This window comes from uncultured Methylovirgula sp. (genome assembly GCF_947646745.1).
GTDB lineage: Bacteria > Pseudomonadota > Alphaproteobacteria > Rhizobiales > Beijerinckiaceae > Methylovirgula.
Window position 1 is genome coordinate 1 of record NZ_CANSHK010000029.1, and the last position, 43,653, is coordinate 43,653.

The 43,653-nt window shown below is 60.6% G+C and carries 39 protein-coding genes; 21 read left to right on the forward strand and 18 right to left on the reverse strand.

Annotated elements, in window-relative coordinates; translation table 11 throughout:
- Positions 1-761: 761 nt before the first annotated feature.
- The 3 genes from Q0025_RS09825 to Q0025_RS09835 all read right to left on the reverse strand — a co-directional run bounded on the left by Q0025_RS09825 (position 762) and on the right by Q0025_RS09835 (position 1,752).
- The gene (locus Q0025_RS09825) at positions 762-1,004 is read right to left on the reverse strand and encodes a hypothetical protein (RefSeq protein WP_297298474.1); all 243 of its coding nucleotides are present in this window, start codon (positions 1,002-1,004) and stop codon (positions 762-764) included.
- A complete protein-coding gene (locus Q0025_RS09830) occupies positions 1,004-1,363 on the reverse strand; it encodes a hypothetical protein (protein ID WP_297298476.1) in 360 nt (119 codons plus the stop codon). Before Q0025_RS09830 ends, Q0025_RS09825 begins: the two co-directional genes overlap by 1 nt.
- A 110-nt stretch (positions 1,364-1,473) precedes the next feature.
- Positions 1,474-1,752, reverse strand: coding sequence for a hypothetical protein (locus Q0025_RS09835; RefSeq protein ID WP_297298478.1), 279 nt, complete (start codon positions 1,750-1,752; stop codon positions 1,474-1,476).
- Positions 1,753-2,528: 776 nt separating this feature from the next.
- Between Q0025_RS09835 and Q0025_RS09840 the strand changes: the two genes are divergently transcribed.
- Positions 2,529-5,858, forward strand: a complete 3,330-nt coding sequence (locus tag Q0025_RS09840; protein WP_297298480.1) for an outer membrane beta-barrel protein — start codon at positions 2,529-2,531, stop codon at positions 5,856-5,858.
- A 49-nt stretch (positions 5,859-5,907) separates the two neighbouring features.
- Here the strand turns inward: Q0025_RS09840 and Q0025_RS09845 are convergent, their stop codons facing one another.
- The 5 genes from Q0025_RS09845 to Q0025_RS09865 all read right to left on the reverse strand — a co-directional run bounded on the left by Q0025_RS09845 (position 5,908) and on the right by Q0025_RS09865 (position 10,761).
- Positions 5,908-6,978, reverse strand: coding sequence for a HoxN/HupN/NixA family nickel/cobalt transporter (locus Q0025_RS09845; protein WP_297298483.1), 1,071 nt, complete (start codon positions 6,976-6,978; stop codon positions 5,908-5,910).
- A gap of 74 nt (positions 6,979-7,052) precedes the next feature.
- Positions 7,053-8,135, reverse strand: a complete 1,083-nt coding sequence (locus Q0025_RS09850; protein ID WP_297298485.1) for a DUF4331 family protein — start codon at positions 8,133-8,135, stop codon at positions 7,053-7,055.
- 321 nt (positions 8,136-8,456) lie between these two features.
- The gene (locus Q0025_RS09855; protein WP_297298488.1) at positions 8,457-8,708 is read right to left on the reverse strand and encodes a hypothetical protein; all 252 of its coding nucleotides are present in this window, start codon (positions 8,706-8,708) and stop codon (positions 8,457-8,459) included.
- Between the two features lie 208 nt (positions 8,709-8,916).
- Positions 8,917-9,633, reverse strand: a complete 717-nt coding sequence (locus Q0025_RS09860) for a helix-turn-helix domain-containing protein (RefSeq protein ID WP_366939442.1) — start codon at positions 9,631-9,633, stop codon at positions 8,917-8,919.
- Between the two features lie 132 nt (positions 9,634-9,765).
- A complete protein-coding gene (locus Q0025_RS09865) occupies positions 9,766-10,761 on the reverse strand; it encodes an AraC family transcriptional regulator (protein WP_297298492.1) in 996 nt (331 codons plus the stop codon).
- A 62-nt stretch (positions 10,762-10,823) separates the two neighbouring features.
- On the opposite strand from Q0025_RS09865, the gene Q0025_RS09870 reads away from it, so the two are divergent.
- The 6 genes from Q0025_RS09870 (at position 10,824) to Q0025_RS09895 (ending at position 15,774) form a co-directional block, all read left to right on the forward strand.
- A complete protein-coding gene (locus Q0025_RS09870; RefSeq protein ID WP_297298493.1) occupies positions 10,824-11,270 on the forward strand; it encodes a MarR family transcriptional regulator in 447 nt (148 codons plus the stop codon).
- A gap of 199 nt (positions 11,271-11,469) precedes the next feature.
- Entirely contained in the window at positions 11,470-13,326 is a 1,857-nt protein-coding gene (locus tag Q0025_RS09875) for a PAS domain S-box protein (protein ID WP_297298495.1), read from the forward strand.
- Positions 13,316-13,936: a response regulator FixJ gene (gene fixJ / locus Q0025_RS09880; RefSeq protein ID WP_297298497.1), complete on the forward strand. Its 621-nt coding sequence runs from the start codon at positions 13,316-13,318 to the stop codon at positions 13,934-13,936. Before Q0025_RS09875 ends, fixJ begins: the two co-directional genes overlap by 11 nt.
- Positions 13,937-14,033: 97 nt before the next feature.
- Positions 14,034-14,414: a response regulator gene (locus Q0025_RS09885; RefSeq protein WP_297298498.1), complete on the forward strand. Its 381-nt coding sequence runs from the start codon at positions 14,034-14,036 to the stop codon at positions 14,412-14,414.
- Between the two features lie 106 nt (positions 14,415-14,520).
- Positions 14,521-15,198 (forward strand): helix-turn-helix domain-containing protein, encoded by a 678-nt coding sequence (locus Q0025_RS09890; RefSeq protein WP_297298500.1) that lies wholly within the window; start codon positions 14,521-14,523, stop codon positions 15,196-15,198.
- Positions 15,199-15,225: 27 nt separating this feature from the next.
- On the forward strand, positions 15,226-15,774 hold the full coding sequence (locus tag Q0025_RS09895; RefSeq protein ID WP_297298503.1) for a nitroreductase family protein: 549 nt from the start codon (positions 15,226-15,228) through the stop codon (positions 15,772-15,774).
- 48 nt (positions 15,775-15,822) lie between these two features.
- Here the strand turns inward: Q0025_RS09895 and Q0025_RS09900 are convergent, their stop codons facing one another.
- The gene (locus Q0025_RS09900; RefSeq protein WP_297298504.1) at positions 15,823-16,233 is read right to left on the reverse strand and encodes a hypothetical protein; all 411 of its coding nucleotides are present in this window, start codon (positions 16,231-16,233) and stop codon (positions 15,823-15,825) included.
- 129 nt (positions 16,234-16,362) lie between these two features.
- Here Q0025_RS09900 and Q0025_RS09905 point away from each other — a divergent pair, with 129 nt between their 5' ends.
- From Q0025_RS09905 to fabI, 4 genes are all read left to right on the forward strand, one after another.
- Positions 16,363-18,168, forward strand: coding sequence for an alpha/beta fold hydrolase (locus tag Q0025_RS09905; protein WP_297298507.1), 1,806 nt, complete (start codon positions 16,363-16,365; stop codon positions 18,166-18,168).
- A 14-nt stretch (positions 18,169-18,182) separates the two neighbouring features.
- Positions 18,183-19,607: a bifunctional enoyl-CoA hydratase/phosphate acetyltransferase gene (locus tag Q0025_RS09910; protein WP_297298509.1), complete on the forward strand. Its 1,425-nt coding sequence runs from the start codon at positions 18,183-18,185 to the stop codon at positions 19,605-19,607.
- Between the two features lie 2 nt (positions 19,608-19,609).
- On the forward strand, positions 19,610-20,806 hold the full coding sequence (locus Q0025_RS09915) for an acetate/propionate family kinase (protein WP_297298511.1): 1,197 nt from the start codon (positions 19,610-19,612) through the stop codon (positions 20,804-20,806).
- 71 nt (positions 20,807-20,877) lie between these two features.
- Positions 20,878-21,678: an enoyl-ACP reductase FabI gene (fabI, locus tag Q0025_RS09920; RefSeq protein ID WP_297298513.1), complete on the forward strand. Its 801-nt coding sequence runs from the start codon at positions 20,878-20,880 to the stop codon at positions 21,676-21,678.
- A 46-nt stretch (positions 21,679-21,724) separates the two neighbouring features.
- Here fabI and Q0025_RS09925 read toward each other — a convergent pair whose 3' ends face one another.
- A complete protein-coding gene (locus Q0025_RS09925) occupies positions 21,725-21,937 on the reverse strand; it encodes a TOBE domain-containing protein (RefSeq protein WP_297298515.1) in 213 nt (70 codons plus the stop codon).
- A 2-nt stretch (positions 21,938-21,939) separates the two neighbouring features.
- Between Q0025_RS09925 and Q0025_RS09930 the strand changes: the two genes are divergently transcribed.
- Positions 21,940-22,386, forward strand: a complete 447-nt coding sequence (locus Q0025_RS09930) for a hypothetical protein (protein WP_297298517.1) — start codon at positions 21,940-21,942, stop codon at positions 22,384-22,386.
- 243 nt (positions 22,387-22,629) lie between these two features.
- A complete protein-coding gene (locus Q0025_RS09935) occupies positions 22,630-23,118 on the forward strand; it encodes an acyl-CoA thioesterase (protein ID WP_297298519.1) in 489 nt (162 codons plus the stop codon).
- A 32-nt stretch (positions 23,119-23,150) separates the two neighbouring features.
- Here the strand turns inward: Q0025_RS09935 and Q0025_RS09940 are convergent, their stop codons facing one another.
- Positions 23,151-24,341, reverse strand: coding sequence for a patatin-like phospholipase family protein (locus tag Q0025_RS09940; RefSeq protein WP_297298522.1), 1,191 nt, complete (start codon positions 24,339-24,341; stop codon positions 23,151-23,153).
- A 156-nt stretch (positions 24,342-24,497) separates the two neighbouring features.
- On the opposite strand from Q0025_RS09940, the gene Q0025_RS09945 reads away from it, so the two are divergent.
- The 3 genes from Q0025_RS09945 to Q0025_RS09955 all read left to right on the forward strand — a co-directional run bounded on the left by Q0025_RS09945 (position 24,498) and on the right by Q0025_RS09955 (position 27,414).
- Entirely contained in the window at positions 24,498-25,244 is a 747-nt protein-coding gene (locus tag Q0025_RS09945; RefSeq protein ID WP_297298527.1) for an acetoacetate decarboxylase, read from the forward strand.
- Positions 25,245-25,381: 137 nt separating this feature from the next.
- Positions 25,382-26,440 carry a GDP-mannose 4,6-dehydratase gene (gene gmd / locus Q0025_RS09950; RefSeq protein ID WP_297298529.1) on the forward strand — a complete coding sequence of 353 codons (1,059 nt, stop codon included), beginning with the start codon at positions 25,382-25,384 and terminating at the stop codon, positions 26,438-26,440.
- Between the two features lie 32 nt (positions 26,441-26,472).
- Complete coding sequence (locus Q0025_RS09955) at positions 26,473-27,414, forward strand: GDP-L-fucose synthase (protein WP_297298531.1); 942 nt, start codon at positions 26,473-26,475, stop codon at positions 27,412-27,414.
- 18 nt (positions 27,415-27,432) lie between these two features.
- On the opposite strand, the gene Q0025_RS09960 is transcribed toward Q0025_RS09955, so the two are convergent.
- From Q0025_RS09960 to Q0025_RS09975, 4 genes are all read right to left on the reverse strand, one after another.
- Positions 27,433-30,747: an efflux RND transporter permease subunit gene (locus Q0025_RS09960; RefSeq protein ID WP_297298534.1), complete on the reverse strand. Its 3,315-nt coding sequence runs from the start codon at positions 30,745-30,747 to the stop codon at positions 27,433-27,435.
- Entirely contained in the window at positions 30,744-33,863 is a 3,120-nt protein-coding gene (locus Q0025_RS09965; protein ID WP_297298536.1) for a multidrug efflux RND transporter permease subunit, read from the reverse strand. Before Q0025_RS09965 ends, Q0025_RS09960 begins: the two co-directional genes overlap by 4 nt.
- 25 nt (positions 33,864-33,888) lie before the next feature.
- The gene (locus tag Q0025_RS09970) at positions 33,889-35,346 is read right to left on the reverse strand and encodes an efflux RND transporter periplasmic adaptor subunit (RefSeq protein WP_297298538.1); all 1,458 of its coding nucleotides are present in this window, start codon (positions 35,344-35,346) and stop codon (positions 33,889-33,891) included.
- 266 nt (positions 35,347-35,612) lie between these two features.
- On the reverse strand, positions 35,613-37,103 hold the full coding sequence (locus Q0025_RS09975; RefSeq protein WP_297298540.1) for an efflux transporter outer membrane subunit: 1,491 nt from the start codon (positions 37,101-37,103) through the stop codon (positions 35,613-35,615).
- A gap of 376 nt (positions 37,104-37,479) precedes the next feature.
- Here Q0025_RS09975 and Q0025_RS09980 point away from each other — a divergent pair, with 376 nt between their 5' ends.
- Positions 37,480-37,992 (forward strand): copper chaperone PCu(A)C, encoded by a 513-nt coding sequence (locus Q0025_RS09980; protein WP_297298542.1) that lies wholly within the window; start codon positions 37,480-37,482, stop codon positions 37,990-37,992.
- Between the two features lie 63 nt (positions 37,993-38,055).
- Here Q0025_RS09980 and Q0025_RS09985 read toward each other — a convergent pair whose 3' ends face one another.
- The gene (locus Q0025_RS09985) at positions 38,056-38,343 is read right to left on the reverse strand and encodes a transcriptional regulator (protein WP_297298544.1); all 288 of its coding nucleotides are present in this window, start codon (positions 38,341-38,343) and stop codon (positions 38,056-38,058) included.
- Between the two features lie 511 nt (positions 38,344-38,854).
- Between Q0025_RS09985 and Q0025_RS09990 the strand changes: the two genes are divergently transcribed.
- From Q0025_RS09990 to Q0025_RS10005, 4 genes are all read left to right on the forward strand, one after another.
- Positions 38,855-39,292 (forward strand): hypothetical protein, encoded by a 438-nt coding sequence (locus Q0025_RS09990; protein WP_297298546.1) that lies wholly within the window; start codon positions 38,855-38,857, stop codon positions 39,290-39,292.
- A 534-nt stretch (positions 39,293-39,826) separates the two neighbouring features.
- A complete protein-coding gene (locus tag Q0025_RS09995) occupies positions 39,827-40,900 on the forward strand; it encodes a TAXI family TRAP transporter solute-binding subunit (protein WP_297298548.1) in 1,074 nt (357 codons plus the stop codon).
- A 31-nt stretch (positions 40,901-40,931) separates the two neighbouring features.
- Positions 40,932-41,963, forward strand: coding sequence for a hypothetical protein (locus tag Q0025_RS10000; protein WP_297298551.1), 1,032 nt, complete (start codon positions 40,932-40,934; stop codon positions 41,961-41,963).
- A gap of 244 nt (positions 41,964-42,207) precedes the next feature.
- The gene (locus Q0025_RS10005) at positions 42,208-42,651 is read left to right on the forward strand and encodes a VOC family protein (protein ID WP_297298553.1); all 444 of its coding nucleotides are present in this window, start codon (positions 42,208-42,210) and stop codon (positions 42,649-42,651) included.
- 38 nt (positions 42,652-42,689) lie between these two features.
- Here the strand turns inward: Q0025_RS10005 and Q0025_RS10010 are convergent, their stop codons facing one another.
- Positions 42,690-43,325 carry a DNA-3-methyladenine glycosylase gene (locus tag Q0025_RS10010; protein WP_297298556.1) on the reverse strand — a complete coding sequence of 212 codons (636 nt, stop codon included), beginning with the start codon at positions 43,323-43,325 and terminating at the stop codon, positions 42,690-42,692.
- A partial coding sequence (locus Q0025_RS10015) for a nuclear transport factor 2 family protein (RefSeq protein ID WP_297298557.1) occupies positions 43,304-43,653 on the reverse strand: 350 nt, incomplete at its 5' end. The genes Q0025_RS10015 and Q0025_RS10010, both read right to left, overlap by 22 nt.

Below are 43,653 nucleotides of genomic sequence, written 5' to 3' on the forward strand. Positions count from 1 at the left end.
GGCTGACGCCGATCAGACCCAGTCTCGGTCGACCGTCGCCGTCTTCTCTCAACGCCCTGTTGCGATATTTCTCACCAGAGGGAGAAACAGGAGAAAGGAATCGGTTTTGAAATTCATTTGACGAATAACTCATAACGACAGGCCACTCCCCAACCAGCAGCTTCGCTATTAATACCTAGTCACCCCCGTTTATCGAAATGTGGCTTTTTTATGTCAAAACCGCGGCAGAAAACGTACGCGGTCGAAATTTCACACAATTTGCGTAGCATAAGCTTCAAGTTCGAGTCAACCGCAGAGTGTATGACGGTTTTATGCAGCCATGGCGTGGATCAGGCTCCGGTGCCGGAGCTGCTTCCAACTTTACCGTGACCAGCACGACTCCAGAGTTTCGAGTGCGAGGGGGCCGCTAAGAACGTTCATTGGCAATCCGCGAACGCTCTTATGGCCGCCCGTTGTAATAAAATGAAGATAACCGCCGCCTCACGACAATTGAAAGCGCTCCTGCCTATAGTTTTATCTCATCTATTCCGAACCAATTCGCTGCCTTGTCATTCGACTGAAATGCGATGACCTTCCCAGGGTCTGCCCGCGTCTCGAGTCGCCTATCCGGGTTCTTGAAAGCGCGAACCCGGCGCGGGGGGACTCCCGGATAATACAAAAAGCGCTCAAAATCCCCGACAGGCTGCACTCCGCCTGTGCGCCGGGCCGCCTTCCGGCCGTTGGGGCGACCGGGAAGGGGCAATAGGTCAATTGGAAAATCTCTAGTCATGATCCTGCTGGATGACGGTCGCATTGTTTCCATTGCGATCATGACGCTCGATGATGGTGAAACCATCCCAATGTTTCACTTGAACCGAGACGTCGTTTCCGGCGGGACTCTGATAAATGGTTGCCGAATTGGCGCCGCTTCCGTTCTGCTGCACGTACAACCAGACGGCTGTAGTCAACATCGCGGCGCCAATCAAAAATTCGGTTCCGCATTTGAGCAACATGGCTTCGCCCATCAATTGTTGGCTAACAGGCTTTCGATATTGCCGAACTGAATCGTCAGCGCATTATTCGATTGCCCGACCTGGGTGACATGCGCGACGTTCAGGGTCCCTGTTTGCACGAGTTTTGTCGTCGGAGTCGTGCCCACTTGGCCGACTACGGCGATGTTGTTGACGCTGCTCTGGGACACGTTGGTCGTCGGCGTGCCGCCGATCTGGATCGCGCCATAAATCGAGACGCTCGGCGTGTTGAAATTGTAAATCACCTGGCCCGAGGGAAAAGAAAACGACCCTGCCGCCGAGGCGGCTCCGGCTGCCGACATCGCGGCGACTTGGATGAGCGCGAACGCACTAATTTTGCCGAGCTTTTTCATGCCGCGCTCTCCATTGAGCGATGCGTTGCGGGTCGCCGTCTGGATCACTCACGCGACGGCGTTGGTTTGTATGCGGAAGCGCCGCCCGGCGGACGGCGCTTCCTCTTGGCTCAATCCTGGGAAATGATCGCGCCGTTGCCGACACCGAACTGCAGCGTGGTCGCGTGGTTGAAGTTGTGATAGCCGCTCTGCGCGATGCCCGATTCGTTTCCGGCGCCCAATTGGCCGACGAAAGCGCTGTTGAAGTTGTGCACACCGCCCTGTTCGACGACCGCAGCGTTGAAGAAACCGGCCTGACCGACAAAGGCGTTATTGAAGTTGCCGCCGCCGGCGAACGCCGCGCCGCTGGAGAGCGCGACAAATGCTGAGACGAGAAGAATCTTTTTCATGAGTATCTCCCAAACGAGACTGAGATCGCGCGCTCTGCAAGTAGTTCGCGCTGCTAATGACGCGGCTTTCGCTCCACATCATGGCTAAATATTAATGAAAAGCAGTGATTTAATTCTACTTGGAAATTGGTTGATCTGATGAAAGTAATAGATAACCATATAAGATACGTTTTTAGACGAAATGATTATCCATCTATACGCAAGTTTAATTCAAAATTTGTGAAATTTATATTTCCATAAACTATTTTATATTTCCGATTGAACTAAGGTTTAGGTCTGCGGTGTGCCGGCATCCTCGTCGCGGCAAAGACGGGGCTGGGGTGTGACGCAAAGCGCACGCGGCGGGAAAATAGTATTTCGACGCGCTGGGCTGCCTTCCCCGTGAGGTCCGCATAGACCCGTGCTGTCGCCGGGCCGGACCGAGAGGCCGGAGCGCTGGCGCCGATTAAGGCCAGTCGAGGCCGCGATTATTTGCGATCGCCCGCATCAACGCCGCTGGCGCTCAGTCGCGCGTGTGGGTTGCGCGGCTTGGTGTTGCTACCTTGCTACAGGCCCCGTCAAACGGCGCGGACGGGGGGATTTTGGTTTTCGAAGCTGCTACGGTCTGCGCATTCATTCGTTGCGAACTCAGGTGGCGGGGCTGCTGAGTGTCGAAGATTTTTGTACTGCAAGCGAAAAAATTCAGTAGCAGGTCGTGCCTTGCATTGGCTGTGTGGGCCTTGTTTGCGGCTCCGACCATCGCACAGCAAGTTCGTCCGGCGAACGTGGCTCCGGCTTTGGCACCCGAGCGGCTGCGGCTGGGCGGCGGCGGGACTTCGACCGGGATCATCTCCGTCCCGGTTGCCGGGCAGCCGGCGATTCCGCGCGATGCGAAACGGCGCTGGGCTGTGGTGCGGCGCGTCGTCATTGCCGGAGGCTTCCCCGAACTACAGGCACAGACGGCAGCGCTGATTGCCCGTGTCCAAGGCCGCAGGCTTAATCTCCTTGATGCCTATCAGTTCGCCGCGAGCGTTCAGCAAGTCTACGCTGACGCGGGCTATCCGCTTGTGAGCGCGGTCCTGCAGCCGAGGTTCTTCGCGCGCGGCGAGATCCATATCGAAGTTGTTGACGGTTTTATCGAGGACCTCGACCTTTCGGGCGTCCCGGTAGAGCTGCGCAAGCTCATCCGTGATCGGATGGCGGCAATCATCGGCCGGAGGCACCTGAAGCTTGCGGACATTCAGCGTCATATTCTCCTGATCGGCGAACTTCCCGGCGTGGTCGGCGCGACCGCAACAAAGCTCGGGAACGAGCCGGGCGGCATCATCCTGGTCATCAACGCGACCCTTACGCCGTTCAGCTACACGTTCGGCGCGGAAGATTACTTGCCGAGAGAATACGGGACCGTTCTCTATGGCCAAAGCTTCACCCTCAACAACACGTTGGGGCTCGGCGAAACGATCCATGCCCAAGCGTCGTCCACCGGCGACTTTGGACGTTTCTTCGACGGCCGCGCCAAATCGCAAGCTTTCGGCTTCGGCGGTGTCCTGCCCATCGGCCCGGACGGCTTCAAACTCGGCGCGAGCTATACGCAGTCGCGCGTCTCGCCGTCGCCGGTCTTTGGTGAATTCTCGCCCACTGTGCCGGGCTCGGAAGGCGTGCATGGCGACCTGCAGCGTGCTTCGGTGCGGGCGGGCTATCCGCTGTTGCTGTCGCCTATGCAGACGGTTCGCGCTCAGCTTGGCTTCGATTTCACCGATAATGTCGCCTATCTCGGTCCGAGCCCCAATTTCATTGCGCCGGGCGGAGTACCGATTTTCAATCTTTTTCACGACCGCTATGAGGACGTGCGGGCCGCGGGCGAGTGGGACATCAATTTCCCCTGGGCCCTGGGCGGCCGAGCCGCCAGCGCGCTCTCTTATACACACGGCCTCGGCGGCCTGAACGGCACCGGTATCATTCCGCTTTCGGAGCCCGGCGCAAGCCCCAACTTCAACAAGCTTTTTGCCGAAGTCCACGTCACGCAGCCGCTGCCCGAAAATTTCGTCTTCGCGGGCCTTGGCCGCGCGCAAAGCAGCTTCCGCCAGCCGCTGATGGAGGCGGAACAATTGCAATTGGCGGGGCCGGATGCCTTGTCGGGCTTCGCGCTGGGAACGCTTTTCGTCGATGAAGGCGCTGTCACGCGCGGCGAGTTGCAGCGCCCAATCCCGCTTTCGATAAAAGGCGGTGTGGGAGTCGCGACGCCCTATGTCTTCGGCGCCTGGGGCGGCGGCCGGTTCGACGAGAACATCACAGGTCTCAACCCCTACGTACATGCCGTGTCTGTCGGTGGCGGCGTGCGTGCGAATGCCAATCTTGTTGGCTGGCCGTTCAACGAAACGCTCGACCTTGAAGTCGCCCACGTCTCGTCCAACGTGGCCATCGCCAGGGACGGTTGGGTTGCCTCGTTCCTCTATCAGATGACCGAATCCCAAAATCCTTTCACGGCGCCGCCGGCCGGGCTTGAAAGACCGACTGAGGAAATGCCGCTGAGCTTCGGCGATTCGGGCTTCTATGCCGGCCTGAGCTCCGGCTACACCATCGACGGCAGCCCTCGAATCTCTTCGACCGGCCGTGTCGTTTCGAATGCCGCCGACGTCCGCTTCTTCTCCAACGGCGCGCCGGTCTCCGCCGCAAATATTACCGGCTCGGCCCCGGCCTTCGCCAATTCGCCGATCGGCGGCGGCCAGTTCGGCTACAATCTCACCAACGATCACTGGCTGGTGGGTGCCGAGGCCGACATTCAAGGCGCGGGACAATCGTCGCTCACGACCTCGTCGCGGACGGCCACTGCCTTCTCCGCCGGCGTGCCGGAGACGGTCACGACGACCTTCAACGACCAAAAGAGCCTCGATTGGCTCGGCACGGTGCGCGGCCGCGTCGGCATGATGGCGATGCCGCAATTGCTCGCTTATGTCACCGGCGGTCTGGCCTATGGCGAGGTGAGTGCCGAAACGCGTGGTACGCAGAGCTGGTCCGGTGCCGGCCTCGGTCCTTACTCCGCGCTCGCGTCGTCGTCCGTCGCTCTAGGCGATTATTCCGGGGTCCGTTTGGGCTGGGTCGCGGGCGCCGGTCTTGAATGGATGTTCGCGCCGGGCCTCAGCGTGAAGGGCGAGTATCTCTACTACGACCTGGGCTCAGCGAATTTTTCGTCCGGAACGCTTTCGACCAGCGCCCTCGGATTTACCAACATCGTCGCCTCGAGTTCGTCGGCGCATTTCAACGGCCATATCATCCGGGTCGGCCTGAACTATCATTTCGGCGCCGAGCAGGAGCCTTTGCCGAACAGGAAAGATCCGATCGACTACGACGTGCCGATCTGGAATGGTTTCTATGCCGGCTTGAACAGCGGCTATACGTCGGGGTTGAACTCGCATAGCTCGACCACTGGTGTGGTTGGATCGACAGCGCTCGACCAGCAGCTTTCCGGCGGCGGCTTCACGACGAGTCTCGCGCCTGCCGCGGCGGCGGCGATCACCGGCCGATCAAATTCCGGGCCGGGCGGCTTCATCGGTGGCGCTCAGGCGGGCTATAATCTCCAGCTCAACCGGGGTCTTGTCGGCATCGAAGCCGACATCGATGGAAGCGGCGCCCGAGGCCACGAGAGTTTCGGGCAGGCCGATACGTTCGGCACCGGCGCCGGCACTTTCGGCCTGACGACCCGCGTCGACAACACCCAGGCCGTCGACTGGCTCGGAACCTTGCGCGGTCGCCTGGGCTTCTTCCTGCACCCGGATATCCTTGCTTATGCGACGGCGGGCCTTGCCTATGGCGAGACGAGTTCCAGCACGTTCATCGACCAACAATGGTCCGGAGCGCTGCTCAGCGGCTTCAAGACCTCCGGGTCGATGGGCATCGACAATCGGCTCATGGCCGGCTGGACGGCGGGCGGCGGCCTCGAGTGGATGTTCTCGCGCAATATGAGCCTTAAGGCGGAATATCTTTGGTACGATCTCGGCTCGGCCAATTACGCGCCGTCGCCGTCGTTCACGACTTTCGGCAAGTCGAACTCGGCGCTTCCCTTCACAAGCGCGAGTTACGCCGGCGGCATAGCCCGCGTAGGCTTCAATTATTACTTCAATCCCTGACCTGTAGCCGGCCGCTTGGCGGGCTACAGGCGCGCAATTGGACCGGCCGTCAGTCGTTCTCGACCGACCCTTCCAGCGGCGCGGGCGTCCAGCGCGTTTCGGTTCGCCCATAGTTCCAAATCACCAGGGCGAGAGCCCAGGTTGCAATAAATATTGCGACGATTGCCATTCCGAGTCCGCCAAGGTCTAACCCGCACACCCAGGCCCAGAATGCGCCACGGAAAGTGAGCTTGGCGCTGATCAGGTTCAGAATCTCGATCGTCCCGACGACGAAGGCAATGACGATCGAGAGTCCGGTGATGACCAGATTGTAATGGGCTTTCCGGACCGGCTTGGAGAGCGCCCATCCGTAAATGAAATACATCAGCGATCCGTCGATTGAATCCATAAGCGACATGCCAGCGGCAAAAAGTACCGGGAGGCACAGAACCGCATACCAAGGCAGGCCTGATGCGACGCCGGATCCCGTCAAGATGAGCACGGCGATTTCGGTCACGGTGTCGAATCCGAGGCCGAACAAAAGCCCGACGAAATACATGTGCCCCGGATGGGCGACGAGCCTCATGACCGGGCGGAGCACGCGGCTCATCATGCCGCGCCGCTCGAGCTGCGCTTCCAGCGCCGCCTCATCAAAGCGGCCGCTCCGCATGCTGCGGAAAACTTTGGCGATGTCGAAGAGAATGAGCAGATTGATCAGCGCAATCAGGTAAAGAAATCCGCCCGAGACGATCGTGCCGCCCAGATTCGCAATATAATGAAGCGCGGAATGCTCATCGAGCAGAGGTTTAGTGAGCGCCCGGGCGCCGCCCGCGAGCAGCAGTGTCAGAGCCAAGACAACACTCGAATGCCCGAGCGAAAACCAAAAGCCGGCAGAAAGCGGCCTTTGCCCCTCCTGCATCAATTTACGCGTCGTATTGTCGATCGCGGCGATATGGTCGGCATCGAAGGCGTGCCGCATGCCGAGCGCATAAGCGGTGACACCGATGCCGAGTCCGAAGGCTTTGGTTCCGATGCTCAGGTGTTGCGGAACCACGAAGGCAAGAAGCGTGATCCAGCCGACGACGTGGAGCGCGCCGATCGTCAAGAACATGCCGATGACGGCGAGTTCAGCCGACGTCAATCGCCGGAGAAGAAAACGCCGCCGCCTTCGCGCATCACGGGCCAGCATAAGTTTACCCGAAATATTCGCGTCGGTCAGGAAGGGCCGACAGCACCCGACGCGGCTGGGCCTTTGGCGTGATCCGGCACCGCGGGAACGTAAGGAAATGCAGACCGCGGCTTCGCGGTGACCGATTCCTTGCCGATGCCGAGATGGACCGGACTGTTCGACGCGAGTGAGAACATCACATCGGGCGCATTGTCGGTCAGCGAGCGGCCGTTCCATTCGGCAAAGCCAAATACCGCGCGGCTGCCAATTTCATAGGGCAACATATTGGGAAAGAATCGATGCGCGACATGTTCGGCATAGCCGCGCGGATCTTCAGCGGTGCCGTTGGCCTTGACGACGCCGGCGATCTTTTCGGTTACGAACGCGCCGTGGACCGAGAAGTCGTCAGCGGGTGTCCCGGCGTTGAGCCGATTGCCGAGGTCTTCATTATATTGCGTGAAGAGCGGATGGATCATGGGCAATCCGATGCGATTGATTGATCGCCAGCCGCCGGCGTCGGTGGCGAGCGAGGCGACCGCCCAAACGCCCACTTTCCGGTGGCCTTTGTCCGCGTATGCAAGCAATTCACTATCCGGAACTTCGAGGACGATCGAATAAATCGTATGGCCGGCAAAAAGATTTTTGGCTTGCTTCGGGCTCCAACCGGCCAAATCAATCGTTGTCCCGTCCTGAAACGCGTGGCCGACGGCGTGCAAGACATCCGGTTCGATCCAGAACGGATCGCCAGCCTTCCCGGCCCAGAGCCGCAGCCCGGTGGCTGTCGTCGCCGTCTCGCCGGTCACGCCGGTGGTCAGCACCGTTCCGCCGGCGTGCGCGTCTTTCGCATCCGCGCCAGTCAATCGGCGCAAAGTGAAATGTTGTTTGCCGCCTGAATCACGCTCGTCGAAGGTGATGCGGTAGGTCAGCTCTTCAATTGCATCGCCGTTGAAGTCGACCTTAAATTCATACATTCCCTCCGGGTGATAGCCGGGAGCCGGAATTTCGCCCGCAATGGAATGGCAGACGTTGATGACAAAGACGGTGCCAATCTCACCGCGAAAAACATAAAGGTCCGTAATGTCTAAGCGAATGTCTTGACGTGCGATGGGGGAGTCCAGATGATGCGACATTTGGTATATCCTCTAACAAAGAAAGGATTGTGCGTGCTGAACCCAACGGCTTCAACATAGCCCGGCTTCGATCGTCGGTCATGAGAAAATAGGCGTCGAGAGCGTCGAGTTAGTGACAGACCCGGACAGCAGTCTTTCAATTTCGCAAAGGTAATTTCAAAAACGCATGCGATTGGCGCGCCTACCGACCGTTGCGGCTGGAGCCGTGAAAAGCCGAATTGATGTGCTCTCGATCTTCATCTCAACGGGCGGCATAGAAAAGCCGTGCTGCCGCGATCACGACTGCACGGCTTTTCCATCTCAAACGAATGCCGGCTCGGCCTATTGGCCTTCCACTGTGAAGAGCTGCTGGTGAAGCGGATCCGGAATCATTTCCGCTGGGATGGCGACCATCATATGGCCGTTCATATTGACGACGAAGACATGGGCCTTCCCCTTGTCCATCATCACGTCTTTCGCTTTCAAGACTTCGACGCAGGTCCTCGATCCGTGATGATATTTCGCCTGCGCGCCGGCGGCGAACAAAAGCACTGCAATTGACGACATAGCGGCGACCAGCAAACGCTTCTTCATTGCGCTCTCCATAAAACCCAGCCGTTGTTGTTCATTTCTCAAAATTGCCCGGGAAGGGCGCCGATCGAAGCCGTTCCCTGTCCGCTGAACAGATCTGGCCCTTGTCGGCAAAATTTGCGTAGCCGTAGGCTAGGAGGATTTCTTTCAGATTTCCGCGTCGCTTATCGGAAAAGCACGGGCACGCGGTCCGGGTCGCCGCCGACGCCGTTTACGAATCGGACTCGAACAGGGCACCGATTCGTGAAAGCCAATTCCGGATATTCGGATAGGATCCGAGGTCGGCCGCCATGGTTTGCGCTCGCGCGAGATAAAAATAGAGACCAATGTCGGCGACGGTCGGCCCGGATACCATCACCCAGCCCTGTCCGTCTCCGAGTTCATCGTCGATGACCTTCAGCACGCGCCTGATATTATTCTCGGCCGCTTGGCCCTTGGCGATCGTCGCCGGTTCGCCAGGCCACGCACGCAGGTCTGCCTGCCGGATGAAGGCGCGGACATCGATGATGCCAGAATCGCAGTCATTCAATCGAGATTTATCGCCATCGCGTCGGGCACAAGCGTCGTCGTGCATCTTGGCCGCTCGCCGCCATTTCGCCGGCGTGTCGCCGACGATGCGTTTGAAAACGTCGGTGAAATGCGCCTGGGCGCGAAATCCGACCATCAGAGCGATCTCAGCCAAGGCAAGGTTCGTCTGCCGCATGAGAATTTGGGCTCTTTCGACGCGGCAGGCGAGAATATAATCGTGCGGCCGGCGCCCGGTCGCTGCGCGAAATCGCGCTGCGAAATACATCGGCGATAGCCCCGCAGCCGCTGCAAGATCGGAAAGTCGCAGGCGACCTTCAATATTTTCGTTTATGTATTCGGTGACGCGCTTGAGCCGCCATTTTGACAAGGCGTCTGTTTTTGGAATCTTTGTAGGCACCACTTCGACTCATTCTACAACGTCCACGTTGATCGCGTGATCTTAGCCGCGGGCCATGATGCCTTTGTTGGCTGGCGTTGCCGTTTTGTTGATTGCGATTGCGCTATGCCAATGACGCGCGTCATGCCGGCAATGTCAGCGCACAAGGCGGCGGTATTCGCCAGGCGTCACGCCCGTTACCCGATGAAACGCGCGGGAAAAGGCCGCCTGCGACGAAAAGCGCGATCGATGCGCGACTTCAGCCAAGGGCAAATTGCTGCTCGCGAGCATTTTCATCGCGTTTTCCAGTCGACGGCGGCTCACATATTTGCGCGGCGGCAAGCCCATGAGGGCGGTGAACATTCGCGCGAAGTGGAATGTGCTCAAGGCCGCGACATCCGCTAAATCCGCGACGCTGATTTCATTTTCCAGATTTTCGTCGATGTAATCCAGCACCCGGCGTAGGCGAACATTTTCGGTGGGTTTGCGACGCGGGCTCGGAACCAAAAGCGTCGGATCCAGATAATTGTGCGACAGTTGCGCCGCGAGCATCAAAGCTGCGGTTTCCGCGAACATTCGGCCGGTCGACGTTTCCCGTGCCATCTCGGCGGCGACCGAAAGGCCGATCTGATGAATGAGCTCATCATTCAGACCGCCGCGATATTGAACCGAATGACCCAATGGTTTCGGCAGATCGTACTGGTCGGCAAGAAGATCGAACGGCTGCGTCGGCAAATAAAGATGCAGAGTCTTGCCCATTGGCGTCGAGAGTTCGATTTCTTCATGGCAGAGCCCGGCTGGAACCAGCCAGATGGTGCCTATTGTCGGCCGTGTCCGCTCGCGCCGGCCGCCATTGGTGCGGATGACGCAGCCGTCCTTTGAGTCATGCAATGCAATGACGATCTCGACGTTTGGCTGAGTGTGCGAGGCAAGTCGGCCTGCTGGATGCGTGCGCAGTTCCGCATAGATCGATTGCCAGCCGCGATCAGCCGACGAGACCAATAATCTCGAATTTGGATATTTTCGATTGGCGTCTGCAAGCAAAATCATCGGCTTACCTCGGGTGACAAGAGCCTGCGGCGAGGAGCATATTAAATAGTACACGATTATATCGTGTACGATATAAATAGATGGGCGGAATGACGAGGTCAATAGCTTGCGATCTAATCGTGTGCGATTTATCCTCCGGTGAGACCACCCGCTCAAGGAAAATTATGTCGCATCAAGTACCTGTGCCCGACGACTTCATCTGTTTCGCGCTCTATTCGACGAGCCATGCGTTCAATCAGGTCTACAAGCCATTGCTCAAGATTTTGGGCGTCACCTACCCGCAATATCTTGTTTTGGCGGCGCTTTGGGCGTGTGACGATCAGACTGTCGGCGGCTTGGGCGATATTCTCCTGCTTGAGTCCAACACGCTCACTCCGCTTCTTAAACGGCTCGAGGGTCTGGGTCTCCTGGTGCGCCGCCGCGATCCGGACGACGAGCGGCAAGTCCGCATCCGCCTGACGAAGAAGGGCGCCGCACTCTCGGAAAAGGCCCGCGATTTTCCGGCTTGCATCGATGGCGCAACGGGGCTTGCGCCCGATGCATTAGGCAAGCTGCGGAGCACGATCTTGTCGATGCGCGCGGCCCTGCTCAAGGCTGCGTCAAAGGGATAGCTCACGCACCGCGCATCGAGCGACTGGCCCGGCGAGGTCAAATTTGCACTGCGCCGCGTATTTTGCGCAAATATAACAAATCGAAACGCCCGGTATGCTCGACTTGGCCAAGCCCCGAGCGAGGCAAACGGCCCTATTCATCGTCGACCGCATCCTGCGCTATAAGCGGAGCCGGAGCGTTGGGTCTGATGGAGTTTTAATGGCTGCGGATGCCGCCGAGGCCATATCGGAACAAGACAGCCTGAAGGCGCTCGAGGCCGGCGGCGTCGGCCTTTGGCGCTGGGACGGGGCGCCCAGCGGTTTTCGCCTGTCTGCCAGCGCCCGCGCGCTTCTCGGCGCGCCGGCGCTTGAGGTTTCCTATTCGGATTTTCTGGCGCTTCTGCACACCGACGACCAGCAGACTTTTGATCTTTCGTTCCGCCGGGCCCGCGCGGATGCGGTTTGGGAGGCGGATTTCCGCCTCGCCTCGGGCGGCAAGGATCGTTGGCGGCGCATGCGCGGCCGCGCCGACGCCGCTGCCCTCCAGGGTATTGTGATCGACATCCATGCGCCGCCGAACGAGACGACCCTGCGCCTCGCGGCGATCGCCGCTTCCTCCGACGATGCGATCATCGGCACCACGCTCGACGGCATCATCACCGACTGGAACAGCGGCGCGGAAACGATTTTCGGCTACAGGCCCGAGGAGATCGTTGGCCAATCCGTCGCGATTCTCCAGCCTGACGGTCAAAAAGAAAACGATGCCTCGACTCTCGCGCGCCTCAAGGCAGGCGAGAAGATCGACCATTTCGAGACACGCCGCCAGCGCAAGGATGGTACAATCATCGATGTTTCGCTGACCGTCTCGCCGTTGCAAGACCCGCAAGGCAAGATCGTCGGCGCTTCGAAGGTCGCCCGCGATATTACCGCGATCAAATATTCTCAGAGCGCGCTCGCCGAACGCGAGGCGCATCTGCAATCGGTCCTCGATACCGTGCCGGATGCCATGATCGTCATCGATACGGCCGGGACGATCCAATCCTTCAGCATCGCGGCCGAACGGCTCTTTGGCTACAAGGCTTCCGAGGCGCTCGGCCGCAATGTCCGCATGCTGATGCCCTCGCCTTATCACGAGCAGCACGACGCCTATCTCGAACGCTATATGCGGACAGGCGAGAGGCACATCATCGGCATTCGCCGGATTGTCGTCGGCCGTCGCAAGGACGGCGCGACCTTTCCGATCGAACTGTCGGTGGGCGAAGTGCGCTCCGGAGAGCGACGCTTCTTCACCGGCTTCGTGCGGGACTTGACCGAGCGCCAGCAGGCCGAGCGCCGGCTGCAGGAATTGCAGTCCGAGCTGATCCATATGTCCCGCTTCACCGCGCTCGGCGAAATGGCCTCGACGCTCGCGCACGAATTGAACCAGCCGCTGACGGCCATCGCCAATTATCTGAAGGGCGGCCGGCGGTTGCTAGATACCGGCCAGAGCGACGCGGTTCCCAGGGCGCGCGAGGCGTTGGAGCGCGCCGCCGAGCAGGCGCTGCGGGCGGGGCAGATCATCCGGCATTTGCGCGAATTCGTTGCCCGCGGCGAAAGCGAGCGGCAACTCGAAAATCTGCCCCGGCTGATTGAAGAGGCAAGCGCCTTGGCCCTCGTGGGCGTCAAGGAATTGGGGGTGCATACCGACTTCGCCTTCGATCCGCAGGCGGCCTTTGTTCTCGCGTCCAAGATCCAAGTACAGCAAGTTCTCCTGAATTTGATGCGCAACGCGGTCGAGGCCATGCAGGATTGCGAGCGCCGCGAATTGACAGTCTCGACCCATCGATTGGACAATGAGACGATCAGGATCGATGTGGCTGATACGGGGCCGGGCATCGCCCCAGACATCGCGGCGCAGCTCTTCCAGCCCTTTATCACGACGAAACGTCATGGCATGGGAGTCGGGCTTTCGATTTCGCGGACCATCATCGAATCGCATGGTGGCCGACTCTGGGCCGAGCCGAATCCTGGCGGGGGCACCATCTTCCGAATGACACTCAAGACTTTTGGCAATGAGGACGTCCGCGATGCCGACTAGCGCCGTAGTCCATGTCATCGACGACGACGAGGCGGTTCGGCATTCGCTGGCCTTCGTGCTGGCGACGGCCGGGCTTGCCGTGCGCGTCTATGAATCGGGGAGCGCCTTTCTGGCCGCCCGCGAGACGCTGCAGCCGGGTTGCATCGTCAGTGATGTCCGCATGCCGGGCATCGACGGCCTGCAGCTTTTGCGCAAATTGCGCGAACTCGGCGTCAATCTGCCGGTCATCATCATCACCGGCCATGCCGACGTGCCGCTGGCCGTCGAGGCGATGAAGGCCGGCGCCGCGGATTTCATCGAAAAGCCGTTCGACGACGAAGTTTTGTTGCATGCCATTCGCATCGCGCTCGACGGTTACGAAGCCGCAAGCGACCGGCGGGCGGAGCGGGTGGAAATCAGCGCCAAGCTCGATCAACTGTCCCCTCGCGAGCGCGAAGTGCTCGACGGCTTGCTCGCCGGCTATCCGAACAAGACGATTGCCTATGACCTGAAGCTGAGCCCGCGCACCGTCGAAGTGCATCGCGCCAATATCATGGCCAAGATGGGCGCAGGCAGCCTGTCGAGTCTGGTGCGGATGGCGCTGACGGCAAAAGTACTGCCGGGCGCCTAGGCCTAAATGGCGCGCAGCCGGTGCTTTGCGCTACATCAATGTTTCTCTTTCGTTTCGCATCCAATGTGTAAAATGCAATTTTAATTGGGATGCGACCATGAAAGAAGACGGGAGGGATATCGTCCTCGTCCTCGACGACGACGAGGGGGTACGCGAATCGCTCAAGTTTTCACTGGAGCTTGAGGGGTTTGCGGTGCGTGTCTGTGCGGAGGGCCGTGAGTTGCTGACGCATCCGGACCTTGAGCGCGCGCGTTGTCTCGTTCTCGATTATCGGATGCCGACGATGGACGGCTTTGAAGTGTTGGCGCATCTCGCGGCCAGGGGAAGCGGATTGCCGGTCATTCTAATTACGAGCAATGTCGATCTTTCCCTGCTGCGTCGTGCAGCCGGCGTGGGAGTCCTGCAAGTCCTCGAAAAACCATTGTCCGACAGCGCCTTGCTCGAAAATATCCACACTGCTCTCGGCCGCCCGCACTAGCGCGGACCTCCCCGTTACGTAAAATCCCCTAGGACCTAACGCAATTTCGGTCCGCGCCGCGCCCGGTTAGCCTCCCCTCAGCTTCAAAGCGGTTGAGGAGGATCACATGGGTGGGCAGCTTGCTTATAGTTTTGATCGCGTGCCGGCACCTGCGTTCATGCAAGCCAAGTTTGCCGAGGGCCATGAGGTCGGCGGCCTTGAGGCGGCGGGGACGGTTGTCAATTTCGCGCAGGACCGCGAGATTTATGCCGAAGGGGCGACCGCGATGGCCTTTTATAAAGTCGTTTCCGGTGTCGTTCGGACGTGCAAATTTCTAAGCGACGGCCGCCGCCAGATCGATGCCTTTTATCGGGCTGGCGATATTTTCGGTATCGAAGGCGACGCCGAGCACAGTCTCTCCGCCGAGGCAGTTTCCGACTGTACGCTGATCTCCTACCGCCGGCGCGGCGTCGATGCCGCGATAGCGGGTGGTACGGGCATTCAGCTTTTCGATCATCTCTTGCGCCGCGTCGCGCAGACACAGGAACATGCGCTTCTGCTTGGCCGGCGCAGCGCTTTAGAGAAAGTCGCAGCGTTTCTTGTCGATTGGGCCGACCAATCTGCGGACCGCAAGATCGTGAGTCTGGCGATGACGCGGCAGGACATCGCCGACTACCTCGGCCTTACGATCGAAACCGTCTCGCGCACGCTGTCTCAATTGGAGCGCGATCGGTTGATCGACATGCCGGTCGCACGGCAAATTCGGCTGACCAATATCCAGGCGTTGCGCGATCTGAACGCCTGATCATATTGGGAGGCGGAAATGGATGTCATGGAGGCCATTTACGCGCGCCGGGCGGTTCGCGATTACCTCGAAACGCCCGTCCAGTTGGATGTCTTGACGCAATTGGTTGCGGCGGCGACCGCGGCGCCGAGCGCCATAAATGCCCAGCCTTGGCATTTCACGATTATTCGCGACCAGGCGCTTCTCGATCGTATCTCTGCCGCAGCCAAGACTCACATGGTGGGCCTGATCGATGGCCGGGACGGCCTGGCGCAGATGCGACAACATTTGACCGATCCGGCCTTTCACATTTTTTATCATGCGCCCGCGCTGATCGTCATTGCCGCGAAATTCGGTGATTGGGCTGTCGAAGATGCGAGCCTCGCAGCCGAGAATCTGATGTTGGCGGCTTGCGCCCAGGGGCTCGGAACATGCTGGATCGGTTTTGCCCAGCGTTGGCTGGAGACGGACGAGGGCAGGCGTAGCATCGAGTTGGCTTCGGGTTTCCAGGCCGTCGCGCCGATCATTGTCGGGCACCCGCGCGCGCCGGTGCCCGCAGTGCCGCGTAAGCCGCCGCTGATCAAGTGGCTCGATTAGAGCGGCCAAAACGGCGATCGCTCCAGCCCTTCGGCAACGGCGCTTTGCTCAAGGCGTTTCGACGGTCTCCGCCGCTTGTGCCGCCTTCGCGACGCTCTTGCGGTAATTCTCGACATAGAGTTCGAGAAGTCCCCAACCGTAATTGCGGATGACATCGTTCAAGGCGCGCGCCTGCGCAACAATCCGATCGCTCTCTTCGTGCAATTGCCGGCAATAGCCGCAAGCGGCGGCGCTCGGCTCCTCGCCCGGCTTCGGCAGAAGAAAGGCTTTGGATGCCTGATGCGCGCTAAGCTGCAGCAATTCAGTTTGGCTTTCGAAGATCCCGCGTAGCGTCTTGCTCGTCAGGTCGTTGAGGTCGGAGAAGAATTTCGTCGTCTGTTTCTGCGTCTCCAGCAGGTGGAAGGGAAGATCGGCGCGAAAAGCCGATAGGTCGGTCGTGATTTTTGTCGGGTCAACCATGTCGTCCTCCAGATTCAGCATTCTTTTACGAGAAAGACACGAACGCCTGATACAGGGTTTGACCTCGATCAATTCTTTCGTTGTGCGCTGCATTTATTGATCCCGCATCAAAATCTTGGAGCGATTCCGATGCCGGACGTCATCGATCTCGTCGAAAAAAGAAGCGATGTTGCGAATGCCGGACAGGCCGCCCATTCTCCCGCTTCAGTTTCGCAACCGGAAACCGAAACGCCGGACGTTTCCAGCAGCGGCAGAGAAGATCACCTCGACCGTTTGCTGCATGCGCGCGAAGCACCGCTGACGTCCTCGCTTTCGACGATATCGCTGCTTCTCGCCTATCTCGATTGGGCGTTGCATCTTGCCAATGCGCCGGGACGCCGCGTCGCGCTTGCCCAGGACGCGGCGCATAAATGGATGCAGCTTTTCACACCATCGCAGTGGGATAGTCCGGCGGCGACCGACCATCGTTTCAGCGACGAGAGCTGGCGGCATATGCCGTTCAATTATTTTGCCGAGGCAGCGGTGCTGGCAGGGGAATGGTGGGCTGCCGCGACGGCAAATCTGCCGGGCGTATCGAACTCGCATCGCAACATCGTGGCCTTTGCAGCGAGGCAGGTTCTCGACCTTCTCTCACCCTCGAATTCGCCCGTCACCAATCCCGAGGTGATCAAGGCGACGATGGAGCAGTTCGGCTGGAATTTCATTCGCGGTGGCCGCAATTTTCTTGAGGATTTGCGGCGCCTCGCCGATCATCAGCCGTTCCAGGAGACCGATGGATTCAAGGTCGGTGAGGACGTGGCCGTCACGCCCGGCAAGGTCGTGCTGCGCAATGAGCTGATGGAGTTGATTCAATATGCGCCGACGACACAATCGGTGCGGCCGGAGCCGATCCTCATCGTCCCGGCCTGGATCATGAAATATTATATACTCGATCTGTCGCCGAATAATTCCTTTGTCCGCTACCTAGTCTCGCAAGGCTTTACCGTCTTTTGCGTGTCTTGGCGCAATCCAGGACCGGAGCAGCGTGATACGTCGCTTGACGATTATCGCCGCTTGGGCGTCATGGCGGCGCTCGATGCCGTGACGGCGATCTGCGACGCGAAAAAAATTCACGCGGTCGGCTATTGCCTCGGCGGCACCCTGCTGTCGATCGCTGCGGCGGCGATGGCGCGCGATGGCGACGAGCGGCTCGCGACCATTACGCTGCTTGCAGCGCAGACCGATTTCACCGAGGCGGGAGAGTTGCAGCTTTTCACCGACGAGAGCCAGCTCGCCCTGCTCGACGATGTGATGTGGCAGCAAGGCTACCTCGACAGCACGCAGATGGCCGGCGCCTTTCAAGTCTTGCGCTCGAACGATCTCATCTGGTCGCGCCTGATCAAGACCTATCTCCTCGGCAAGCGCGACAAGCCCTTCGATCTCATGGCCTGGAACGCCGATGCGACACGAATGCCATTCCGCATGCATTCGGAATATCTGCATACGATGTTTCTGCACAACGACCTCGCCGAAGGGCGGTATAAAGTCGGCGGCGAGCCGGTCGCCCTGTCGGAGATCGACGCGCCGATCTTTGCGGTGACGACCGAGACCGATCACGTCGCGCCTTGGCGCTCGGTCTATAAGATCAATCTGCTCAACCAGGGCGATATTACTTTCGTGCTGACGTCCGGCGGCCATAATGCCGGTATTGTCAGCGAGCCGGGTCACCCGTATCGCCGCTTCCGTATCGGCCGCCGTCCGGCGCATGGGCGTTATGTCTCGCCAGAGGAATGGAAGGCGGCAGCGACGCCGCGCGACGGCTCCTGGTGGCCGGTCTTTGCCGAATGGCTCGAAACCCGTTCCGGCCGGCCGGTGGCACCGCCGAGCCTCGGCGCGCCGGGCCGAGGCTATCCACCGATCACGGATGCGCCCGGCACGTATGTGCGCGAAAAGTAAGCGGACGCGTGGCCATGAATGTTCCGCCTCGCCTCGCCGCCATGATCGAGAATCGCACCTTCGACGAGCTTGCCATCGGCGATCGGGCGAGCCTGACGAAGGCGGTTTCGCAGCAGGACATTGATCTCTTTGCCGTTATAACGGGCGACGTCAATCCGGCGCATATGGATCCGGCTTATGCGAAGACCGACATGTTTCATCGCGTCATCGCGCACGGCATGCTGGGAGCCGGCCTCATTTCCAGCGTGCTCGGCACGAAGCTCCCGGGGCCGGGGACGATCTATCTCGGTCAGGACTTGCGGTTTACGGCGCCGGTGGATATCGGCGACACGATCACCGCCACTCTGACCGTAGCCGAGAAACATCCTGAAAAAGGCGACGTGGTTCTCGATTGCCAATGCACCAATCAGCATGGCCATATCGTCATCACGGGTAAAGCTTTCGTTCGCGCGCCGCGCGAAAAGGTGCGCCGTCCGCGCGTCGAATTGCCGGAAGTTCAGATTTCCCGGCATGAGCGCTTTCGCGCTCTGCTCGCCAAGGCGGCAGGCCTGCCGCCGGCTTCGACCGCCGTTGCTTACCCTTGCGATGCCAATGCGATCGGGGCCGCGGTCGAAGCGGCGCAGGCTGGGCTGATTATCCCGATCCTTGTCGGCCCGAAGGACGAGATGCTTGCTGCGGCGGTCGCTGCCAATGTCGACATCGCCAAATATCGTCTCGTCGAGGCGGCGCGCGGCGCCGAGGCGGCTGCGGCGGCCGTCGCGCTGGTCAAGAATGGTGAAGCCGAGCTTCTGATGAAAGGCTCGCTCCACACGGATGAGCTTTTGCATGCCGTGCTCGCGCCAAGCAGCACCTTGCAGACGGGGCGGCGCCTGAGCCATGTCTATCTCCTTGACGTGCCGGCCTATCCCCGGCCGCTCCTGGTGACCGACGCCGCTGTCAATATTGCGCCCGATCTCGAAGCCAAGCGCGATATCGTCCAGAACGCTGTCGATCTCGCGCACGTGATGGGCATGGTCGAGCCGAAGGTGGCGGTTCTCTCGGCGGTGGAAACGGTCAGTCCGAAACTGCAATCCGCGCTCGATGCCGCGGCTCTGAGCAAGATGGCGGAGCGCGGCCAGATTACCGGCGCGCTTGTCGATGGCCCGCTTGCCTTCGACAACGCCGTGAGCCCGGCGGCGGCGTCGGAAAAAGGCATCGTCTCCAAGGTCGCCGGCCAAGCGGATATTCTTGTCGTGCCCGATCTCGAGGCCGGCAATATCCTCGCCAAACAATTGATCTATCTTGCCGGCGCCGACGCCGCCGGCATCGTGCTGGGTGCCCGCGTGCCGATCATTCTGACGAGCCGCGCCGATGCCGAACGGACGCGCATGGCCTCTTGCGCCGTTGCGGTCTTGATCGCGCACGGTCAATCGGTGCCGCCGGTTGGGGCCGGGAGCTGAGCGTGGCCGCTGCGGTTCTCACGCTGAATGCGGGTTCTTCGAGCATCAAATTTTCGCTGCTCGAGCTGGCGGACGCGGATCAATTTGAATTCGTCGCCAAGGGCGAGATCGAGGAAATCGAATCCGGCGCGCCGCATTTCTCTGCCGTCGATGCTCAAGGCGCGCGACTTGCGGAGCGCAAGTGGACTCGGCCGACAGGTTTCGACGAATTGCTCGGCGCCGTCATTCAATGGACTGAGGATCATCTCGGCGATAACAAGCTGACCGCCGTGGGCCACCGCGTTGTCCACGGCGGCCCGAAGCATGACCGGCCCGAGCGCGTCACGGCAGAGCTTCTCGCTGAGCTTGAGGCGCTGACACCGCTCGCGCCTCTGCACGAGCCGCATAGTCTCGCGCCGATCCGTGCCATTCTCGCGGCGCGCCCGACGCTGCCGCAGGTCGCTTGTTTCGATACGGCGTTCCATCGGACGATGCCGACGGTTGCAACGCGCTTTGCGCTGCCGCGTCAATACGAGGCCCAAGGCGTACGGCGCTATGGCTTTCACGGCCTCTCTTACGAATATATCGCCGGCCGGCTGCGCGCCTTGGCGCCGCGTCTGGCGGCGGGCCGCGTCATCGCCGGCCATCTCGGCAATGGCGCGAGCCTCTGCGCGATGCAAGCAGGCCGCAGCGTCGATACGACAATGGGGTTCACGGCGCTCGACGGTCTGGTGATGGGCACGCGCTGCGGCGCGATCGATCCGGGCGTCGTGCTTTATCTGCAGCAGCAATGTGGCCTCTGCGCTCATGACGTCGAAGACCTTCTCTATCGGCGCTCGGGCCTGCTCGGCGTCTCCGGCATCACAAGTGACATGCGTACGCTTCAAACAAGCCCCGATCCGCGGGCGCGCGAGGCGATCGATCTTTTCGTCTACCGGATCGTCCGCGAGATCGGCGGCCTGATGAATTGCCTCGGCGGTCTCGACGGCCTTGTTTTTACCGCCGGCATTGGCGAGCATTCGCCGGACGTGCGCGCCATGGTTTGCGCCAAGTTGCAATGGCTTGGCGTGGCGCTCGACCCTGAGGCGAATCAAAGCAACACTCTCAAGATCAGCCATAAGTCTAGCCGCATTGAGGTCTGGGCGATCCCGACCGATGAAGAGGCGATGATCGCGCGGCATACGTGCGACACGGTCGGCGCAACAGCGCCCGCTTTCTAGGGAGGTAACAGGCCGAAGCGCTGGTTTGGCGCTTGGCCATTGACTGACTCTGGAAATGCGAGGGACTAGCCATGACCTTTTCATCCCAACGGACCCCGTCTGCACCGCTTGTCGATTTGCGTGGCAAGCATGGCCTCGTCATCGGCATCGCCAATGAACACAGCATTGCGGCGGGCTGCGCCGAAGCGTTCGCTCGCACCGGCGCGCGCCTCGCCGCGACCTACCTCAATGCCAAAGCCGAGCCCTTCGTCCGCGCGGTGACGGATCGACTCGGTTGCGATTTCATCCTGCCCTGCGATGTGCGCGAGGCCGGGCAGCTCGAAGCTGTATTCGACACCGTCAAGGCAAAATGGGGCCGGCTTGACTTTCTGCTTCATTCCATCGCCTTCGCGCCGGCCGAGGATTTGCACAGCCGGGTGACCGATTGTTCCATGGCAGGCTTCGATGTCGCGATGAACATCTCCTGCCATTCCTTTATCCGCATGGCGCACCTCGCTGAGCCGCTAATGCAGGATGGCGGGTGCCTGCTCGCGATCACCTTCTATGGATCGGAGCGGGTGGTCGAACATTATAATCTGATGGGGCCGGTCAAGGCGGCGCTTGAAAGCGCGATGCGCTATATCGCGGCGGAACTCGGCCCGAAAGGCATCCGCGCCCATGCGATTTCGCCGGGGCCTATTCGGACCCGTGCGGCGAGCGGCATCGATCGCTTCGACGAATTGCTCGAAGAGCAGGCAGCGCGTGCGCCGGAACATCATCTCGTCGAGATCAGCGACGTCGGCAATCTCGCGACTTTTCTGGTGAGTGATGCCGCCGAACGGATCACCGGAACGATCATTCCGGTCGATGGCGGCGCCCATCTCACAGGTTGAGTTCAGCCTCGAAAACCGTTGCCGACGCTCGAACGATAAGGCCGGCTCAGTCGCCGACGGCGATCATGACGTCGGAGGCCTTGATCAAAGCGTGGACCTTCTCGCCCCTCTTCAGGCCAAGCTCGGCAACGGCCTCGTTGGTGATGGAGGCCGTCAGGATGGTTCCACCGGCGATCTCAACGCGCACATGCGCAGTGGTCGCGCCTTCTTTGACCTCGACGACCGTGCCGGGAATGAAATTGCGTCCGGATATTTTCATCGATGGGGCTCCTTGCGCGCGGCAAACAAGAAAATACCGTTTCGCGCCGGCTTTGCGAAGCGCGCACACCGCTTACCCCTGGTTGCGAATTTGCAACAGGTATACTGCAAAACGCACGTTTCGGCTGCCGTGCGAGTCTTTGCGCGTTCTCTGTGCATCTGATTCGTGCCTATCCTCATCATGCGGTGTTTGGCACCACCAACGACAGGGGGTGGAGCATGATCGACCCGAAAGCGAACTTGACGGTTCTTCAAACGTTGCAGGAGGTTGTAACCTCCGCAGCGGATATGGCTGAAGCGCAGCGGCAGCGTCTTTCGCATGTTTTTGGCGCCTGGAAGGAACCGCATGATCTGCGTGTGCAGGTCGCGCTCGTGGCGCTCGAGGACCGGCGGATGGCCGCGCGCCGGAAGATTCTGGCCGAACTCGATCAGATGGATCGGCTGCATTGAGCTGAGGCGCAGGGCCCAAGCTCTTTGAGTGGTGAGCATCGGTTGCGATGCTTTGGGAAGACGTACGGCGGCGAGGGGCGCCGTGCGGGATTGCTGTGCAGACTACCTTGCTCTCGGCCGCCGCAATCGGCCGGGAGCTTTTTTATCGTGGCGCAGCACGACGCTTCGTCCGAAAGGCTGCTTGAGTTTTGGCACGCCGATGCTCTAGACCGCCCACAGTCTATTTCTTCGATGGCGAGACCGATGAGCGCGCAAGAAAAATCCCTTTTCATGACCTTTCTGATGACGCCGGACATGGCCAATTTCTCCGGCCATGTGCATGGCGGCGCCATTCTCAAAGTCCTCGACCAGGTGGCCTATGCCTGCGCGGCACGCTACTGCAAAAGCTATGTCGTCACCGCTTCGCTCGACCAAGTGATCTTCAGGGAACCGATGCAGGTCGGCGAACTTGCGACCTTCAAGGCGAATGTCAATTACGTCGGCAAATCGTCGATGGAGATCGGCATCAAGGTCATCGCCGAGAATCTGACGACCAAAGAATCGCGCCACGTCATCTCCTGCTATTTCACGATGGTGGCGAAAAACCCCGACGGACAGCTCGCTGAAGTGCCGCCGCTCAAGATCGAGACGGAACTCGACCGCCGGCTGTTCGAGGCGGGGAAGATGCGCCGGGAGATGCGCGCCGAGATCATCGAGCGCAACCGCAAGCTCCACGTGGGCATGCCGGATTGAAGCGGCGGGAGCCGGCGGGTCTGCCGATCTCCCTAGCGCTGCTCGGAGTCGCGCAGCCGATGCACGTCATGGACGACGACGCCGTTCTCGGGCATCTGCAGCCAGGCGTGATGCATCAGGGTGCGTTTGGTATCTTCGTAGCCGCTCTGCCAATGCTCACGCATCGACGTGCCGGAGAAGTCGTAATCCTTGGCATGGCCCTCATAGGCTTTCTGTTGATAAATCAAATGCAGGATCGTGATATCCGGCATGTCGGCGAGCTCGTCGCGCAGGCGCCGGTCGTCGTCATTCAGCAGATGATCCGGCATTTTGGCCAATGCTTCATAGGTATGGTTCTTCCACATGCGCAGACGCTGATACATGTCCGTATTATAGCGGGTGCGCGAGGAATACATGATGTCCTTGTGGCGGCCGAGGACGTCGGCCATGTCGCGCGGCAATAGGCCTTGCGCCGAGAAGAGATCGACCTGGAACACCAGCGTGTTGCGGAGATCGTCCTGATCGAGCAAATGCTGCAGCGGCGTATTTGAGACGATGCCGCCGTCCCAATAATAATCAGTGCCGATCTTGACCATCGGCAGCGCCGGCGGCAGCGCACCCGACGCCATAATGTGCTCGGGTCCAATGATTTCGTTGCGATTGTCGAAATAGATGAAATTACCGGACTGGACGTTCACGGCGCCGACAGCGAAGCGCGTGTTGCCGTCGTTGATCAGCGAAAAGTCGACATAGTCCCGCAAAGTGTCCGCAAGCGGCGCGGAATCATAAAAGCTCGTCGCGGCTTTCGCACCGGCGGCATTGAGCCAGGGATTGATCTCGTGCGGCTTGAAGAATCCCGGCTGGCCGAGCGTCATGGTCAGCATCGCGCTCGTCGCATTGCGGGCGCGGCGGTAGATGTCGCCGTCCGGCGTATAGGCCCAGACGTGCCGGTCGGTGATCTTGTGCCAGAAGGCGCGCAGCTTATCGAGCCGCTCTTCGCGCGGGTTGCCGGCGATGATCGCGGCATTGATGGCGCCGATCGAGACGCCCGTCACCCAATCCGGCTCGATATTGGCCTCATGCAACGCCTCGTAGACCCCGGCCTGATAGGCGCCAAGCGCGCCGCCGCCTTGAAAGATCAGAGCGATCTGGTCGCAACGATCGGGACGCCAGCCGCCGGCCTTGGCCGGCGCGGGGGCGAATTTTTCAGGTTTCGGTGTATGGAAAGGGGTCTTTGCGTCCACGGTCCGCCTCCCTGTTTGGGAGGCTAGGCAGGCGGGATTGCAGGAATGTGACGCGGCCGCGTCACACCATTTTCAAGGTCAATCGCCAGAAGCGGCGCAGTGCCCTACGCTGCGGCATCAGCTTTGTCGTCCCTTTCGAAGCATGAGGATTTGACTATGCGCGCCGAAGACATCCTGCAATTGCCGTCCATGCCGCTCGCCGGGCCGAGCTATCCGAAGGGGCCGTACCGCTTCATCAATCGTGAATATATGGTCATCACTTACGAGACCGATCCGGACGTCATCCGCCACCAATTGCCCGAACCGCTCGAGCCGCTCGACAAGCCGCTCGTCAGCTATGAGTGGATCAACATGCCGGATTCCTCCGGCTTCGGCAGCTACACCGAAAGCGGCCTCGTGATCCCCTGCAAATTTCAGGGCGAGGAGGTGAATTTCGTCAGCCAGATGTATCTCGATGATGATCCGCCGATCGCCGGCGGCCGCGAAATCTGGGGCTTTCCAAAGAAATACGCGCATCCCAAGCTCAAGATCATCAAGGACACGCTGACCGGCACGCTGCATTACGGCGAACAGCTCGTGGCCCTCGGCACAATGGGCTATAAGCACGAGTCGATGGCCGGCAACGGTGAGCGCACGACGGCGATCCTCACCAAGACGCAGGTCAATCTGAAGATCATTCCCGGCGTCGACGGCGGACACGGCATCTGCCAGCTCGTCGCCTATAATCTCAGCGATATTACGGTGAAAGGCTCATGGCTCGGCCCGGCGCGGCTGCATCTCGTGTCGCACGTCAATGCGCCGGTTGGCGATTTCCCGGTGCGCCACATTGTCGGCGCGCATCACTTCATCGCCGATCTGAGCCTGCCCTACGGCCGCGTCCTCCACGATTATCTGAAGCCATAAGTTAGCCCATTTCAACGGTTTATCTGCGCCGGTGGGATGCCGGCCGGCGCGCCCATGGCCAGAGCGGACATTTCGCGCTAGAGCAGCCGGCCGCATGATTCATGCCGGTCGCTCACTCGGATTTTCGCGGAAGCCTCATGTCAGATCCCAAAGTTGCTCTCATCACCGGCGTGACCGGGCAGGACGGCGCACTCCTCGCCGAACTCCTGCTCAACAAAGGCTATATCGTCCATGGCATCAAGCGCCGCGCGTCGCTGATCAATACCGAACGTGTCGATCATCTCTATCGCGATCCGCACGAGCCGGGTGTTCGTTTCTTCATGTCGTATGGCGACATGACCGATGCCACCAATCTGATCCGCATCGTCCAGGAGGTCCAGCCGGACGAAATTTATAATCTCGCCGCCCAGAGCCACGTGCAGGTAAGCTTTGAGACGCCGGAATATACCGCCAATTCCGACGCGCTCGGCACGCTGCGCCTGCTGGAAGCGATCCGCATCCTCAAGCTGACCGGCAAGACGCGCTTCTATCAGGCCTCGACATCGGAGCTTTACGGCAAAGTGCAGGCCGTGCCGCAGAACGAGCAGACGCCGTTCTATCCGCGCTCGCCCTATGGCGCTGCCAAGCTCTATGGCTATTGGATCACGATCAATTACCGCGAGGCCTACGGCATGCACGCCTCGAACGGTATTCTCTTCAACCACGAAGGGCCGACCCGGGCCGAGACCTTCGTCACCCGCAAGATCACCCGCGCCGTGGCGGCAATTGAGCTCGGCCTCCAGGACAAGCTCTACCTCGGCAATCTCGACGCCAAACGCGACTGGGGCCATGCGCGCGATTATGTCGAGGGCATGTGGCGGATCCTGCAGCAAACGCAGCCGGACGATTATGTGCTCTCGACGGGCGAGGCGCATTCGGTGCGCGAATTCGTCGAGTGCGCTTTCGGAGAGGTCGGCATCGAGATCGCCTGGCGCGGCAGCGGCGTCGAGGAGCAGGGGTTCGACCGCAAGACGGGCAGAGTCTTGGTCGAGATCGACCCGGAATATTTCCGCCCGACGGAGGTCGATTTTCTGCTTGGGGATTCCTCCAAGGCGCGGGCCAAACTCGGCTGGGTCCACAAGACGACCTTTCCTGAGCTGGTCAAGGAAATGGTCGCGAGCGACCGCGTTCAAATGAAGAAGCGCGGCCATATATAAGGCCTAACAGTCCACGGGGAGCGGGTTCACGCATGCAGCCATTACGCATCTTCGTTGCGGGCCATCGCGGCATGGTCGGCTCCGCCCTGGTGCGGCGGCTCGGATCCGAGAACGTCGATATTCTGACCGCCTCGCGTGCGCAGGTCGATCTGCGCGAGGCGGGCGCCGTTCGCGCTTTTCTGGAAAAGCAGAAGCCCGATGCGATCATCCTTGCCGCGGCCAAAGTCGGCGGCATATTGGCGAACGACACCTATCCGGCCGAGTTCCTGCGCGACAATCTCGTCATCGAAGCCAATGTCATCCATGAGGCGCACAGCGCCGGCGTCGACCGGCTTGTCTTCCTCGGATCGTCCTGCATCTATCCGAAATTCGCGCCGCAGCCGATCCGCGAGGACGCGCTGCTCACCGGGCCGCTCGAGCCGACGAACGAATGGTATGCGATCGCCAAGATCGCCGGCATCAAACTCTGCCAAGCCTATCGGCGGCAATATGGCCGCCATTATATCTCCGTCATGCCGTGTAATCTTTACGGACCGAACGACAATTTCGATCTTGCCAGCAGCCACGTGCTGCCGGCGCTGATCCGCAAATTTCATGAAGCCAAGATTGCGGGCCGGAGTGAGGTTGTCGTCTGGGGCACCGGCACGCCGCTGCGGGAATTCCTGCATGTCGACGACCTCGCCGACGGCACGGTCTTTCTGCTCAACAATTATGATGGCGCGGAGCCCATCAATTGCGGCGCGGGGAGCGATCTCTCGATCCGCGACCTCGCCGAAAAAATCAGCGGCATCGTCGGCTTCGAAGGCCGGCTCGTCTTCGATACGTCGAAGCCGGACGGGACTCCGCGCAAGCTCATCGATTCGAGCCGCATGGCCGCGCTCGGCTGGACGCCGCGTATCGGCCTCGATCAAGGCATCGCCGAGACCTACAAATGGTTTCTGGAGACGCAGGCCTTGCAGCTCGCTCCGAACTGAACGGTCATTCCGCCGGGCTTATTCCGCTGGACTTGGCGCGGCTTGCGGCGGCAGCGGACGTTGCGCCGGCCCCATGAAAAATTCCTGGACTTTGTCGAGCAGCAGATAGAGCACCGGCGTCGTATAGAGCGTCAGCACCTGGCTGACGATCAAGCCGCCGACGATCGAAATGCCGAGCGGCCGGCGGATTTCGCCGCCTTCGCCAAAGCTCAACGCCAAAGGCACGGCGCCGAGGATCGCCGCGGCCGTCGTCATCATAATCGGCCGGAAGCGCAAGACGCAGGCCTGGAAGATCGCGTCGCGCGCGCTCATGCCTTCCTCGCGTCGCGCGACGATGGCGAAATCGACCATCATGATCGCGTTCTTCTTGACAATGCCGATGAGCAGGATCACCCCGATCAGGGCGATAATGCTGAAATCCGTCTTGCACAAAAGCAGCGCGAGCAGCGCGCCGACGCCGGCCGATGGCAGAGTCGAGAGAATCGTGATCGGGTGAATGTAGCTCTCGTAGAGAATCCCCAGCACGATATAGACGGCAGCGAGCGCCGCCGCGATTAAAAGCGGTTCGTTGGAGAGCGAGGATTGAAACACCGCTGCCGTGCCCTGCGCGCTGCCGTGAATATCGGAAGGCAGGCCGATTTCGCGTACGGCATTTTCGATCTCCGCGGTCGCATCGCCAAGCGATCGGCCGGGCGCAATATTGAACGAGATCGTCGAAGCGACAAAAAGTCCAGAATGATTGACCGCGAGCGGCGTGTGTCCATGCGCGAAATGCGCGAAAGCGGCGAGCGGCACCATGGTCTCGACACTCGTGGCAACTGGCGCCCCGGCGGAGGTGCCGCCTTTCCCCGTTGCCGCGATGGCGTTAATGGAAGCGTTGCGGGCGGTGTTGATGGTCGTCGCTGCGGCGCTCGTGGCTGCCGTCGAAGCGGAACCGACGGGCGGCACGTTCGCCGCCGCGGTGCCGGCCGGGAGGTTGCTCGTCTGCGTGCCGCTCGGGTTGCCGCCGGATGTGCTGACGTAGATGCCCTTGAGCGATTCCGGATCCTGCCAATAGCGCGGCGCGACTTCCATCACGACATGATATTGGTTGACCGCGCTATAGATCGTCGAAACCTGCCGCTGGCCGAACGCATCATAAAGCGTATTGTCGATCTGGAAGGGCGTGATGCCCAAGCGCGAGGCGGTGTCGCGATCGATTTGAACGACGGTTTCGAGCCCGGCCTGTTGCAGGTCCGAGTTCACGTCGGTCAGCACATGGCTTTTTTGCAGAGCGGCGACGAGCTTCGGCGTCCATTCGTTCAGTTCCTCCGGGGTGTCGCCTTGCAACGTATATTGATACTCCGCATTGCTCTGCCGGCCGCCGACATGAATATCCTGAATGGATTGGAGAAAGAGCTGCGCCCCGGGGATCGCCGCGAGCTTGCGGCGCAGCCGTCCGATCACTTGATCGGCCGAGACCGTGCGTTGCGACAGCGGCTTTAAAGCGACAAAGACGGACCCCGTATTCGTACCCGATCGGCCGCCACCGCTGCCGCCGCCGGTGAAGCCGACCACGCTTTGGACGGCGGGGTCGGCCTGAACGATAGCCATTAATTGCGCCATCTTTTTTTGCATGGCCTGGAACGAGATGCTTTGATCGGCCTGGATCGCGCCGATCAGGCGCCCCGTGTCCTGCTCGGGGAAAAAGCCTTTCGGAATCACGCCGAAAAGAAAGACCGTCAGCGCAATCGCCGCGATCAGCGCGAGCATGACGGTTGCGGTATTGCGCAGGGCCCAGCCGAGCGTGCGCTCATAAAATCCGAGAAACAAAGTGAACGGATGCCAGCGCCGGCGCGATTCCTGCCGTGCAGCCGGCGCTTTCAGAATCAGCGAACAGAGCATTGGCGTCGTCGTGAGTGAGATGACGAGCGATACCAGAATGGCCATCGACAGGGTCAGTGCAAATTCGCGGAACAACCGGCCAAGCAGGCCGCCCATCAGCAGAATCGGGGTGAAGACGGCGATAAGCGAAATGCTGATCGAAAGGACCGTGAAGCCGACTTCGCTGGCGCCGCGCAATGCCGCCTGGAACCGCGGCACGCCCGCCTCGACATAGCGGGTGATATTCTCCAGCACGACGATCGCGTCGTCGACGACAAAGCCCGTCGCGATTGTCAACGCCATCAGCGACAGATTGTCGAGGCTGAACCCCATCAGATACATGGCGCCGAATGTACCGATGATCGAGACCGGGACGGCCACCGCCGGAATCACCGCCGCGCGGGGATTGCCAAGGAAGATGAAAACGATGAGGGTGACGAGAGCGACCGCGATGACGAGCGTGCGCTCGGTGTCGTGCAACGAGGCGCGGATGGTCAGGCTGCGGTCGGACGCGAAGATGAGCTTGATGTCGTGCGGCATCGCCGCTTCGAGTGCCGGCAGCTCCGCCTTCACCCGATCGACCGTATTGATGATGTTCGCGCCCGGCTGGCGGAAGAGGATCACGAGTACGGACGGCTGGCCGTTGGCGAGGCCTTCGTTGCGCAGGTCTTCGACCGAATCGACGACCTCGCCGAGGTCGGAGAGGTGGATGGCATTGCCGTTGCGATATCCGACGATCAGTGGCTGGTAATCCGCGGCTTTTGTCGCCTGATCGTTGGTGTAGATCTGATAATGGACGCCGTTGTCCTCAATTGCGCCCTTTGGGCTGTTGGCATTGGCAGAGGCCAGCGCGGCGCGGATGTCCTCGAGCCCAACGCCATAGTTGAACAAAGCGGTCGGGTTGAGTTCGACGCGCACCGCGGGCAGGGCGGCACCGCCGATCATCACCTGGCCGATGCCCTTGAGCTGAGAAAGCCTCTGCTGCAGGACGTTGCTGGCAGCGTCATAAAGCTGGCCGCGTGAAAGCGTGTTCGAGGTCAGCGCGAGGATCAGGATCGGCGCGTCGGCCGGGTTGATCTTGCGGTAGATCGGATTGGTACGCAGCGCCGCCGGCAGATCGGCACGCGCGGCGTTGATCGCCGCCTGTACGTCGCGGGCGGCGCCGTCGATGTCCCGGTTCAGGTTGAATTGCAGGGTGATCCGCGTCTGGCCGAGACCGCTTGCCGAAGACATTTCAGTCACGTCGGCGATTTGGCCGAGGTGGCGTTCCAGCGGCTCGGCGACGCTCGTTGCAACCGTGTTGGGGCTTGCGCCGGGGAGCTGTGCTTGCACGGCGATCGTCGGAAAATCGACCTGCGGCAGCGGCGAGACCGGTAATTTCGTAAAGCCCAAGGCGCCGGCGATGAAAATGCCGGCGGTAAGCAGTGTCGTGGCCACCGGCCGCCGGATGAAGGGCGACGAGAGGCTCATTCACCGGCCTCGCGCGGCGTCAGCCTGGCGCCGCCAGCGGCGGGTGAAAAGCGGCGCGCCAAACGATCGAAATAAAGATAGATCACCGGCGTCGAAAAGAGCGTCAGCACCTGGCTGAAGATGAGACCGCCGACGATGGCGACGCCGAGCGGCCGGCGTAATTCGGAGCCGGTACCGGTTCCGAGCATCAGCGGCAGAGCGCCCAGAATGGCGGCCATGGTCGTCATCAAGATTGGCCGGAAACGCAGAAGGCAAGCCTGGTAGATCGCCTCTTGCGGCGGCAGGCCTTGATCACGCTCCGCGTCGAGGGCGAAATCGACCATCATGATTGCATTCTTCTTGACGATGCCGATTAGCAGAATGATGCCGATGATCGCGATCACGTCGAGATCGTCACCAGCGATGATCAGCGACAGCAGTGCGCCGACACCGGCCGAGGGCAGGGTGGAGAGGATCGTGATCGGATGGATGAAGCTCTCGTAGAGGACGCCAAGGACGATATACATCGTCACGATGGCGGCGACGATGAGCATGACTTCATTGCCGAGCGAAGCGCCGAAGGCTGCCGCGCTGCCCTGCATGACGGTGACGAAACTCGGTGGCAGGCCGATATCCTTTTTCGCCTGCTCGATGGCTTCGACCGCCGCGCCGAGCGAGGCGCCCGGCGCCACGTCGTAGGAAATATCTGTCGCCGGAAATTGGCCGAAATGGGTGATTTGCAGCGGCCCTGGCCGCTCGCTGACATGGACAATGGCGGAAAGCGGCACCTGTCCGTTTGTCGAGGAGGTCGAGGACGGCAGATAGAAGGAATTGAGCGCGCTCAGCGCGTGCTGCAGGTCGGGCGACGTCTCCATGATGACGCGGTATTGGTTCGACTGCGTATAGATCGTCGAGACGATGCGCTGGCCGAAAGCGTCGTAGAGGATATTGTCAACGGTTGCCGGCGTGATGCCGAAGCGGCTGGCGGTCTGCCGATCGATGGTAATGTCGAGCGCGCGGCCCTGCTGGGCCATGTCGCTCGCTACATTCGTGATCTGCGGCAGGGTCGACAGCTTGGCGACGAGGCGCGGGATCCATGTCTGGAGCTGGCTGCCGTCGGCATTTTCGACAAGGAAATGATATTGCGCGCGGCTAACGGTGGAATCGATCGTCAGATCTTGCACGGGTTGCATGTAAATCTGAATGCCGGAGACGGCCCGGGCCTCGTGGCGCAGCCGCCGGATGATGTCGCTGACCGTTGCGGAGCGCTCGTCCCGCGGCTTCAGGTTGATGAGATAGCGGCCGCTGTTCAGCGTCATATTCGTGCCGTCGACACCGATGAACGAGCTGAGGCTGACCACATCTTGGTCCTTCAGCAACACGTCGGCGAGCGCCTGCTGCCTTTCCGCCATGGCCGCAAAGGAAATCGTCTGGTTCGCCTCGGTGATCGCCTGGATCATGCCGGTGTCCTGCACCGGGAAGAAGCCTTTCGGGATCGTGATGTAGAGAAGGACGGTCACGACCAGCGTGGCGATGGCGATCAGCAGCGTCAGCGGCTGGTGATCCAGGACGACGCGCAGCGCCCGCCCATATTGATTGATGATCCACTGGAAGCCGTGGTCCGCCGCGACCGCCCAACGGCTGCGCTCCGCTTCAGGCTGATGCTTTAGAAGCTTGGCGCAGAGCATCGGCACCAACGTCAGCGACACAAAGGCGGAGATGATGATCGTCGCGGTAAGCGTGATCGCAAACTCGTGGAACAGGCGGCCGACGACCTCGCCCATGAAGAGCAGCGGGATGAGCACCGCGATCAGCGAGACGGTCAACGAAATGATGGTGAAGCCGATCTGCGCCGAACCTTCGAGCGCGGCTTGCAGCGGCGCCTCGCCGCCTTCGACATAGCGGGCGATGTTCTCGATCATCACGATCGCGTCGTCGACGACAAAGCCGGTCGAGATCGTCAGCGCCATCAGCGACAGGTTATCGAGACTGAAGCCGAGAAGATACATCACGACCAGCGTGCCGACGAGCGACAGCGGAACGGACAGGCTCGGAATGATCGTCGCCGGCAGGTTGCGCAGGAAAACGAAGATGACGAGAACGACCAGCACGATCGCGAGCCCGAGCTCAAATTCGACATCGGCGACCGAGGCGCGGATCGTATTCGTCCGATCGCTGAGGATCGAGATGTTCAGCGCCGAAGGCAGGCTTGCCTCCACCTGCGGCAGAAGCTTCTTGATCCCGTCCACCACCTGAATGACGTTCGCGCCAGGCTGGCGCTGAATGTTGAGCAGGATCGCCGGCGTCTTGTTCGCCCAGGCGGCGATCTTGGTGTTTTCCGGGCCGCGGATTGTCGTTGCGATATCCGACATGCGGACTGGATTGCCGTTGCGATAGGCGACGACGACATTATCGAACTGATGCGTGTCGGTGATCTGATCGTTGGCGTCGATCGTCGAGGATTGCGCGGCGCCGTCAAAACTGCCCTTCGGCGCGTTGACGTTCATGTTGCCGATCGTCGTGCGTATGTCGTCGATGTTCAGACCGTAAGCGGCGAGCGCGCGCGGATTGAATTGCACGCGGATCGCCGGCCGGTTGCCGCCGCTGATACTGACAAGGCCGACGCCTGGCTCCTGCGAAATCTTCTGGGCAAGCCGGGTCTCGACGATGTCCTCGACCGATGTGAGGGGTAGCGTTTGTGACGTGATGGCGATGGTGAGGATCGGCGCATCGGCGGGGTTCACTTTCGCGTAGACCGGCGGCGTCGGCAGGTCGCTCGGCAAAAGATTAGAGCCGGCATTGATTGCAGCCTGGACTTCCTGCTCGGCGACATCGAGGCTGAGATCGAGGTCGAATTGCAAGGTGATGATCGAGGCGCCGGCCGAACTCGCCGAAGTCATCTGATTGAGGCCGGGCATTTCGCCGAGCTGGCGTTCGAGCGGTGCGGTGACCGAGGAGGTCATCACTTCCGGGCTTGCCCCGGGGTAGAAGGTTTGCACCTGGATCGTCGGATAATCGACTTCGGGCAACGCCGACAAAGGCAGGAAGTGATAGGCGAAAGCGCCGGCGAGCAGGATCGCCAGCATCAGCAAGGATGTGGCAACCGGCCGCAGAATGAATGTCTGCGACGGATTCATGCCCGCTCCGCTTTGCGATCAGAGATCACTGGGGATTCTGTTGCTGGTGATTGCGATGGTGATGGCCGGCCGCACCCGCCGGCGGCGTGCCTGCCTGACCTGGCGGCGCCATGTCGCTCGGTCCCGCCGCCGCGCCTTGTTGGGCCGGCGCCGTGCCGGGAATGACGATACGGGCGCCATCGCTCAGCCGGTCGGTGCCGTCGGTCACGACGCGATCGCCCGGCTTGAGGCCAGAGACGATCTGCACCATGCCGCTTTCGCTGGGGCCAAGCGTCACCTTATGCACGGAAACCGTATTGTTAGGATTGATGAGATAGACATAAGTGCCGGGGGCACCGCGCTGGATCGCCGGCACCGGCGCGGTGACGACATTCTGCAGCGTGCGTACGAGCACCTGCACGTTGACGAATTGGTTGGGGAAGAGCGACTCGTCGGCGTTCGGAAACTCGGCGCGGAACTTCACCATGCCCGTGGTCGTGTCGATCTGATTGTCGAGCACCGTCACGGTTCCGGTACCCAATTGATGCACGTTGGCGCGATCATAGACGGTGGCGCTCAGCGGCCCGATCTTCATCTGCGCCATGACGTCGGGGATCTGGTCCTCCGGCAGCGAGAAGATCACCGAGATCGGCTGCAATTGCGTCACGACGGCGAGGCCGTTGGTGTCCGAGGTTTGAACGTAATTGCCCGGATCGACGAGGCGGAGGCCGACACGCCCCGTCACCGGCGAGACGATATGGCAATAAGCGATATTGAGTTTTTGCTGCGCGATTAGGGACTGATCCGTCAATACGGATCCCTGATTCTGCTTGACGATATAGGCTTGGTCCTCGGCCTGCTGGCGGGCGATCGAATTCTGCGCGACGAGGGTCTGGTAGCGCACAAGATCGGTCTGCGCCTGTTCGAGCAGACCCTGATCATGTGCCAATTGGCCTTCGTATTGCTGGGCCAGCAATTGATACGGCCGGTCGTCGATCTGGGCGAGCAGATCGCCCTTTTTGACGTGCTGGCCCTCCTTGAAGGCGACTTCCATGAGCTGGCCGTTGATCTGCGTGCGCACCGTAATCGTTGCGAGCGGCGTCACCGTGCCGAGGCCGGCGTAAATGATTTTGATATTGCCGGTGCCGACGGTCGCCTCGCCGACCGATTGCGGCGGCCCGCCCAAATGGCCACGCCCTGCATGCTGCGTCGGGGCCGGCGCGAAGACGCGGTAGGTGTAATAGCCGACGCCGCCGATGACGATGAGGCCGATCAGGAAACCGAGAACCGAGCCGCGGCGGCGCTTGGCTTTTTGTGCTGGCTCGGTTTGACCAGGCGGCGCCGGCGCCACGGCAGGCTCGATCGGCGGAAGCTCATTTTTTCGCGCCGAGGGCTCGGGTTCGCCGGGCTTTGCCGCCGGCCTGGGAGCCGGCTCGGGTGGAAAGGCGTCGCCGGAACGGCGTCGACGCTCGTCGACCTTTTCGTCCATATGCTTTTCGTCCATTCCGTTTGTCCAAGCGATCGGCACCCCGCCCCGGCGCAGACCGCCACTGGAAAATCAGCTTGAAAACGCCTTAACCACTATCCATGAGCTCGCAAAACGGGGCCGCCCAAGTCTTGCCGGAGCGGCGTTTCGCGGAGGGGATGTCGCCCTCCCGCCGGCATGTTCGCAGGCGCACAATAAACTCTTCTTATATATCCAAATCCGCGCCGCCGCCGAAAAAGGCAAATTACTTCTTGGTGAGATTTTCGGCTTGTCCGCTCGTTTTTCTAGAGTGGCGGCGTGAACGTCGGCACTTTCGAGAGGCCCGAAAGGCTCGGCAATTGCGACGCATCCCAGCCACCGCCTAAGGCCTCAATCAAGGCGACGCTGGCGATGAACAGGTTCTGCCGGGTCGTCAGCAAGTTCTCCTCGGCCTGGAGCTGCGTCGCCTCGCCCGTGACGACCGTGGTGAAAGGAACAGTGCCGGCCTGGTACTGGTTCAGATCGATCTGTACGGCCTCCCGCGCCGCCTTCACCGTTTCGACCTGTTTGGCCGCTTCCCGGGTCCAAATCCGCAAGGCCGCAAGCTCGTTTTCGACCTGCTCGAAAGCGGTCAGAACCGTCTGCCGGTAGCTCGCGACATTTTGCGCATAGGTCGCCCGTGCCGCGGCGAGATTTGCGGCGAGGAGGCCGCCGTCGAAGATCGTTTGCGTCGCAGAGCCGGCGACCGACCAGGCTTCTGCCGCGGCCGTGATCGGCAAGGGCGTGAGGCCGAGGTAGCCGAAAGAACCGGTGAGGTTGATGGTGGGATAGAAATTGGCGACGGCGACGCCGATCAGCGCATTTTCCTGCTGCAATTGCCGCTCCGCCGCCGCAATGTCTGGGCGTCGCTCCAAGAGCAGCGATGGTACGGTCGAAGGGATATGCGGCGGATAGGGCGCAAGCTCGACCGGGGAAAGCGAAAGATCCGCCGGAGGCCGGCCGATCAAAATGGCGATTGAATGCTCGAACTGAGCTCGCGCGACGCCGACATCGATCGCTTGAGCCTCGGTCTGCAGGAGCTGCGTCTGCGCCGTGATGACATCGGCCTTCGAAACAGTGCCGGCCTTATATTGATTCTCGGTGATCTGCAGCGTCTTCTTGAACGCGACGACCGTGCGATCGAGCAGCGCTTTGAGCGAATCCTCCGCACGTAGATCGAAATAAGCCGTGGCGAGCGCGGCCTGCTCGGACAATTTCGCATTCTGCAGATCGGCGGCGCTGACCTGCGCCGCGGCCGCTTGGCTCTCGACCTGGCGGCGGATGCGGCCCCAAACATCGAGGTCCCAGGTTGCGTTGGCGACGGGATTGTACGTCGCGAGCGTCGTTGTGCGGCCAACGACGGAGCCGCTCGAGAAGGTGGCCACGCCTTGGTGCTGGTCGGTTGCCGTATAGCTCGTGGAGACGGTCGGAAAATAATTGGCCTGTGCCTGACGGATGACCGCGACGGCCGTGTGATAGGCCTCGAGCGCCTGTTTGACGCTTTGGTTGGAAATCTCGACCTGGCTCAGAAGCGACGCGAGCTTGGCGTCGTGATAGACCGCCCACCATTCGCCGCGATCAAGTGCATCGCTCGGATCGACGATCTTCCAGCCTTTGGCCTCCTTGAAATGCGGCGAGATCGGCGCGGCCGGCCGCACGTAGTCGGGGCCCATAGTGCAGCCGCCGAGGGCCGCCGCAGCGAGGCAGGCGATGGCCAAGCCGATGCAAGGCAAGCGATAGGGCGAGAGCCAGTCCAAAGGTTGAAACTCATTGACGCGACGAGGACGACGAAAGCGCTGTTCCGCCCAGGCCCGCGGCAGCCTTCCTCCTTCGCATTCATCGCGACAGACTGACAAGACGGGTTCCAGATTGGCACGGCGGTCAGAACCGCCGCGGCCAAACTAGCAGACGAATTCCGCTTATTTTTCAAATGCATGTGATTGTTCTGTTTTTGCAACGGCGCACAGGAGATATAGGGCGGTCCGATCAAGGCTGCGCGAGGCCGCGGAATGAGGCCGTCTCGAATCCACCTGGCCGCTTGACCGACCAAGGTCGCGCGTACAAAGGGGAGCGCCGGTTTCTGCGACCGCGTCAGTCGTCAGTCTGCTCAGCCAGTCTCAGAGGAAATTCGTCATGAAATATCGTCTCCTTTTCTGCGCTTCGGTTTTGATCGGCGCCACCGCGCCGCTTGCCGCTGACCCGCAGATGCCTGTGGTCGCCGGTACGCTGAAGATTGAAAACGCCTTCACCCGGCCTACGCTCGGCGGCGCGACGGTGGCGGTCGGCTATATGACGATCGTCAACACGGGCACGGTCGCGGACACGCTTCTGTCGGTCACCTCGGACGTTTCGGCGACCACTGAAATCCATGAATCGAAGATGGTGGGTGGCGTGATGGAGATGGATGAACTGCCGAAAGGGCTCGCGATCCCGGCCGGGGGTACGGTTGCCTTCAAGCCCGGCAGCTATCATCTGATGTTCGTTGGCTTGAAACAGGCGGTGAAACCCGGCGCCGCGATCCATGCAACGCTCGCCTTTGCCAAGGCCGGCAGAATAGCCGTTACTTTCCCCGCGGCCGACAGCTTCGGCGCCATGGCGCCGAGCGGCATGGATCCGAACAATATGAACGGCATGAAGATGCAATGATGCGGCTTATGCCGCGCCTCACGCCAGTTCGCGCCGTCGGCCTGCGCCAACGCGCTTTGGCTCTTAAGTCCGCGGGCGCTTGCGCACGAGATTAAGACGAAAGCCGAGCATGTCTGCGACTTTCGAGGCCGTCATCAGGCCCACCGGATTGATGTCGCTCAAGGCTGAGAGGAGGACCTGTCGCGGGAGTCCGATCCGGCGCGATAGGCTGTCAATGCCAGCGCCCCGCGCCATGATCCGCAGGGCATAAGTAATCTCGCCGGGGTCGCCATTGTCGCATTTTGCAAGGAGGTAGTCCTCGATTTTGTCGAGGTCGTCGAATTTGCGCTCCTTGCGTGCGACGAAATCCATGAGGAATTCCTATTCGTCGTGCAGGCGGCGGCGCCGTCTGGCGAGCCGCATTCACGGAAACAGCAACGTCTCAGCGGAGCACTCGATTCCTTGGGCGCGAAGCGCATCGAGAACTGGACGAAGATGGTTTTGCGGGATGCGACCACCGGTCCCGCCCTTCTCCTTCGGACGCGCCCAATTCGAAACGCGCGTCCTGTGACACCCGCAAATCCTTGCCACCGCCGTCGGGCCGCCGAGAGCAGAAATGACTGACTTTGCTGGTTCCATTCTTATTTGTGTAGCTATAATAGCTACATAAGTCAAGCGCGTTGTGATTTTAGCCACATACGTAGCGAAAAGCGCACGGTATGGTTCGCCCATGGATCAATGGGTGCGCAAGGCTCTACAACATTCCGGCATGAAGCAGGCTGAGCTCGCCCGGCGCATGACTGATTTGCTCGGCCGGTCGATCGATCGTGCGGCGGTCAATAAAATGACGATCCCCGGCGGCCGCCATCTCGCCGCCGACGAAATGATCGCGATCGGCAAGATCACGGATTTTCCCTTGCCTAATGCGCGCCCCGAGACGTCTCCCATGGCGATCCTTGTCGGTTACGTCGGATCCGGCGCCGAAATGACATTGTTCGCCGCGGCGCGCGACGATCTGGAGCGCGTCCAAATGACGGACGGTCAAACCGAAAATACCGTGGCAGTGGAGGTCAGGAGCAAATCGCTTGGCGACGTCTTTGATCGTTGGCTGATCTATTATGAACAGACCAAACTGCCGCCGACGCCCGATCTGCTTGATCAGCTTTGTGTCTGTGGGCTCGCCGACGGTCGCACCCTGATCAAGAAGCTAAAGCGCGGAAGCGTTGAAGCGCGCTACACGCTGTTGTCCAATTTCGAGCCGCCTATTTACGATGTCGCGCTTGAATGGGCGACGCGGGTCAAAATGATGCGACCGCGCTGAGCGCCCGGTGCTTACAGTCGAGATTGTATGATGATCACTTCTCAAGCGCCTGCCATGGAAGTGGGAGAGCCTCACGGCACCGCCACTGCTTGGATAGGCCCGCGCGCACGCTCGATCTGAATGCGTCAAAAGTCCTGTATCACCGCTGCGCTGACGGTTGTCGAAGCAACGCCGGCGAACATTGCCGAGCTTGCGTCATATGCGACGCGTTTTCTTTCGATAGAACCATCAGAGCGTGAACATCCTCGACGAGCACGCCGTTCGCGCGTGGTGATTGCATAGGCACAGCACAGTCTGCTCGCGTTGTATCAGCGATCAAACGACAAGCTCCAGTTAAGCATTACAAGAAGTCGCAAAGTCTTGGCGGCCGAGTCCCCAATTCGCCATAAATCCTTGCCCCAATGTTGGCACACTAAAAAGAGCGCGACCTTGTTGAACAGGGCGCATTGTTTGACTCTTTATAAAGAGGGAGCGGGTGTTGTGCGTGTTTTAGCGAAAATAACGTTTCTGCTATTCACTCTCGCCTGCACCCTCATGATCAGTGCCGCAAGCTATGCCGGATGGCGTGATCACGGTCCCTCTATTCACGACCGCATCAACGATGGAGTCGTTACCGTCCTTTCAGGCAATCGCGACGGCGATTCGCTCGGCATCGTTTATGATTTGTCAGAAGTTCTCGACGACGGCGACAATCTGCGTGTGCTCCCCGTCGTCGGCAGAGGCAGCGCGCAAAACGTCAAAGACGTGCTGGTGCTTTCCGGCATAGACATGGGCATTACCCATTCGAATCTTCTCAATCATTTCGCCAAGACTGGCGAGCTTGGCGATATCAAGAATCGCATCACTTATATTGCTAAGCTCTTCAACGAAGAGATGCATGTCATCGCCGGCAAGACTGTCAATTCGCTCAACGACCTTAACGGCCAATCGGTCAATTTCGGCGAGACCGGAAGCGGCACGCAGCTCACCTCCGAGCTCGTCTTTCAGGCGCTCGGAATCAAAGTCAAAGAAGTCAATATGGGCCAGGCGGACGCGATAAGGGCGATTGCGGACGGGCGCATCGCCGCCACGATATTAATCACCGGGAGGCCATCGGATTTCGTCAGAACTTTGAGCCGCAACGACGGTCTGAAGCTGATCCCGATCCCGTTCAGCGCGCCGCTCGTCAACGATTATTATCCGGCGACTCTCTCGCACGCCGACTATCCCAACCTGATCGGCGACAATGAGCATGTCGATACGGTCGCGAATTGCGCCGTTCTCATCGCCTTCAATTGGGCGAGGGGATCAAGCCGTTATTTGAAGGTCGCGAAATTCGTTGATGCTTTCTTCAATCATTTCGATGAGTTTCGAAGGCCGCCGCGAAAGCCAAAATGGATGGACGTCAATTTCGCTGCCACCTTGGAAGGTTGGCATCGCTTCCCGGCCGCGCAGGAATGGATCGATGCGGCAAACGCTCAACAGGCCGCGCATCGACAAGAGGCAATGCAGCAGGACTTCGACCATTTCGTTGAAAGCCGCGGCGACGCCGCCGGCGTAAAGACGAACGCCGAGCGCGAGGCGCTGTTTCGCGAATTTCTCAAATGGAAGGATGCACACGCCCAATAGCTAAGCTCGGGGGCGTCGGCCGGAGGCGTTCATGAACCGATACGAGTCAGTTCCGAAATTGGGCGCCGCGGACGTACGCCCTCGGAATCAGCATTTGGTGCGCCGCGCGCTCTGGATTTGCATCGGAACCGTCGCCTTGGCCAGCCTAGCAAGCACGGCACTGTATTTCTCGCAAGCCGGCGTGACGACGAAGGCGCAACTTCCGGCATGGGGGGTCATCGTCTCGCTTGGCAACAGCGGCCAAGTGAAAGCGAGCAGTCCGGGCAGGACCGCCGCCGCCCAAGCCAACGGCGTCATACCGGCCAAGATCGAACCATCGGCTCTTCCGGCCGCACCGCCGATCTCGCTCGTCCAGGCAGCAACCCTCGTCGACAAGGCGGATGTGGATCTGGAGCCGACGCCGGAGAAAGACCGGGTGGCGGATCGCCTGCCGACGCTCTCCATTGCTCCGGTCGTCGACGCAAAAGCGGATCATTCGACGCCGTTATCGCTTGCGGTCAATGCCGACGGGACGCTTCCGGATCATTGCCAGATCGTTATTCGCGGCCTTCCCGCGTCGACGCGCTTATCCGCCGGGCAGGCCGATCAAGCCGGCGATTGGCGCCTGGCGCCCACCGATCTCGGCGGCCTGACGATTACGCCGAACGGTGCGGCGGGTGTGCGCCATGAACTGACGATCGAACTCAGAGGATCCGACGGGCGCGTCGCGAACAGCGTCCACACTGTTTTGGAGATAACGGCTCCATCCGAGGCGGCGGACAACCAGGCCACGCCGCCGCGCCCGGCCGCGAGTGCGCAAGATATTCAGGCCTGGATGAGCCATGGCCGCACGCTGGAGCGGGTCGGCTATCTCGCCGGCGCCCGGCTCTTCTTCCGGCGCGTCGCCGAAGCGGGCGTAGCGGAGGGCGCCCGCGCGATGGCGGAAACGTATGATCCTGCGGAATTCGCCAAGCTCGGCGTGCACGGCATGACGCCGGACGCAGCTCTCGCGCAAAAATGGTATGGGCGTGCGAAAGCGCTCGAAATTCGGCCGGGCGCGGCAGAGGCCGCTCAATCGCCATGAAATGGCGCCCATTCGAAACCATCGAAGCCTGAGACGCCGGCAGAACGCGAGGTCACGATTTAACGAGACTGCGCGGTACGGTTGACATTCGCGTCCGATTTCTCGATATTCGCGCTGGACGTGCAAAATCCACGGCCCGGTTGGTAGTCCGGGCGGCCTATACGCTCGTTCAGGCCCACCGCCCGGCAGATTGGGTGACCCGGCCTCCAGCGCGTCCTTTCCGCCAACAGGAAAGGTGCGTCCAATGAAGCTCAATCACGTCAATCTCACCAGTTTCGACATTGCAGCCGACCAGGCGATGTTCGAGCGCTATTTCGGTTTGCGCTGCCTTGCTGTCCGCGGCAGGGGGCTGGCTGTGATGGAAGACGAACACGGCATGGTCCTCGTCCTCAACAACTTTCCACGCAAGCGCGGCGACTTCGCCTATCCCGTGGATTCCGATGTGATGCATATCGGTTTCATTCAGGAGACACGCGAAGCCGTCGATGCGATTCATGCTCGCCTTGCTGCTGACGGCTGGGGCGCGCCGGCGCCGCGCAATTACCATGGCGCCTGGACCTTTTACTTCAAGGCGAAGGGCGGCTATTTCATCGAGGTGTCGTCGCCGACGCTCATCGATCGAATCGGAACAGGCGATCAAGAGCCCGCGTCGCACGTGAGCGCCGCTTCGCGGGCGCGTACAGCATGATCATCGGGCGTCAGCCGGGCGAGCTGTGCCGCGATTGTTTATTGATTGAGCGACCTCAGACCGCTGACGTACGGACTGCCGCGAAGATAAAATCGCAGCAGGCGATCCGCATCGCGTGAAATGCCGATCCTCATGCTCTGTCCGATTTCGCCGACTTTTCGGTCGCCACGTGCGAGCCATAACGGCCCTCTGCGGCAAAGATCACACCCGTCGAGCTCTGCATCAATCCGCAGCGCTGCGGCGAGCCTTCCCGGTCCGCGCGCCAAATCGCGCAAGCGCTCGATACCGCGATTGATACGCATGATAGGGATGCCTTCGCGCGGCTCGAGCGCCCTGATCAAGACGCCCGCGCCGACCCCCGGCACCTCGCTTGAGACATTGAGCATAAAGGAGGTTCCGTAGGCGAGATAGACATAGGCGTGGCCGCGCTTGAGAAAGAGCGATCGATTGCGCTTCGTCATCCCGCGGAACGCATGCCCGGCGGCATCGCCGATGATATAGGCCTCGGTTTCAACAATGGTGCCGCTGACGATGCCTTCGGGCAGTTCCCGCACCAATATCGTGCCAATGAGATAGTGTGCGAGCGACGCGGTATCGAGCGGCAGCGCCCGGCGAGAGAGCGGCACGTGGAAACTCTTGCGGCGTTCGGGTTTCAGGAGATCCTCTCGACCCATTGCGCGCGCGACGGTCCCGGTTCGAACGGATCGGCGAAATATTGTGTCTCGCGGGCGACCTTGGCCTCGACGAACTCCATGATGCTCACGGTGTAAGAGGGAAGCCCGTCATAGGTCAGGACGAACTCGCTGACCCAGAGATTGCCCGAGCCGACGATCCGCTGAACGGTGAAGCGCTTTCGATTAGGTTGCGCAGTGCGGGACGCTTGAATCTTCCAGCGCCCGCGGATGCGCTCGCCCGATTGCGGATATTCGAGCACGGCGTCGTCGCGGTAGATCTGGTGCTCAGCTTCGAAATCGTTTGCATCGGACGCGGCCCAATGGCGAT

What these genes read in the sequence shown, in the direction of transcription:
- Q0025_RS09995 (WP_297298548.1), top strand. Translation starts at nt 39,827, where the DNA reads ATGATCAGTGCCGCAAGCTATGCCGGATGGCGTGATCACGGTCCCTCT.
- Q0025_RS09970 (WP_297298538.1), bottom strand. Translation starts at nt 35,346, where the DNA reads ATGGACGAAAAGCATATGGACGAAAAGGTCGACGAGCGTCGACGCCGT.
- Q0025_RS10005 (WP_297298553.1), top strand. Translation starts at nt 42,208, where the DNA reads ATGAAGCTCAATCACGTCAATCTCACCAGTTTCGACATTGCAGCCGAC.
- Q0025_RS09855 (WP_297298488.1), bottom strand. Translation starts at nt 8,708, where the DNA reads ATGAAGAAGCGTTTGCTGGTCGCCGCTATGTCGTCAATTGCAGTGCTT.
- Q0025_RS09910 (WP_297298509.1), top strand. Translation starts at nt 18,183, where the DNA reads ATGAATGTTCCGCCTCGCCTCGCCGCCATGATCGAGAATCGCACCTTC.
- Q0025_RS09955 (WP_297298531.1), top strand. Translation starts at nt 26,473, where the DNA reads ATGCAGCCATTACGCATCTTCGTTGCGGGCCATCGCGGCATGGTCGGC.
- Q0025_RS09960 (WP_297298534.1), bottom strand. Translation starts at nt 30,747, where the DNA reads ATGAGCCTCTCGTCGCCCTTCATCCGGCGGCCGGTGGCCACGACACTG.
- Q0025_RS09835 (WP_297298478.1), bottom strand. Translation starts at nt 1,752, where the DNA reads ATGAAAAAGATTCTTCTCGTCTCAGCATTTGTCGCGCTCTCCAGCGGC.
- Q0025_RS10000 (WP_297298551.1), top strand. Translation starts at nt 40,932, where the DNA reads ATGAACCGATACGAGTCAGTTCCGAAATTGGGCGCCGCGGACGTACGC.
- Q0025_RS09850 (WP_297298485.1), bottom strand. Translation starts at nt 8,135, where the DNA reads ATGTCGCATCATCTGGACTCCCCCATCGCACGTCAAGACATTCGCTTA.
- Q0025_RS09905 (WP_297298507.1), top strand. Translation starts at nt 16,363, where the DNA reads ATGCCGGACGTCATCGATCTCGTCGAAAAAAGAAGCGATGTTGCGAAT.
- Q0025_RS09980 (WP_297298542.1), top strand. Translation starts at nt 37,480, where the DNA reads ATGAAATATCGTCTCCTTTTCTGCGCTTCGGTTTTGATCGGCGCCACC.
- Q0025_RS09870 (WP_297298493.1), top strand. Translation starts at nt 10,824, where the DNA reads ATGTCGCATCAAGTACCTGTGCCCGACGACTTCATCTGTTTCGCGCTC.
- Q0025_RS09925 (WP_297298515.1), bottom strand. Translation starts at nt 21,937, where the DNA reads ATGAAAATATCCGGACGCAATTTCATTCCCGGCACGGTCGTCGAGGTC.
- Q0025_RS09900 (WP_297298504.1), bottom strand. Translation starts at nt 16,233, where the DNA reads ATGGTTGACCCGACAAAAATCACGACCGACCTATCGGCTTTTCGCGCC.
- Q0025_RS10010 (WP_297298556.1), bottom strand. Translation starts at nt 43,325, where the DNA reads ATGGGTCGAGAGGATCTCCTGAAACCCGAACGCCGCAAGAGTTTCCAC.
- Q0025_RS09945 (WP_297298527.1), top strand. Translation starts at nt 24,498, where the DNA reads ATGCGCGCCGAAGACATCCTGCAATTGCCGTCCATGCCGCTCGCCGGG.
- Q0025_RS09830 (WP_297298476.1), bottom strand. Translation starts at nt 1,363, where the DNA reads ATGAAAAAGCTCGGCAAAATTAGTGCGTTCGCGCTCATCCAAGTCGCC.
- Q0025_RS09895 (WP_297298503.1), top strand. Translation starts at nt 15,226, where the DNA reads ATGGAGGCCATTTACGCGCGCCGGGCGGTTCGCGATTACCTCGAAACG.
- fabI (WP_297298513.1), top strand. Translation starts at nt 20,878, where the DNA reads ATGACCTTTTCATCCCAACGGACCCCGTCTGCACCGCTTGTCGATTTG.
- fixJ (WP_297298497.1), top strand. Translation starts at nt 13,316, where the DNA reads ATGCCGACTAGCGCCGTAGTCCATGTCATCGACGACGACGAGGCGGTT.
- gmd (WP_297298529.1), top strand. Translation starts at nt 25,382, where the DNA reads ATGTCAGATCCCAAAGTTGCTCTCATCACCGGCGTGACCGGGCAGGAC.
- Q0025_RS09885 (WP_297298498.1), top strand. Translation starts at nt 14,034, where the DNA reads ATGAAAGAAGACGGGAGGGATATCGTCCTCGTCCTCGACGACGACGAG.
- Q0025_RS09890 (WP_297298500.1), top strand. Translation starts at nt 14,521, where the DNA reads ATGGGTGGGCAGCTTGCTTATAGTTTTGATCGCGTGCCGGCACCTGCG.
- Q0025_RS09965 (WP_297298536.1), bottom strand. Translation starts at nt 33,863, where the DNA reads ATGAATCCGTCGCAGACATTCATTCTGCGGCCGGTTGCCACATCCTTG.
- Q0025_RS09985 (WP_297298544.1), bottom strand. Translation starts at nt 38,343, where the DNA reads ATGGATTTCGTCGCACGCAAGGAGCGCAAATTCGACGACCTCGACAAA.
- Q0025_RS09875 (WP_297298495.1), top strand. Translation starts at nt 11,470, where the DNA reads ATGGCTGCGGATGCCGCCGAGGCCATATCGGAACAAGACAGCCTGAAG.
- Q0025_RS09935 (WP_297298519.1), top strand. Translation starts at nt 22,630, where the DNA reads ATGAGCGCGCAAGAAAAATCCCTTTTCATGACCTTTCTGATGACGCCG.
- Q0025_RS09990 (WP_297298546.1), top strand. Translation starts at nt 38,855, where the DNA reads ATGATCGCGATCGGCAAGATCACGGATTTTCCCTTGCCTAATGCGCGC.
- Q0025_RS09825 (WP_297298474.1), bottom strand. Translation starts at nt 1,004, where the DNA reads ATGGGCGAAGCCATGTTGCTCAAATGCGGAACCGAATTTTTGATTGGC.
- Q0025_RS09930 (WP_297298517.1), top strand. Translation starts at nt 21,940, where the DNA reads ATGGGGCTCCTTGCGCGCGGCAAACAAGAAAATACCGTTTCGCGCCGG.